Source organism: Bacillus sp. DX4.1, assembly GCF_030348195.1.
Lineage (GTDB): Bacteria > Bacillota > Bacilli > Bacillales > Bacillaceae_G > Bacillus_A.
Genome location: NZ_JAUCFT010000008.1, coordinates 4,768,154 through 4,825,824 on the forward strand (window position 1 = coordinate 4,768,154; position 57,671 = coordinate 4,825,824).

Annotated in this window: 63 protein-coding genes (1 of these 63 cut by a window edge); 4 read left to right on the forward strand and 59 right to left on the reverse strand. The window is 39.4% G+C overall.

The genetic code is table 11. The features are described from left to right. The 4 genes from QUF99_RS27255 to spoIIID form a co-directional block, all read right to left on the reverse strand. Positions 1-1,016, reverse strand: the 5' portion of a protein-coding gene (locus QUF99_RS27255) for a CDP-glycerol glycerophosphotransferase family protein (protein ID WP_289374269.1). It extends 163 nt beyond the left edge of the window; the window shows 1,016 of its 1,179 coding nt (coding positions 1-1,016); its start codon is at positions 1,014-1,016; the stop codon falls past the left edge of the window. Positions 1,017-1,022: 6 nt separating this feature from the next. Beyond that, entirely contained in the window at positions 1,023-1,418 is a 396-nt protein-coding gene (tagD, locus tag QUF99_RS27260; protein WP_289374270.1) for a glycerol-3-phosphate cytidylyltransferase, read from the reverse strand. A gap of 348 nt (positions 1,419-1,766) precedes the next feature. Further along, positions 1,767-2,768, reverse strand: coding sequence for a rod shape-determining protein (mreB, locus tag QUF99_RS27265; protein WP_289374272.1), 1,002 nt, complete (start codon positions 2,766-2,768; stop codon positions 1,767-1,769). Between the two features lie 159 nt (positions 2,769-2,927). Then, on the reverse strand, positions 2,928-3,200 hold the full coding sequence (spoIIID, locus tag QUF99_RS27270; protein ID WP_042981008.1) for a sporulation transcriptional regulator SpoIIID: 273 nt from the start codon (positions 3,198-3,200) through the stop codon (positions 2,928-2,930). A gap of 478 nt (positions 3,201-3,678) precedes the next feature. Between spoIIID and QUF99_RS27275 the strand changes: the two genes are divergently transcribed. Further along, positions 3,679-5,027, forward strand: a protein-coding gene (locus tag QUF99_RS27275) for an IS3 family transposase (RefSeq protein WP_289368445.1) whose coding sequence is annotated in 2 segments (ribosomal slippage) — positions 3,679-4,135 and positions 4,135-5,027 — 1,350 coding nt in all. Because the reading frame shifts where the segments join, the coding sequence is not laid out codon by codon here. Positions 5,028-5,373: 346 nt separating this feature from the next. Here QUF99_RS27275 and QUF99_RS27280 read toward each other — a convergent pair. The 40 genes from QUF99_RS27280 to QUF99_RS27475 form a co-directional block, all read right to left on the reverse strand. Further along, positions 5,374-5,508, reverse strand: coding sequence for an ABC transporter ATP-binding protein (locus QUF99_RS27280; RefSeq protein WP_289374774.1), 135 nt, complete (start codon positions 5,506-5,508; stop codon positions 5,374-5,376). Between the two features lie 139 nt (positions 5,509-5,647). Then, on the reverse strand, positions 5,648-6,601 hold the full coding sequence (gene spoIIQ, locus QUF99_RS27285) for a stage II sporulation protein SpoIIQ (protein ID WP_289374273.1): 954 nt from the start codon (positions 6,599-6,601) through the stop codon (positions 5,648-5,650). 163 nt (positions 6,602-6,764) lie between these two features. Next, complete coding sequence (locus QUF99_RS27290; protein WP_289374275.1) at positions 6,765-7,472, reverse strand: ABC transporter permease; 708 nt, start codon at positions 7,470-7,472, stop codon at positions 6,765-6,767. Positions 7,473-7,474: 2 nt separating this feature from the next. Continuing rightward, positions 7,475-8,317: an ABC transporter ATP-binding protein gene (locus QUF99_RS27295; RefSeq protein ID WP_289374277.1), complete on the reverse strand. Its 843-nt coding sequence runs from the start codon at positions 8,315-8,317 to the stop codon at positions 7,475-7,477. A 420-nt stretch (positions 8,318-8,737) separates the two neighbouring features. After that, positions 8,738-9,745 carry a LytTR family transcriptional regulator DNA-binding domain-containing protein gene (locus QUF99_RS27300; protein ID WP_289374279.1) on the reverse strand — a complete coding sequence of 336 codons (1,008 nt, stop codon included), beginning with the start codon at positions 9,743-9,745 and terminating at the stop codon, positions 8,738-8,740. 172 nt (positions 9,746-9,917) lie between these two features. Continuing rightward, positions 9,918-11,531 (reverse strand): long-chain fatty acid--CoA ligase, encoded by a 1,614-nt coding sequence (locus QUF99_RS27305; protein WP_289374280.1) that lies wholly within the window; start codon positions 11,529-11,531, stop codon positions 9,918-9,920. Between the two features lie 137 nt (positions 11,532-11,668). After that, on the reverse strand, positions 11,669-12,691 hold the full coding sequence (spoIID, locus tag QUF99_RS27310) for a stage II sporulation protein D (RefSeq protein ID WP_289374282.1): 1,023 nt from the start codon (positions 12,689-12,691) through the stop codon (positions 11,669-11,671). 248 nt (positions 12,692-12,939) lie between these two features. Beyond that, entirely contained in the window at positions 12,940-14,244 is a 1,305-nt protein-coding gene (gene murA, locus QUF99_RS27315; protein WP_289374283.1) for a UDP-N-acetylglucosamine 1-carboxyvinyltransferase, read from the reverse strand. Positions 14,245-14,279: 35 nt separating this feature from the next. Further along, the gene (locus QUF99_RS27320) at positions 14,280-14,882 is read right to left on the reverse strand and encodes a YwmB family TATA-box binding protein (RefSeq protein ID WP_483298647.1); all 603 of its coding nucleotides are present in this window, start codon (positions 14,880-14,882) and stop codon (positions 14,280-14,282) included. 156 nt (positions 14,883-15,038) lie between these two features. After that, positions 15,039-15,275: a DUF1146 family protein gene (locus tag QUF99_RS27325; protein ID WP_286122834.1), complete on the reverse strand. Its 237-nt coding sequence runs from the start codon at positions 15,273-15,275 to the stop codon at positions 15,039-15,041. A 281-nt stretch (positions 15,276-15,556) separates the two neighbouring features. After that, complete coding sequence (gene nuoN / locus QUF99_RS27330; protein ID WP_289374775.1) at positions 15,557-17,077, reverse strand: NADH-quinone oxidoreductase subunit NuoN; 1,521 nt, start codon at positions 17,075-17,077, stop codon at positions 15,557-15,559. A 7-nt stretch (positions 17,078-17,084) separates the two neighbouring features. Further along, positions 17,085-18,587, reverse strand: coding sequence for an NADH-quinone oxidoreductase subunit M (locus QUF99_RS27335; protein WP_289374287.1), 1,503 nt, complete (start codon positions 18,585-18,587; stop codon positions 17,085-17,087). Then, entirely contained in the window at positions 18,584-20,449 is a 1,866-nt protein-coding gene (nuoL, locus tag QUF99_RS27340; protein WP_289374289.1) for an NADH-quinone oxidoreductase subunit L, read from the reverse strand. The genes QUF99_RS27335 and nuoL overlap by 4 nt, the downstream gene beginning before the upstream one ends. A gap of 29 nt (positions 20,450-20,478) precedes the next feature. Beyond that, on the reverse strand, positions 20,479-20,793 hold the full coding sequence (gene nuoK, locus QUF99_RS27345; RefSeq protein WP_286122837.1) for an NADH-quinone oxidoreductase subunit NuoK: 315 nt from the start codon (positions 20,791-20,793) through the stop codon (positions 20,479-20,481). Beyond that, on the reverse strand, positions 20,786-21,310 hold the full coding sequence (locus QUF99_RS27350) for an NADH-quinone oxidoreductase subunit J (protein WP_289374290.1): 525 nt from the start codon (positions 21,308-21,310) through the stop codon (positions 20,786-20,788). The genes nuoK and QUF99_RS27350 overlap by 8 nt, the downstream gene beginning before the upstream one ends. Further along, positions 21,307-21,726 (reverse strand): NADH-quinone oxidoreductase subunit NuoI, encoded by a 420-nt coding sequence (nuoI, locus tag QUF99_RS27355; RefSeq protein ID WP_289374292.1) that lies wholly within the window; start codon positions 21,724-21,726, stop codon positions 21,307-21,309. Before nuoI ends, QUF99_RS27350 begins: the two co-directional genes overlap by 4 nt. Before the next feature lie 24 nt (positions 21,727-21,750). Next, positions 21,751-22,752 carry an NADH-quinone oxidoreductase subunit NuoH gene (nuoH, locus tag QUF99_RS27360; protein ID WP_289374294.1) on the reverse strand — a complete coding sequence of 334 codons (1,002 nt, stop codon included), beginning with the start codon at positions 22,750-22,752 and terminating at the stop codon, positions 21,751-21,753. Continuing rightward, positions 22,752-23,852, reverse strand: a complete 1,101-nt coding sequence (gene nuoD / locus QUF99_RS27365; protein WP_289374296.1) for an NADH-quinone oxidoreductase subunit NuoD — start codon at positions 23,850-23,852, stop codon at positions 22,752-22,754. Before nuoD ends, nuoH begins: the two co-directional genes overlap by 1 nt. A 5-nt stretch (positions 23,853-23,857) precedes the next feature. After that, positions 23,858-25,102, reverse strand: a complete 1,245-nt coding sequence (locus tag QUF99_RS27370) for an NADH-quinone oxidoreductase subunit C (protein WP_289374298.1) — start codon at positions 25,100-25,102, stop codon at positions 23,858-23,860. Beyond that, positions 25,099-25,617, reverse strand: a complete 519-nt coding sequence (nuoB, locus tag QUF99_RS27375) for an NADH-quinone oxidoreductase subunit NuoB (protein WP_286122843.1) — start codon at positions 25,615-25,617, stop codon at positions 25,099-25,101. Before nuoB ends, QUF99_RS27370 begins: the two co-directional genes overlap by 4 nt. Then, the gene (locus QUF99_RS27380) at positions 25,608-25,976 is read right to left on the reverse strand and encodes an NADH-quinone oxidoreductase subunit A (RefSeq protein ID WP_289374299.1); all 369 of its coding nucleotides are present in this window, start codon (positions 25,974-25,976) and stop codon (positions 25,608-25,610) included. The genes nuoB and QUF99_RS27380 overlap by 10 nt, the downstream gene beginning before the upstream one ends. A 465-nt stretch (positions 25,977-26,441) precedes the next feature. After that, positions 26,442-27,092 carry a DUF975 family protein gene (locus tag QUF99_RS27385; protein ID WP_289374300.1) on the reverse strand — a complete coding sequence of 217 codons (651 nt, stop codon included), beginning with the start codon at positions 27,090-27,092 and terminating at the stop codon, positions 26,442-26,444. Positions 27,093-27,253: 161 nt separating this feature from the next. After that, positions 27,254-28,051, reverse strand: a complete 798-nt coding sequence (locus tag QUF99_RS27390) for a DUF975 family protein (protein WP_289374301.1) — start codon at positions 28,049-28,051, stop codon at positions 27,254-27,256. A 183-nt stretch (positions 28,052-28,234) separates the two neighbouring features. Then, entirely contained in the window at positions 28,235-28,636 is a 402-nt protein-coding gene (gene atpC, locus QUF99_RS27395; RefSeq protein ID WP_289374302.1) for a F0F1 ATP synthase subunit epsilon, read from the reverse strand. A 20-nt stretch (positions 28,637-28,656) separates the two neighbouring features. Beyond that, positions 28,657-30,066, reverse strand: a complete 1,410-nt coding sequence (gene atpD, locus QUF99_RS27400) for a F0F1 ATP synthase subunit beta (RefSeq protein ID WP_289374303.1) — start codon at positions 30,064-30,066, stop codon at positions 28,657-28,659. A gap of 357 nt (positions 30,067-30,423) precedes the next feature. Continuing rightward, positions 30,424-31,284, reverse strand: coding sequence for a F0F1 ATP synthase subunit gamma (gene atpG, locus QUF99_RS27405; RefSeq protein ID WP_289374304.1), 861 nt, complete (start codon positions 31,282-31,284; stop codon positions 30,424-30,426). A gap of 290 nt (positions 31,285-31,574) precedes the next feature. Further along, positions 31,575-33,083 carry a F0F1 ATP synthase subunit alpha gene (gene atpA / locus QUF99_RS27410; protein ID WP_289374306.1) on the reverse strand — a complete coding sequence of 503 codons (1,509 nt, stop codon included), beginning with the start codon at positions 33,081-33,083 and terminating at the stop codon, positions 31,575-31,577. Positions 33,084-33,094: 11 nt separating this feature from the next. Continuing rightward, positions 33,095-33,637, reverse strand: coding sequence for a F0F1 ATP synthase subunit delta (locus QUF99_RS27415; protein ID WP_289374308.1), 543 nt, complete (start codon positions 33,635-33,637; stop codon positions 33,095-33,097). Beyond that, positions 33,634-34,140, reverse strand: a complete 507-nt coding sequence (atpF, locus tag QUF99_RS27420) for a F0F1 ATP synthase subunit B (RefSeq protein WP_289374309.1) — start codon at positions 34,138-34,140, stop codon at positions 33,634-33,636. Before atpF ends, QUF99_RS27415 begins: the two co-directional genes overlap by 4 nt. Positions 34,141-34,265: 125 nt before the next feature. Then, complete coding sequence (gene atpE / locus QUF99_RS27425; RefSeq protein ID WP_286122854.1) at positions 34,266-34,484, reverse strand: F0F1 ATP synthase subunit C; 219 nt, start codon at positions 34,482-34,484, stop codon at positions 34,266-34,268. A 61-nt stretch (positions 34,485-34,545) separates the two neighbouring features. Then, a complete protein-coding gene (gene atpB, locus QUF99_RS27430) occupies positions 34,546-35,265 on the reverse strand; it encodes a F0F1 ATP synthase subunit A (RefSeq protein ID WP_289374311.1) in 720 nt (239 codons plus the stop codon). 7 nt (positions 35,266-35,272) lie between these two features. After that, the gene (locus tag QUF99_RS27435; RefSeq protein WP_286122856.1) at positions 35,273-35,665 is read right to left on the reverse strand and encodes an ATP synthase subunit I; all 393 of its coding nucleotides are present in this window, start codon (positions 35,663-35,665) and stop codon (positions 35,273-35,275) included. Continuing rightward, the gene (locus QUF99_RS27440) at positions 35,665-35,889 is read right to left on the reverse strand and encodes an AtpZ/AtpI family protein (protein WP_289374313.1); all 225 of its coding nucleotides are present in this window, start codon (positions 35,887-35,889) and stop codon (positions 35,665-35,667) included. Before QUF99_RS27440 ends, QUF99_RS27435 begins: the two co-directional genes overlap by 1 nt. 26 nt (positions 35,890-35,915) lie before the next feature. Further along, positions 35,916-36,029, reverse strand: a complete 114-nt coding sequence (locus QUF99_RS27445) for a DUF4024 domain-containing protein (RefSeq protein ID WP_289374315.1) — start codon at positions 36,027-36,029, stop codon at positions 35,916-35,918. Between the two features lie 537 nt (positions 36,030-36,566). Then, positions 36,567-37,196: a uracil phosphoribosyltransferase gene (gene upp, locus QUF99_RS27450; protein ID WP_286122858.1), complete on the reverse strand. Its 630-nt coding sequence runs from the start codon at positions 37,194-37,196 to the stop codon at positions 36,567-36,569. Positions 37,197-37,680: 484 nt separating this feature from the next. Beyond that, complete coding sequence (gene glyA, locus QUF99_RS27455; protein ID WP_289374316.1) at positions 37,681-38,922, reverse strand: serine hydroxymethyltransferase; 1,242 nt, start codon at positions 38,920-38,922, stop codon at positions 37,681-37,683. A 267-nt stretch (positions 38,923-39,189) separates the two neighbouring features. Then, complete coding sequence (locus QUF99_RS27460) at positions 39,190-39,762, reverse strand: TIGR01440 family protein (protein ID WP_289374318.1); 573 nt, start codon at positions 39,760-39,762, stop codon at positions 39,190-39,192. Positions 39,763-39,885: 123 nt separating this feature from the next. Then, positions 39,886-40,329, reverse strand: a complete 444-nt coding sequence (gene rpiB / locus QUF99_RS27465) for a ribose 5-phosphate isomerase B (protein WP_289374320.1) — start codon at positions 40,327-40,329, stop codon at positions 39,886-39,888. A 135-nt stretch (positions 40,330-40,464) separates the two neighbouring features. Further along, a complete protein-coding gene (locus tag QUF99_RS27470; protein ID WP_289374321.1) occupies positions 40,465-40,905 on the reverse strand; it encodes a low molecular weight protein arginine phosphatase in 441 nt (146 codons plus the stop codon). Positions 40,906-41,172: 267 nt separating this feature from the next. Next, positions 41,173-41,670, reverse strand: a complete 498-nt coding sequence (locus QUF99_RS27475) for a PTS sugar transporter subunit IIA (protein WP_289374323.1) — start codon at positions 41,668-41,670, stop codon at positions 41,173-41,175. 398 nt (positions 41,671-42,068) lie between these two features. Here QUF99_RS27475 and QUF99_RS27480 point away from each other — a divergent pair, with 398 nt between their 5' ends. Together QUF99_RS27480 and QUF99_RS27485 are read left to right on the forward strand one after the other, a co-directional pair. Then, positions 42,069-42,455, forward strand: coding sequence for a DoxX family protein (locus tag QUF99_RS27480; protein WP_289374325.1), 387 nt, complete (start codon positions 42,069-42,071; stop codon positions 42,453-42,455). Positions 42,456-42,658: 203 nt separating this feature from the next. Continuing rightward, positions 42,659-43,270 (forward strand): flavin reductase family protein, encoded by a 612-nt coding sequence (locus tag QUF99_RS27485; RefSeq protein ID WP_289374327.1) that lies wholly within the window; start codon positions 42,659-42,661, stop codon positions 43,268-43,270. A gap of 173 nt (positions 43,271-43,443) precedes the next feature. On the opposite strand, the gene QUF99_RS27490 is transcribed toward QUF99_RS27485, so the two are convergent. From QUF99_RS27490 to QUF99_RS27535, 10 genes are all read right to left on the reverse strand, one after another. Continuing rightward, positions 43,444-43,707 carry a DUF3935 domain-containing protein gene (locus QUF99_RS27490; protein ID WP_289374329.1) on the reverse strand — a complete coding sequence of 88 codons (264 nt, stop codon included), beginning with the start codon at positions 43,705-43,707 and terminating at the stop codon, positions 43,444-43,446. 88 nt (positions 43,708-43,795) lie between these two features. After that, positions 43,796-43,927: a hypothetical protein gene (locus tag QUF99_RS27495; protein WP_286122867.1), complete on the reverse strand. Its 132-nt coding sequence runs from the start codon at positions 43,925-43,927 to the stop codon at positions 43,796-43,798. A gap of 39 nt (positions 43,928-43,966) precedes the next feature. After that, positions 43,967-44,515 carry a manganese efflux pump MntP gene (locus QUF99_RS27500; RefSeq protein ID WP_289374332.1) on the reverse strand — a complete coding sequence of 183 codons (549 nt, stop codon included), beginning with the start codon at positions 44,513-44,515 and terminating at the stop codon, positions 43,967-43,969. Positions 44,516-44,617: 102 nt separating this feature from the next. Further along, the gene (locus tag QUF99_RS27505; protein ID WP_289374333.1) at positions 44,618-45,661 is read right to left on the reverse strand and encodes an L-threonylcarbamoyladenylate synthase; all 1,044 of its coding nucleotides are present in this window, start codon (positions 45,659-45,661) and stop codon (positions 44,618-44,620) included. A gap of 108 nt (positions 45,662-45,769) precedes the next feature. After that, a complete protein-coding gene (locus tag QUF99_RS27510; RefSeq protein ID WP_289374336.1) occupies positions 45,770-46,228 on the reverse strand; it encodes a GNAT family N-acetyltransferase in 459 nt (152 codons plus the stop codon). A gap of 50 nt (positions 46,229-46,278) precedes the next feature. After that, entirely contained in the window at positions 46,279-47,124 is an 846-nt protein-coding gene (gene spoIIR, locus QUF99_RS27515) for a stage II sporulation protein R (protein WP_289374338.1), read from the reverse strand. 503 nt (positions 47,125-47,627) lie between these two features. Further along, complete coding sequence (gene prmC, locus QUF99_RS27520; protein ID WP_289374340.1) at positions 47,628-48,479, reverse strand: peptide chain release factor N(5)-glutamine methyltransferase; 852 nt, start codon at positions 48,477-48,479, stop codon at positions 47,628-47,630. After that, positions 48,479-49,546 carry a peptide chain release factor 1 gene (gene prfA / locus QUF99_RS27525; RefSeq protein WP_289374776.1) on the reverse strand — a complete coding sequence of 356 codons (1,068 nt, stop codon included), beginning with the start codon at positions 49,544-49,546 and terminating at the stop codon, positions 48,479-48,481. The genes prmC and prfA overlap by 1 nt, the downstream gene beginning before the upstream one ends. A 411-nt stretch (positions 49,547-49,957) precedes the next feature. Then, on the reverse strand, positions 49,958-50,542 hold the full coding sequence (locus QUF99_RS27530) for a thymidine kinase (protein ID WP_289374342.1): 585 nt from the start codon (positions 50,540-50,542) through the stop codon (positions 49,958-49,960). A gap of 110 nt (positions 50,543-50,652) precedes the next feature. Beyond that, the gene (locus QUF99_RS27535) at positions 50,653-50,898 is read right to left on the reverse strand and encodes a type B 50S ribosomal protein L31 (protein ID WP_289374344.1); all 246 of its coding nucleotides are present in this window, start codon (positions 50,896-50,898) and stop codon (positions 50,653-50,655) included. A gap of 118 nt (positions 50,899-51,016) precedes the next feature. On the opposite strand from QUF99_RS27535, the gene QUF99_RS27540 reads away from it, so the two are divergent. Then, positions 51,017-51,169 (forward strand): hypothetical protein, encoded by a 153-nt coding sequence (locus QUF99_RS27540; protein WP_289374346.1) that lies wholly within the window; start codon positions 51,017-51,019, stop codon positions 51,167-51,169. 207 nt (positions 51,170-51,376) lie between these two features. Here the strand turns inward: QUF99_RS27540 and rho are convergent, their stop codons facing one another. From rho to QUF99_RS27565, 5 genes are all read right to left on the reverse strand, one after another. After that, on the reverse strand, positions 51,377-52,648 hold the full coding sequence (gene rho / locus QUF99_RS27545) for a transcription termination factor Rho (RefSeq protein ID WP_289374347.1): 1,272 nt from the start codon (positions 52,646-52,648) through the stop codon (positions 51,377-51,379). 211 nt (positions 52,649-52,859) lie between these two features. Next, positions 52,860-53,825 (reverse strand): class II fructose-bisphosphatase, encoded by a 966-nt coding sequence (gene glpX, locus QUF99_RS27550; protein ID WP_289374348.1) that lies wholly within the window; start codon positions 53,823-53,825, stop codon positions 52,860-52,862. Between the two features lie 242 nt (positions 53,826-54,067). After that, entirely contained in the window at positions 54,068-55,357 is a 1,290-nt protein-coding gene (gene murA / locus QUF99_RS27555) for a UDP-N-acetylglucosamine 1-carboxyvinyltransferase (RefSeq protein WP_289374349.1), read from the reverse strand. A 719-nt stretch (positions 55,358-56,076) separates the two neighbouring features. Continuing rightward, entirely contained in the window at positions 56,077-56,934 is an 858-nt protein-coding gene (locus QUF99_RS27560) for a class II fructose-bisphosphate aldolase (protein WP_289374350.1), read from the reverse strand. 210 nt (positions 56,935-57,144) lie between these two features. Beyond that, a complete protein-coding gene (locus QUF99_RS27565) occupies positions 57,145-57,513 on the reverse strand; it encodes a response regulator (protein ID WP_289374351.1) in 369 nt (122 codons plus the stop codon). Between the last annotated feature and the right edge of the window lie 158 nt (positions 57,514-57,671).

Consider the following 57,671-nt stretch of genomic DNA (forward strand, 5'->3'; position numbering starts at 1 on the left):
GGTCCAGGAACATTTGTTATAAAATCTCCAATGATTCCTCTTTTCTTTGCATATTTCTTTAAATCATACGCAAAGAATATCATTGGTTTATTTAACAAGCAAAATTCAAAGGGAACAGAAGAATAGTCTGTTATTAAGATATCTGTTACTAAAAACAAATCATTTATATTAGGATATAATGAATAATCATATAAGAAGCCTTTATATTCATCCTTATATTTCAATTTATTTCTGATAGCGGGGTGTAGTTTAATAACGAGGATATATTCACCTTTTAAAGCTTCATACATCGCATCAATATTTAAATGTAATTCAAAATCTTCCAGCTCTTTATCTCTAAAAGTTGGAGCATATAAAATTACTTTTTTCTTTTTCAAATTAGGGTTACTAGACATAAGATTAGTAATAATACTGTTTTGATGCTTCTCATTAAAAAACACATCTGTGCGCGGAATTCCTGTTTTTAATATGTTCTTTGCTGGTATGCCAAACGCATCCTTATAAATATCCGCCAATGCTTCTGAGCCTACTACAATTTTATGAAAATTATTGTAAACTTTAAAAAATCTTCTTTGCGCTCGTTTACTTCGCTTCTTAAAAGAAGGAGCCAATATCCCGAATTTTTTAATGGCACCTGCCGCATGCCAAATTTGGATACATTGTACCCCTTTTTTGAATCGGACCATCGACAGCGATCCAAAATAATTATCAATAATAACGTATCTAGATGTTGCTAAATGATATATTGATTGTACAGTTTGTAGTATGCTTTTTGTTTCAAATGCATATGATTTCACATCTGGATAATTGTTCACTTCATACTTGCATGTCGATTTATACAAAAAAACAACTTCATAATCTATTTGTTGTTTCTTCATTTCTTCATAAATAGAGATAAGATTTTCCCCATAAGACATGATAAAAGTCACTTTATTTTTGACAGGAAATGCTTTCGCTATGCTAAATAAAACTTTAAATAAAATTAGGTATACTGTTATAATCATTTCTCGAAACATAACATATTATCTAGCAACTAATACTAGCTCCTTTTTGATTTTAGTAGTAGAGATCCCAATCGTTCTTGGTAAATAGACAACATCACAATAATCTTGTAAAAAGTTAAATTGACCTTCCCAATCATCGCCCATAACAAATACATCTACATCATGCTTAACAACATCTTGTGTTTTTTGTTCCCAATTGTTTTCAGGAATCACTTCGTCTACATAGCGAACCGCTTCTAAAATCATTTTGCGATTCTCATAACTATGATAGGACTTTTTATCTTTTAATTTGTTAAATTCATCTGAAGAAACAGCGACAATTAAATAATCTCCTAAATCCTTTGCTCGCTTCAATAAATTAATATGTCCCCAGTGCAATAAATCAAAAGTACCATATGTAATTACCTTTTTCATACTTGTGCCCCCCCTGTGAAGTGTTGTTTATTTTATTTTTTAATTAGTTAAACGAAAAATAGACTCTTCCATACTTATTAAATGGTAAGAGTAATCCAAATTCAGCGATGTGATTCTACCACATATTTACATTTAATTTACATAGAATTCACATGAAATTCACAAAGACGATTATATCACAATTTTCTGTGACAAACTATGACGGTATATAAACAAATCTTGTCATATTCTCCTACAGAAAACGCTTATAACGAAGTTTTTACAAGTCCATTTTAAAGCCAATAAAAAGAGTGTGAAGGAGACATTCCCTTCACACTCTTTTATTAATTCGTATATATACCCACAACTCTATCGTAGTGCACGTCGTGGTAATTTATCGATGTTCTCTAACATGATTCCTGTACCAACCGCAACGCAATGCATTGGGTTTTCAGCGATTAATACTGGCACTTTCAACTCTTCTGCTAGAAGCATGTCGATGCCGTGTAATAACGCTCCGCCGCCTGTTAAAATAACACCGCGGTCAATAATATCTGCAGATAATTCTGGTGGTGTACGCTCTAATACACCTTTTGCAGCTTGTACAATAATAGAGGCGTTTTCTTTTAATGCTTCTGTAATCTCTTCTGAGCATACTTTAATTGTACGAGGCAATCCTGTTACCATGTCACGGCCACGAATATCAAGCTCTTCGCTACGTGCACCTGGGAATACTGTACCGACTTTAATTTTAATATCTTCTGATGTACGTTCCCCGATTAATAGTTTATACCTACGTTTAATATAATTTAGAATCTCCATATCAAACTTGTCGCCGGCCATTTTGATAGAGGAGGAGGTAACAATATCACCCATGGAAAGTACGGCGATATCTGTTGTACCTCCACCAATATCAACAACCATGTTTCCGCTCGGTTGGAAAATTTCCATACCAGCACCAACAGCAGCTACTTTTGGCTCTTCTTCTAAGAATACTGTTTTACCACCTGAACGTTCAGCAGCTTCGCGAATTGCTTTTTGTTCTACAGATGTGATGTTTGTTGGACAACAAATTAAAATGCGAGGTTTTGAAAAGAAGCTCTTCACGTCCAATTTGTTAATGAAATGCTTTAACATTGCTTCTGTAATTTCGAAATCTGCAATTACACCATCTTTAAGCGGACGAATCGCTACAATATTACCAGGTGTACGTCCTACCATACTTCTTGCTTCTTCACCTACCGCTAATACTTTACCAGTATTACGATCAATTGCTACAACAGACGGTTCGTTTAATACGATACCCTTACCTTTTACATGAATTAATACATTAGCCGTGCCTAGGTCAATTCCGATATCTCTCGCAAACATTCCTGTTTCTTCCTCCTCGATATTCAAAATCAGGTTGCACCCGAATTCTTTTACACCTAATTTCTGATTTTATCATAAATTTAATGAAAACGTAACATTTGCAAAAGAATTCTTCTGAAAAGGTTACATAAGCACCAAGGAATGTTTGCCAATATCATGTTATTGCCGCACAGTTTTTTCTGTATCTTCTTTTCGGTACTTTTGCTTCGTCGCTTCCCCGCCGCGAAGGTGACGAATCGACTTATGATAATCAAGAATTTCTTTCACTTCATTTGCGAGCTCTGGATTTATTTCTGGTAAGCGTTCTGTTAAATCTTTATGGACTGTACTTTTTGATACCCCAAACTCCTTTGCAATTACACGAACTGTTTTTCTTGTCTCCACGATATACTTGCCAATCTTGATAGTTCTCTCTTTGATGTAATCGTGCACACCACTCGCCTCCCTAAATTGGATGTGAGAAGTGTGAAATGAGACTCGCTGCATATGACTAAGAAGTAAATTCGAGTGCTGCTTGTAAGCGCTAAACATTCTGGAATTTATAATGAAATGATTCACGATTTCTCACCTCAAACACTCTCTTTGCATTGGTTTATACCATTGTATTGCTGGTATTCCAGTTATATGCTACAAGTTCTGTATTTTTTCGGACTAAGATGACAAAAATTACATTTCCGAAGTGAAAAATACAACCATTTCATACATTCCATCTAATATTTATGCTGTTAATATGCTTTTCCGTGCGATATAAAGTGAAACTTTGATTAGTGGGGGTATTACTGCCCGTTAATGCGGGATAAATACTAAAAGCATGTTATATTCGTGCCTTGTCTAACTAAAAAGCACCGTAGAATTTTGAACTGCACCCCAATTGTTAGACACGACTAACAATTGGAGGTGCAATTTTTTTATGACGAAATACTCTTTAGAAGTCAAATTATCTTCAGTTACCGCTTATCTTAACGGCATAGAATCCTTTAAAGATATAGCTCAAAAACATAGTGTAGATATGACGATGTTAAAAAAATGGGTAGCTAAGTTTCGAAAACATGGATTGGCAGGTCTTCAAAAGACATATACAAATTACTCTGTTGAGTTTAAAATGGACGTACTTAAATTTATAAACGAGATGGGAGCGTCCATCGCAGAAGCCACTACGGTATTTAATATTCCTACTTCTAGCACTGTGTGGAAGTGGAAACATTTATTTGAAACACAAGGGATTGACGCTCTTCAACCAAAGGAAAAGGGGCGTCCACCTATGAAAAAGAAGCCAGAGAACAATCAACAAGTAGAAGGATCAGAAGAAGCATTAAAAGCGGAAATTGAGAGATTACGTATGGAGAATGCGTATTTAAAAAAGTTACATGCCTTAATTCAAGAAAAGGAAAAGTCACAGAACAAGACAAAGCGCAAATAATTTATGAGTTGAGGCACGAATTTAAAGTCATTGACTTAGTAAAAGTCGCTGATATTCCGCGCAGTACCTATTATTACTGGGTGAAACGAATGGATCGCCCAGATAAATATCACGAAGTGAAAGAAATGATCCAACAGATTTTTCATAAGCACCAAGGTCGATATGGCTATCGTCGTATTACGTGGACATTACGCAATCAAGGTATCATATTAAATCACAAAACAGTTCGTCGCTTAATGAGCGAAATGAATTTAAAATCTCTTGTCCGTATGAAGAAGTATCGCTCATATCGTGGGAAAGTTGGTAATATTGCACCAAACATACTAAAACGTGATTTTGGAGCAACGAAACCAAATGAGAAATGGGTTACAGATGTGACAGAATTTCACATACATGGTGAGAAGTTATATTTATCCCCGATACTTGATTTATATAATGGTGAAATTATTGCGTATAACGTAGAGAAACGTCCTGTTTACCCATTAGTCTCAAAGATGTTGGATAAGGCTTTTCAACAATTAAAAGATGGTGAATTTCCTATCCTCCACTCGGATCAGGGATGGCACTATCAAATGAAGGAATACCAACATGTATTGAAAGAAAAAGGAATTACACAAAGTATGTCTCGTAAAGGGAATTGTTTAGATAACGCAGTCATCGAAAATTTCTTTGGCTTATTAAAGTCTGAATTACTCTACTTACAAGAGTTCGAAAGCATGGAACATTTTAAATTAGAATTAGAAAAATATATTCACTACTACAATAATGACCGAATTAAAACAAAATTAAAAGGAATGAGCCCTGTACAATACAGAACGCATTCCTCATTAGCTGCTTAAAATATGTGTCTAACTTTTTGGGTTCACTTCATTTTCCAGAAAAATTCTACGGTGCTTTTGATATAGCCTAAACAATATTTATAAAACGAGTACCCCACATTTTACTTTTCAACAACCTTATGCTTACCAGAAACTATTTTAGTAAATTGGTCCATAGTAGTTTCAGAAGAGATAGACAAGCGTTTAATCTCAAATGGTTTACTTTTCTGTGTAGCATATCCTTGGGAATTCGTAAACGCTAAAGACATTTGTAATTAGAAACTCCAATAGATGTAGTTTAATTTTTTTTCTTAAGAAAACAAATTAAACTAACATCAAAAAGAAAAACACTCCCAATATAGGAGCATCATTCTTCACGATCACATTCTTTTTCTAATAATTGATGGTGGGGAACTTCTTTCTTACTGGCGATATAATAATATAATAAGAACAAAATAACCAATAAAATAAGAGCAATCGAAAGGACAAATACAAATGACAGAGTAATCCCCTCCTTTTCCTTATATATATTCGAGAATTCCGTCTAGTTTCCTTGTTATCACTATATTTTTACCTATACTAGATTATTTTTATATAATAATAAAAAAATCAATTCCCTTAGAGGGAACTGATTTTTTCGTTTATTCTTGTGTAGAGGAAGAATCACTAGATGGTTCTGTTGAGCTGTTTGTTGATTTCTCTTCTTTTTGTTTGTCTTCAGCTGAACCATTTGTTGATTTCTCTTCTTTTTTCTTGTCTTCAGTTGAACCATTTGTTGATTTTTCTTCTTTTTTCTTGTCTTCAGTTGAACCATTTGTTGATTTTTCTTCTTTTTTCTTGTCTTCAGCTGAGCCATTTGTTGATTTTTCTTCTGTTGCTTTTTCATTAACAGAGCCGTTTGTTGATTTTGCTGCGCCAGCTTCCGCTTTTACATCTGCAACAGACTTATTCAGGTAACGTTCTGGATTTACAGCTACGTTATCTTTACGTACTTCAAAATGGACGTAAGAGCCTGCTTCTTTGTTCATTGCGCTTAGACCGGATTTTCCTAGTACTTCACCTTGTGCAATTTGTGCACCTTTTTCTACCTTCACACTGCCTAAACTTTGATAAAACGTCGTAATACCATTTCCATTATCGACTGTTACCACATAACCAAGAAGCGCATCTTTTTCCGCTTTCGTTACCGTACCACTTAAAGCTGCTGTAACATCAAATTCTTTTCCATTTTTCGCAGCAATATCGATTCCTCGATTTGCAGAGTATGTGTTGTTATAAAAGACAAGTGCTTCTTCTTGTTCCTCTGCTGCTACTCCATCTTCATAAAACTTCTTCTTTACAACAACTTCTGTGCCCTTTGCAACAGGCATTTTCACAACTTCTGAAGATTTTGTTACGGGTACTGCAGGATTTTCACTTTGACTATACGGCGTTGCTTGCTCTTTATCAGGCGCTTTCTTCGGATTAGTCGCCTGGAACCATAGAGCAACCGTCAAAATTACCGCTGCACACGCAATGTACAATGCCGGAAATACCCACCGTTTTTGAAATAAATGAACTACCTTTCGAGACTTTTTATTATTCCTTCCTCGCATTCTATCATCACCTCAGCAATCATTTTGAACAAAATCACCCCATCCTATACAACTTATAACTAATTATCTTTCGACAAATTTTGTAAAAATATGTATAGGAATTACAAAATTTCCGAGGAAATGATAAAATAATCAAAAAACTGAGCGCATTGGCTCAGTTTTTTTAGTCTAGTTGTTTCTTTTTGTAGATGACAAGGCAAAGGATTATAGAAATAACTAACCAAATTGAGATATTTAATAGGCTTGTATCTATTGCAGAAAAACCTTTTCCCTTTATTACATTCACAACTGCATTAAAAATGTGATTTGTCGGTAAATAAGATAGAATTTTTTTCACTATTTCATTCTTTACAAGCTCACTTAATATTGGTCCCATTAATAAAATCATTGAAATCGGTGTCGTAATGACAGAAACTTGCACTAAATTTTTAGCTAAAAGGGCAACGATTGTTCCAACTATGATGAATAATAGTGTTCCTAATATAATAACTGCCAACAACAAGAACATACTACCATGTAAAGTGTTTAATAAGAATAAGCTTAGGAAACTTAAAACACCACTTAAAACGATAATCGGTAACGCCTTTCCAATAATTACTTCAATAGGAGAAGCTGGAGATAGCATGAGGACACGTAATGTATGTTTTTCTTTCTCTTCAGCAATAAGGGTTGCCTGTGCAATTGTTGTAACCATACTTAATACCATTACAATTACAATGCCACCCATAAATTCTTTTGCATCATCCATTTGCTTATAAAATAGTGAGAGGCCGATTGGCAAGAGTGCCATTAATAGAATTTGTGCATTATTTTTTAAATCCTGCATCTCTTTACGTAAAATTGCTGAAAATCGTCTCATTGAAAATGTCATAATTATAATCCCCTCCCAGTTACTTCAATAAAGATATCCCCGAGTGTTGGCTCATAAGAATGAATGGACAACAGCTCTCCGTTTTTCATCCACTCAGAAATACGTTTTGCACCTAGCTCATCTTTTTGCACTGTTTCTTTTTTCTTATCTTTTAAAACCACTTCAATTTTATCTTTCGCATACTTGAGTCGTAAATTTTCTGGTGTATCCAGTGCAACGATTTCTCCGCCGCATAAGAAAGCGATGCGATCACAAAGCGTTTCCGCTTCATCCATATTGTGCGTTGTTAAGAAAATCGTTGTTCCTTCTGCATTTAAGTCCCTTAATATTTTATGAATGTTTTGGACATTTACTGGATCAAGCGCGGACGTTGGTTCATCTAAGAACAGCATATCTGGTTTATGCAAAATTGCCCGCGCTAGCGTAACACGCTGCTTCATCCCTTTTGATAATTTTTTAACAGGTGTTTTTTTATCTTCTAATAAGTTCACTTGTGCTAACACTTCATCAATTCGTTCTTTTTTACAATCGTATAAGTCGCAAAATAATAGTAAGTTATCATAAATACTCAATCTTTCATATAAGCCACTGTTATCTGTTAAAATACCGATGCGTTTATAATCAACGCTACTTGGTCCTGTAATATCTTTCCCTAATACTCTTACCGTTCCAACACTATGAAGTAATTGGGAAGTTAATATTTTCACTGTTGTTGTTTTGCCCGATCCACTTGGTCCAAGAAATCCAAAGATTTCCCCTTGCTTCACTTCAATATTTACATTTCGAAGTGCTGTTTTTTCCTTGAAGGTTTTCATTACATCCTTCATTTCAATTGCCAATGTCATTTCGCCATCCCCTTTGTTTTTTCTTTTATAAGTTACATTTCGCTTCAGCAACTTGCTTAGCCGCTTTCGCTTTTTTTTATTTTGTCTAGCTCCGCCTCCTAAGCCCTTCCGTCTAAGAGCCTTCCGCACGAGAAGGCCAAAAACACCTTCTGTGCGAAAGAACCTTAGCCATCAGGCTTGAACAGTCGGCTCTGCTTTTCCTAATTTGTTCGTGACTCAATCATATGCAAAACAAAGGGGGGATGCAGTAAAATACCGGTAAAAGGAGTATTTTTACCGGTGAATGGCGCATAATTTTATCTCATTGGAACAGCTTATAGGACGATTGGAGCACTATCACCCTTGAATGAAACAATGGATTAACCATTCAATACAAAAGGGGATCTGTCTTTCTCTCATCATGGTAAATGCAACATACATTTACAGTCCAATGACAGCCTTCAATTCATCCATCCTTCCTTTGGAAAGGGGAATGGAACTTTTTCGTTCATCATCTAAAATTAAACTAAAACTGTTCCGTGTCCAGGTGATGACTTCGCGCACACGCTGTAAATTCACGAGGTAAGAGCGATGACATCGAAAGAATCCAAAGCCTTTTAACCGCTCTTCTAGTTCGCTTAATGTTAGGGCACAAATAAAGTCGCCTTCACGAACATGAATGTGCGATATTCCATTTTGACTTTCAATGAAATGAATCTCTGTCGGATCAATTAAAATGATTTTATCGTTCACCTTAGCTGGAATTCGTTCGAGTTTCATTTGCGGAATCATTTGAACAACTTTTTCTGCATCTACTTCTTCGTTTTCTTCTTGCTCAATTTCAACTTTTTTAACACCATCTTGATGGAGTACATACACATCTTCTGTTAAAGAAAGTGCGTCAGATAAAAACGCTGATGTAATAAAGATTGCTTTCCCTCGCTCTTTTAACTTCATAATCGCCTTTCGAATCATAATCGTGCTTTCTATATCGACATTTTGTTCAGGCTCTTCAAAAATAATCAGATCTGGGTTATGAATCATTACACGGCCAATATGCAGACGCCGTTTTTCAGAAAATGTCAGCTTTTCGATTTTGATATTTAGCTTATCGACTAGTCCCACATACTGAACAACTTCTTCGACCGATATGTTCGATTCGTATAAACCTGATAAAAAGGCGAAATATTCTTTCACTTTCAATCGGTCATATGCTTCATCTTTCAAAAAACAAAACCCAATACGCGAATAGCATTGTTTTCGCAGCGGCTCTCCATCAAACAAGACGCTCCCTACAGACGCCTCCTCTTCCCCAATAATAAGGCTATGTAAAACCTTTGCAGTATGATTGTTACATTGCAGCACAACACATTGTCCTTTTTCAATTTTGAGCTGAATCGTTGGCAACTGATTTGCCTTCCCCAATTGTTTTAGCTCGAATAACGCCATTCTTTCTCCTCCAGATTGTTTTTTATCATATTATACCAAATATAAGATAGAAAATTATTACATTTATTACAAAAATAAAAAGGAGCTATACGGCATTAGCTCCTTTTCTGTCTACCTATCATTCATGATTCAATCACCAATATAAGAACGGCGCAATCCAACTTCTTCATTATCACTGTTTCACCATATAACTCTTCAATTGATCGCGCAGCGCTCGCTTCAAAAACTTCCCGACTGATGTTTTTGGAATTTCATCGACAAACAAAATATCATCTGGCATCCACCATTTTGGAAATTGATTTTCTAATAATGCATAAAGCTCTTCTTGAGAGGCTACTTGTCCTTCTTTCAGGACAACGCAGGCAACCGGACGCTCTTGCCATTTTTCATGTGGAACGGCAACAACCGATGCCTCTAATACTTTATCATGTGCCATTAAGGCGTTTTCTAAATCAACGGAAGAAATCCATTCACCACCGCTTTTAATTAAGTCTTTCGTCCGGTCGGCAATTTTAATGAACCCTTCTGGATCAACCGTTACAATATCTCCTGTATACAACCAGCCATCTTTCATCGCTTCTTCCGTGCGCTCATCGTTATAATAGCTGCCAGCAATCCATGGCCCACGCAGACAAAGCTCGCCCATTTCTTCGCCATCCCACTTAATTTCACCCTCTTGACCGATGACTTTCATTTCAAGACCTGGGAATAAGTAACCTTGGCGGGAACGCAAATCATAATATTCTTCTTTTGGCAGGTCCCGTTGATATGACTTCGGACAGTTAATGACAACAGCTGGGCTCGTTTCTGTCATCCCGTAAATTTGGCGGAAAGCAATCTCGTATTTTTCTTCATATGTGCGAATCATACCTTTTGGCGCTGCTGATCCACCTGACCAGATGGTACGAACACTACTAATATCATAGGAATGCTTTTCGAGCTCTTGTAGTAAGCCAATCCAAATTGTCGGCACGCCGGCGGTAATGGTTACTTTCTCCCGTTCAATGAGCCCGGCTAAAATTTCCGAATTAAAATGTGGCCCTGGTAGTACGAGCTTTGTGCCAAACCATGTACCTGCAAACGGCAGCCCCCATGCGTTCACATGAAACATAGGAACGACTGGCATACAAGTGTCTCCTTCAGATATGTTACCGCCGTCCACAAGTCCTAACGTGTAGCTATGAAGCGCAATACTGCGGTGCGTATAAACGACACCCTTTGGCTTTCCTGTCGTTGCAGAAGTGTAGCACATGCCCGCAGGTGCTTTTTCATCTAAGTCTTTTATAAATGGAAATGTTTCGTCGCCGTCTTCGAGTAGTGTATCGTAATGATAGGCTGGTGATAATGTTGTGTGAGGTAGTCTAGTATCATCTGTCATAATGATAAATGCTTTGACGTGAGGAATCTCGTGTTGAATGCTTTCAAGTATTGGAACCATGTCTTCATCAACAAGAATGATCTTGTCTTCAGCGTGGTTAATGATGTACGAAATATGTTCTGCTGAAAGTCGTAAGTTAATTGTATGTAAAACAGCTCCGATTCCCGGAATCGCAAAATATGCTTCTAAATGGCGGTGATGGTTCCAAGCGATTGTACCAACTTTGTCACCAGTCTCAATCCCCATTTTACTTAGCCTACTAGCAAGCCGCCTTGTCCGCTTTGCAATCTCTCCATATGTTAATGTTTGAATGCGCGATGCAGTACGTGAGACAACTTCCTTCTTTGAAAAATACTTCTCCGCTCGTTCCATCATTGCCGGAATGAGAAGTGGTACATCCATCATCATATTGCATTCCCCCTGTATTATTCTTATATACACACATACATCTGTATTATAACACAACAAAACGAGACAAAAGCCAGCAACATTTCTTTCATTTTCTACAAAACATGACAAAAAGCATGACGCCACAGCGCCATGCCTTATTTCCTTGCCATTAACTTTCCTTCATACTCATTCATTGTCTTAATTGCTACACCTTTATAATAATGAGCAACAATGTCTGTATAGCCTTTTCCTTCTTTCGCCATACCATTGGCACCAAATTGGCTCATACCCACGCCATGACCGTATCCCTTCGTTGTTACGATAATGTTGCTTCCTTGTTGTTTCCACGTAAAGTCAGAGGAGCGTAGTCCGAGCTTGTCACGGACTTCTTTTCCTGTTAATGCTTTCCCTTGAAACTCAACTTCTTTGACACGTTTTCCTTCTGTACGGCCTTTAATGGTACCAACCTTTCCATTTCCTAATGTTTTCACACCAAGGCGCTTTTGAAAGTCAGCTACGGTAAAGGTTTGTTCACTCGTAAATTTTGGAGCAGCTTGATCCCACGGACTGTCTACGCTTTTCAAATACGGATAGTCGTTGCCCCAGTAGTCGGCAGCATTCTCTGTATAGCCGTTACTCGTTGAGAAGAAGGATGCTGTGATTGGATTTCCCTCATATGTTAAAACTTGTCCGGCTGTTTTGGAGACCGCTTCTTCAATCCGTTTCATGTTGTTTTCGTATTTCTTGCCCCATAACTCTTTGAGCTCTGCTTTGCTTTTGTACACTTGGTTCTCGACCGTATCCGTTACATCCGCTTTGTTTTCCTGTTTACTTCCGCTGAGCATGTGTTTCACAACGAATGTCCGCGCTGTTAATGCCTGCGCCTTTAATGCCTCCATTTCGAAGTTTGCCCCCATTTCAGCAGCTACTACACCTGCAACATAATCTTCCATCGGCACTGTTTCTACCTTCTTTTGCCCGCTACGATACACATCAACTTGCACAGCGGTGTTTGTCTTGGCAGGAGCTGGCTGTTTTTGCACGGCTGAAGGATTCGCAGCTACTTTCGATTCGTTTTCTTTCCCTTCCGTAAACGGAATCACAAGCATGCTCGGTACGATAATGACTAACGCTACTAAGAGCGCAACTGTAACAAAAAGTGGCTTTGAAATGTTCATCTTTTTCCCCCGCTATGAAATTAGATTCATTTCATTTTTATGGAAAGAAACAAACTTTTAGAACAAAGTGCGAGGAACTTCTCGAAAAAGCCACTAGAAAATTAGGACCTATCAAGACACAGCTTCAAAGGAAAGAATTTTCTAACTATTTTCAAGTGAACATGCATAAATAAGAAAGTTATTGACTATAACAGTAATAGCCCAAAAAAAATAGCCTCTATGTCAGAAAGACATAGAGACTATTCCCCTTAAGCGTGAAGATCAGATACTTTTTGTTCCGTTACTTCTTCTACTTGTTCGTTTACACGTTCAATATTTGCACCGAGTGCCGCTAACTTACCATGGAAGTTTACATATCCACGATCAAGATGTTTTAATTCTGTTACACGAGTATAACCATCTGATACTAAACCAGCTAAAATTAATGCAGCTGCAGCACGTAAATCTGTTGCTGCTACTTCTGCACCTTGTAAGTTTCCTGGTCCATTCATAATAACAGAACGACCCTCGATTTTGATATCTGCATTCATACGGCGGAATTCTTCAACATGCATAAAACGGTTTTCAAATACCGTTTCTGTAATCATGCTTGTGCCGTCAGCTTTTAATAACAATGCCATCATTTGTGATTGCATATCTGTTGGGAAACCTGGGTGCGGCATTGTTTTAATGTCAACCGCTTTTAGTTTATTTGGACCGATAACGCGTACGCCCTCGTGTTCCTCGATAACTTTAATACCCATTTCTTCCATTTTCGCTGTAATAGAACGTAAATGTTCTGGTACAGCATTTTCAATTAAGATGTCTCCACCTGTAATTGCAGCTGCAACCATAAACGTTCCTGCTTCTACGCGATCAGGAATAATAGAATGGTTTGCACCATATAATTTCTCAACGCCCTCAATACGAATCGTTCCAGTTCCAGCTCCGCGTACTTTTGCTCCCATTGCATTTAAGAAGTTCGCTAAGTCTACGATTTCTGGTTCTTTCGCTACGTTTTCAATTACTGTTGTCCCTTTTGCTAATACAGCTGCAGACATAATATTTTCTGTTGCGCCCACGCTCGGGAAGTCTAAGTAAATTTTTGCGCCTTGTAATTGACCGTCTACATATGCTTCAACAAATCCGTTACCAACTTTTACTTTTGCTCCCATTGCTTCGAAGCCTTTTAAATGTTGGTCAATTGGACGTGAACCAATTGCACAGCCACCAGGAAGTGCAATACGAGCACGACCATTACGTGCTAATAGTGGTCCCATTACAAGAACAGATGCACGCATTTTACGTACATATTCAAATGGAGCTTCAATGTTTAAATCCTTTGAAGCATCAATTGTAACTTGATTGTTTTCAAATACAACTTCAGCATTTAAGTGACGTAATACCTCGTTAATTGTGTATACATCAGATAAAACCGGTACTTCAGATAGTACATTCTTTCCGTCACTCGCTAATAGGGCTGCAGCGATTATAGGTAATACAGCATTTTTTGCGCCCTCTACACGCACTGTGCCGTTCAACCGCTTTCCGCCACGGACGATGATCTTTTCCAAATTATTCCCCTCCGTGTCCTTTATTCAATATCTATTCAATACTCAGAAGTTATGATCGGTGTGCCAACCACAATTATATCTTTGTTGTCTATAGAACGTATTGCTATTTGCACATTGATTTTCTCTCTATTTGTTGAAAGAGCGTCATTCCACTTTTTATTATATGCGGAGACTGACACAAATGCTCTTTCTTCTATCTTCTCGATCGCTCTTGCTGAAAGATCTTTCAAAACCTCATTGGCTTTATTTTGCAAAACACCTTTAATCTTATCATTCATTACACCTTGAACACAAGTATAAATTGTAGGTTTTGTACTAAAAATTTTATCCATTTTTCGAACGATTTTAGAGTCCCATTTTGACCCACTTATTTCAAAAATAATGAAAGTGTTTTCTTTAGTATTTTCCTTTGTCCACGTTACTACTATTCGTTCTTCATAGGAAGAAAATTTTTTGTATGCTGTTGCTTTATATCCATCGTGTGATTCTTCTAATTCCCAATTTTGAATATTCGCATTTTCTTTCACTTCATTTAACAGTTTTTGAAACGTATGTATGTTAGAAATGGTTCTTGTTTCTCGTGCTAGCCATGACCACCGCTTCATTTGTGCTCCATTTTTTTCAAGAGCTGCGATCATATTCTCCATCTTCTCTTCGTCACTTACGGGCTTTATCTCTTTATACCCAACTAAGAATACGACAATACTTACGACAACAATAAGAATTACTTGTAACTTTCTCACGTTCATCCCCTCCTATCCCCATTGTTAACGGAGATATGAGGTTCTATACGCTTACTTTACTAAATACGTTAAACTCTTTGAATACCCTAAATAATCAAGGAAAAAGTTGCTGACAGATGTCCCGATTGCAATCGTAACAAGAATAAGTAGGATCCTTGTTTGCAGTACTTTTCCCGCTTTCATCAGGCGTTCGATGTGGAGGCCTTGCAAAGCCCACCACGTAATGGTAATAAACAGTAAATGCGACACAATCGCAATCAGTGCTTGTTGCCCTAAAAGATGCGCCAAAAAAATCGCCCCCTTTTGTTTCGCCTACTATCACTCAGAATGCAAAAACCCCATGAATGGAAGCTTCCCTTTATCCGACCCTAATAGGCAGTATGATCCCCACCTCAAAGTTTACAACAAGCAAAGAAGTTAGGTGACGAATAACTACCTACAGGAGTCCGGTTAGCAAGAGTTCACCATTAGCGGAGAGATAACATCTCTTCACTGATGAAAGTTTTATCTTTTCCCATTGCACCAAAATAAAAAGCGTAGAGTGAAATCTCTACACTTTTTTATTTTCACTATTGTACCACGTTCCCAGTAAAGAAGAAATCTTTCATTAATGGAAAATATTCATGAAAGAAATTGTAGCCGATTGCTGGTAATATTCCCAACACCAAAGTTGCAATCGCACAAAAACTAATAACGACTTTCAAGTTGAATGTAAGATTCACCTGTTCTTCCGTATTTCCCTTTCGAAAGAACATTTGCTGCAAAATGCGGAAGTAATATACAAATGAGATAACCGTTGTTCCCATCATGACTGATGCCAATATATAATGTGCCGGCTCTACGAAAAATGCACCTAAGAAAATATTCACCTTTCCGATGAAACCAGCTGTTCCTGGAATCCCCGCCAAAGATAAAATAAAGATGGTCATCATAACGGCGGCAAACGGAGATCGCTTGTACAAACCTGAGAAGATTTCCAAATTTTCTTTTCCACTTTGTAAGATTAATCCGTGAATGACAGCAAAAGCTCCGATGTTCATCAGAAGATAGGCCAACATATAAAACCACATGCTGTCCATCATAAACGGCGATAGTGCTACAAAGGGAACAAGCAAGTAACCAGCATGTGCCACGCCAGAATAGGCAAGCAGACGCTTTACGTTGTGCTGCCCTAGCGCCGCCGTATTACCAATTATCATTGTAATCCCGGCCAGGACTGCGATATAAATGTTCATATTGCCAAGCAGTGATTGTGTATTACTATTAACAGGTATGCCGGCAAAAACCATGAGGAACAGCCGGACAATCATAATAAAACCAGCGATTTTGGAGATTGACCCTAGAAACGCGGTGACAGGCGTCCCCGCTCCCTCATATACATCCGGTGCCCACATATGAAACGGTACTGTCGCAATTTTAAAAGACAAACCAACGAACAGAAGCAAGAAGGCCAGCGCTAACAGAAGCTGTATGTTTCCATCCACGCCTTGCATAAACAGGCGCTGCATATCCATTATATTTGTCGATCCCGTCATACCGTATAAATAGCTCATTCCAAACAGCGTAATTGCCGTAGAGATTCCGCCGTTAATAACATATTTCATCGCTGCCTCATTGGCAGCACGATTTCCCTTTTGTATACCTACTAAAATGTACGAAGACAACGATAGCAATTCCAAGCCGATAAAGAGTGTAATAAAATCCACACTAGACGCCATAAACAGCGCCCCGAGAAGAGCTGTTAAAAATAAATAATAGTACTCTCCTTTATCTTGAATTGGCCGCCTTTTGTCATCGCTCATCGCCATACATAAGACGAGAATTGCTCCAAGTAATAATAATGTTTTAAAACCTTTTGAAAATCCATCTAATACAAACGATCCGTTTAAAATGTCTCCAGCTGGCTCACTATACAGCGAAATTAAAGCCACAAGTGATAATATAATTGCACCAATCGCTCCAAGCGCTAAGTAGCGCCGATCGAAGCTAGGTTTTAAAAATAAATCAAGCAGCGAGAGAAGGATGGCAGCTCCGAGAAGGATAAATTCCGGCGTCATTAAATGCCACGATAAGCTAAGTAGTGTATTCATATCCATCCTATCTACCTCCCAGCATTTTTACGGTGTCTTGCAGCGGCATTCCCAGCATTTCCGGTATAACACCTATCACGATAATACAAGCGAGAAGCAAAACAATCGGAACGTATTCCCAGCCATGCACATCCCGCTTCGGCTCCGAGTCCCCTTTTCCGAATGTAACTTGCAAGGTAGCCCGAAGGACATATACCGCTGTTAAAATAATGCCAAGTGCTCCAATCGCAGCGATGATCGGCTTTGTTTGGAATAATCCAAGGAATGCGAGAAATTCGCTGACAAATCCGGACATGCCCGGGAGGCCGAGCGAAGCCATGCTTCCGGCTAATAGAAAACCGCTCAGCACTGGTACTTGTTTTGCCAAGCCACCCAGCTTGGTTATATCAGAAGTCCCAAAGCGCTCCTCAATCATGCCGAGCAAGAAGAACAGTAAAGCAGCAATTAAACCGTGGGACACCAATTGAAATAACGCGCCTTTCATACCTGCTGCATTGAGTGCAGCCAATCCCATTAAGACAATTCCCATATGAGAAATACTAGAGTAGGCTAACACTTTTCGGAAATCCGTTTGAACCAGTGCCAAAAACGCACCATACAGCAAATTGACCACACCTAAAATGGCAAACACTATCGCAAAGTCGTTAAACTGTTCTGGAAATAACTCTTTCCCAAACCTGACAATCCCATATGCTCCAATCTTCAGTAGAACACCTGCATGTAGCATAACTGCCGCAGGATGGGCTTGTACGTGCACATTCACCATCCAGCGATGCAACGGAAATACCGGCAGCTTAATTGCAAATGCAATCATAAGAGAAAGGAATAAACCAAGCTGCAAGGAATCTGAAATCATGCCACTAGGTGTCGTTTCAGCTCCTGTCAAAATCTCTTTTAGCTCTGTAATATTCGTTGTACCCGTTTTCGCAAAGAGGATAGAAAAGGCAATCAGTAAAATAGCAGAGCCAATGCCGTTATAGATTAAATAGCTATACGCTGCTTTTTCGCTATTCAATTTCCCCCACTTTCCAATTAGTAAAAACATCGGTGGCAATGTAATTTCAAAGAAAACGAAGAACAAGAGTAAGTTTTCTGCGGCAAAGACACCTAGCATACCAATCTCAAGTATTAGTAGCAGCATATAAAATCCTTTTACATGTTTCTGAATTGAAAACGCCTTTATCGCAGCAAATGTTGCCAAAAGCGCCGTTAAGAACATCAGCACAAGCGAAAAACCATCGATGCCAAGCTCATAATAAATGGAAAAAAATTCTTTATCCACATCTGGAAAACGCCCAAATTGAATCCATTTTACCTTTTCCGCAAACATCGTTAAGCTCTTTCCGGAAGCATATGTACTGGCCAGAACAATAGCGATGCCGAGCGGAAACAACGTTCCAAATAGGCCGAGAACCCGCGCTGCTCTTACTTCTTTACTAGGTGTTAACGCGAGCATGAGAATACCAAGAAGCGGTGAAAAAATGAAGAACGATAATAAGAATGCATTCATTGCCAATACCCCCCTGTAAATAACAGAATGACAACTAATGCCGCTAAAGAAACAGCAGTCACTGTTCCATACATTTGTACCTTCCCATTTTGTAATTTGGAACCACCGCTACTAGTACCTCGTACTATACTACCAATCAACAGTGCGATTCCTTCAACGATATATGTTTCAAAAAAACGAAGTACAATCGCAATTCCTTTTACGAGCGGGAGTACTGCAGTGCTATAGATTTCATCTATATAATATTTCTCCTTCAATATGCTGTACGTCATTGTTTCTTTTCCGCCAGCCCAGTCCTTGGAAATAGAACGTTTTCCATACATGAGGTACGCCAAGAAAATACCTGCTAGTGAAATAAGCGTCGCAACAACCATAATCCAGATAGGACCATGACTTTTCTCGACTTGAAACTGGACATCTTTTGTAAGCCAATCCCCAAGGAAGGTTCCGAACCACGGTGTATTGATGTAACCTGCTAACACGGCGAGGACACCGAGGACAATCATCGGAAACGTCATCACGCGCGGAGATTCGTGCACATTCTTTTGCTCTGCAGGAGCCTCTCCTGTAAAAACAAGAAAGTATAAACGGAACATGTAGAACGCTGTAAAGAAAGCCGCGATGATCGCAAGGACGAATAAACCGTAATTGCCGTGCATCCACGCTGCCGCTAAAATTTCATCTTTGCTAAAGAATCCTGAGAAGAGTGGGACTCCGCTAATGGCCAGCGTACCGATCAAGAAGAGCGTACCGGTTACTTTCATTTTCTTATGCAATCCGCCCATTTCTTTAATATTTTGCGTATGCACCGCATGAATGACGCTTCCTGCCGCTAAGAAAAGTAATGCTTTAAAGAAAGCGTGCGTCGTTAAATGAAAGACACCTGCAACGTATCCAGACGAACCAAGAGCGAGCATCATATAGCCAAGCTGACTAACTGTTGAATACGCAAGGACTCGTTTAATATCCGTCTGCACAAGCCCAATGGACGCTGCAAAAATCGCGGTAAAGGCGCCAATGACAGCGACGGTTTGCATCGCTACAGCACTTGCGGAGAAAAGCGGGAACATCGTTGCTACTAAATACACCCCAGCCGCTACCATCGTCGCTGCATGAATAAGTGCCGATACGGGCGTTGGTCCTTCCATTGCATCCGGCAACCACGTATGCAGCGGAAACTGACCGGATTTCCCCATCGCACCGACAAAGATTAAAATTGCAGTGAGCGTAATCATTGCAGGCGCTATTTCTCCAGATTGAACTGCCTTAAAGATTGCATCATACTCAAAACTACCAGTTTGCCAAAAGAGTAAGATTATCCCGATAAATAAGCCCACATCTCCAATGCGAGTCATAATAAACGCTTTTTTCGCAGCGGCTTTCGCTTCTTCTTTAAAAAAGTAAAAGCCGATGAGTAAGAACGAGCCAAGTCCAACTAGCTCCCAAAATACATACAGCTGTAATAAGTTTGTGGAGATGACAAGCCCTAGCATCGCAAAGGTAAATAGCCCTAAGTATGCATAGAAAACAGGAAGCCTTTCCTCATTATGCATATATCCTTTCGAATACACATGTACGAGTAAACTGACAAGTGTAACGATAAAGAGCATTAAGGCATTTAGTGCGTTAATCTCAAAACCAAACGAAATATCTACATCACTAATCTGTAGCCATACCCATTGCTGTTTGACCGTTCCTGATGAGAATCGTTCTATTAATACAAGTACCGCACCCACAAAGGAAAGAAATGCAAGGAGGATGCCGAGTAAACAGCTTCCTTCTCTCAGTTTCTTCCCGAACATAATGAGCAAAAGAAATGAGGCAAGCGGGAAAAGCGGTATGAGCCATGCGTAATTGATCATTGTTTCCTTCCCCCTTTTCGGTCACAATGTTAATGCTTTAGTGAATCCATTTCATCTACATTCACCGTTGCACGGTTGCGATATAACGCAATTAAAATCGCAAGTCCCACCGCCGCTTCCGCCGCCGCAACAGACATCGTAAACAGTGAAAAAATTTGTCCCGTTAAGTTTGGAAAAAAGCCTAATTTACTAAAAGCAATTAAATTTAAATTCGCTGCGTTTAACATTAGTTCAATACACACTAATACAATAACCGTATTACGCTTTGTTAAAGCTCCGAATAAACCAATGCAAAACAGGATAATCGCAAGGGTTAAGTACGCGGAAGCTGGGACGCTACTCATGGGAATCTTCCTCCTTCTCATCCTTCTTCGCAAGTACAATTGCTCCAATAAGTGCAACAAGTAAAATAACCGATGTTAATTCAAATGGGATAATATATTTTGAGTACAGCAATGTTCCAATTTGAAGTGTATTTTCCTCATGAAGCGCTAACCCACCCTGCGTACTGCGGTCTGTAAACTCAATATTATTAACAGCAAAGTACATCACCGCACCAAATGCTACAACCGCAAGAAATACGACCAATTTTCGGAGATTAAAGCCCCCTTCACTTTCGGCGTTATGCTTCGTTAACATAATGCCGAAAATCATAATAATCGTAATGGCCCCGGAATAAATCAAAATTTGCGCAACCCCTACAAACTCTGCCGATAACAAAAAGTACAATCCTGCAATACTAAGAAACGTAAACACAAGGGCGAGCATCATATGCATCACTTTCGTTAAGTTCAACATAAGAACACCGCCTATAATCGCCGTTAAGGACAATGCTAAAAACGCTACCAACTCGCCACTCATGCTTTATTCTCCCTTCTGACATTCTCATCATTTTCATCGAGCCACTGTAAATTTTTAAACAAATCATCTCGCGTATACTCAGCAAGCTCGAAGTTATTTGTCATGACGATCGCTTCTGTTGGACAAACCTCGGTGCACAAATCGCAAAGAATACAAATTTCAAAGTTAATATCATACGTATCTATGATTTTCCCTTTTTTCGTAGGGTCTGGATGCTTCTTCCCGGTTAATTGAATGCAATCAGTTGGACAAATATTTGCACATTGGTTACAAACGATACATTTTTCCGGATAAAATTTTTGAATGCCGCGGAAGCGATCTGGTAGTGGCAATGGTTGATTCGGATAATCGTACGTTACCTTTTTCTTACTTAGGTTGCTAAGCGTATACTTTAGACCTTTAAATAATCCCTTCATGTCTTACTGGCACCCCCTTTTAGATTAGAAGAACAACTCCTTAATCAATGCCGTTAAGAAAATGTTTGCAAGCGCGATTGGCAATAGTACCTTCCAGCCAAACTCCATCAATTGGTCGCCTCGCATACGCGGGAACGTCACGCGAAACCAAATTAATAGAAAAACAACGCAGCTGAACTTTAATGCAAACCAAACGGCACCGGGAATAAAGCCAAGGAACAGAATCGGCTGCCACCCTCCTAAAAACAACACCGTTATAAGCGACGCCATTCCAAAGAAGTACACGTATTCAGAAAGCATAAAGAACGCCCAGCGGAAACCCGAGTATTCTGTATGGTAGCCAGAGACAAGCTCCGATTCTGCTTCCGGCAAATCAAACGGCGTCCGGTTTAACTCCGCTACAGCAGCAATTAAGAAAATGACAAACCCAACTGGCTGCACAAAGATGTACCAAATCTTCTCTTGAGACTGTACAATTTCATTTAAGTTCAGACTACCCGCTAACAAAACGACACCAATTACGCTCATCACGAGCGGAATCTCGTAAGAAATCATCTGCGCCGCGGCACGCATTCCGCCTAATAACGAATATTTATTGTTTGATGCCCAGCCCCCAGTCACAACACCAATCGTTGTAATACCTGAAATGGCAATATAATAAAGAAGTCCCACTCCAATATCAGCAAACTGAAACTTATCCGTAAACGGAATCACTGCGAGCACCATAAAGGCCGGTGCAAATGCGATGACAGGTGCTAATATAAACAGCGGCTTATCCGCAGCCTTCGGAATGCTATCCTCTTTTAATAACAGCTTTAACACGTCAGCTACGGTTTGCAGTAAACCAAATCGTCCACCAACCTGGTTCGGACCAATCCGGCCTTGCATAAATCCCATCACTTTCCGCTCTGCTAAAATCCCGTATGTAACAAAACCAAGAACAGCAAACAGGAGCAAGACTGCTAATCCAAAAAAGATAAGAAAGTTCGTCCAACCTGTCGGTGACTCTAAGAGGTGCTGTATCATCACCCATCAACCTCCCCAAGTACAATATCAACGCCACCTAAAATCGTAATTAAGTTCGCGATATTTTCGCCTTTCAAAAGCTTCGGTAAAATCTGCAAGTTGTAAAAAGACGGTCTGCGGAATTTCAAACGATACGGCTCTTTCTTCCCTTCACTGGCAATATAGCAACCGATTTCTCCGCGTGGTGACTCAATGCGGACAAAGACCTCGCCCTTTGGCGCCTTAATAATTTTCGGCACCTTTGCCATCGTCGGTCCGTCTACGGGAAACTGCTGGGCAGCCTGTTCGATAATTTTCAGGGATTCCTCAATTTCCTCCATGCGGCAAACGTAACGATCCCAAGCATCTCCTTCTTTGCCAACCGGAATATCAAAATCAAAACGATCATAAATGGAATACGGTTCATCCTTGCGAAGATCCCACTTTACACCCGTACAGCGTAAATTCGCTCCGCTCAGCGAATAAGAAAGGGCATCTTTCGCGCTATACGCTCCCACACCTTTCACACGATGTAAGAAGATTTCATTCCCGCTCACAAGATCGTGATAGCCTTGCAGTTGCTCTCTCATATAAGGGACAAACTCACGGACCTTTTCAATCCAGCCGTCCGGTGCATCCCATTTCACGCCGCCCACTCGCATATAGTTAAACGTAAGCCGTGCGCCGCACAATTCATTTAGCAGGTTAATAATCATCTCCCGTTCCCGGAATGCATATAGAAACGGGCTAACAGCCCCGATATCAAGCAAGTTTGTTCCCCACCAAACAAGATGACTTGCAACGCGGCCAAGTTCCATCGCTAGAACCCGCAAATATTCCGCACGCTCTGGAATCTCAAGACCCATCATCGTCTCGACTGCATGACAGATGACATAGTTATTAGTCATCGCTGATAAATAGTCCATTCGGTCTGTATACGGGATAATTTGCGTATACTGCAAACTCTCTGCAATCTTCTCCGTTCCCCGGTGTAAATAACCAATGACAGGTGTAGCTTCCTTAATGATTTCTCCATCGATTTTAATAACAAGCCGAAATACACCGTGCGTACTCGGGTGCTGCGGTCCTACATTTAACAACATTTCTTCTGTACGAATCATATTTGCTACACCTCCACATCCAATGGCTCGTAATCTTTCCGAAGCGGATAACCAACCCAATCTTCTGGCATTAAAATACGCGTTAAATCTGGATGTCCTTCAAATACAACACCAAGCAAATCGTACGCTTCACGCTCCGGCCAATTGGCTCCGTTCCATAGCGATGCAATCGACGGTACTTTCGGCGTTTCACGATCCAGCTTCACCTTCACTGCTACAGACTGCCTCTTTCCATATGAAAACAAATGAACATACACTTCCATATGTGTTACAAAATCCGTCGCATGAAGCTCCGACATATAATCAAAAGCCAGTCCTTCATGATTTCGCAATAATTCCATTACCTCATAATAATGTTCCAGCTTGATGACAAGCGTTGGCACATCCTTTGAAAGGTTATTAATATAGTAATCTGCTAGCGAATGTTCGCCCGTTTTCTCCTTTACAATCTTCAGGTACGCATCTAAATAGGGCTGGTTCGGTGATGGCTCTTCTACTTTTGGTTCTTCCTCCTTCTTTACCCCGGCCCCTCTTGCCTTTGCTGCAGCTGCAGCTTTCGCTTTTGCCGCTGCGATTGCCTTTGCTTTTTCTTCATCCGATACTATTCCGCCTTCTGTTACCTTCTGCTTCGCTAGCGCAGCTGCCTTTGCCTTTGCTGCTGCCACGGCTTTCGCTTTTGCCTTTGCTTCATCCGATACCGCTCCACCTTCTGTCGCCTTCTGCTTCGCTAGCGCAGCTGCCTTTGCCTTCGCTGCTGCCACGGCTTTCGCTTTTGCCTTTGCTTTTTCTTCATCCGATACTGCTACGCCTTCTGTCGCCTTCTGCTTCGCTAGTGCAGCTGCCTTTGCCTTTGCTGCTGCCACGGCTTTCGCTTTTGCCTTTGCTTTTTCTTCATCCGATACTGCTACGCCTTCTGTCGCCTTCTGCTTCGCTAACGCAGCTGCCTTTGCCTTTGCTGCTGCCGCGGCTTTTGCTTTCGCCTTTTCCTCATCAGAAGCTGCGCCACGATTTATTTCCTTTTGTGCCGCTAGTTCTTTCGCTCTTGCCTTCGCTTCCTCTGCAGCACGGCGTTTTGCTTCTTCTATATTTACCTCGTTATCTTTTGGTAGCGCTTTCTCTTTTTCTTCTTGTACATCACTTTTAGATATTTCTACTTCGTGCTCTGCCGCGAGTCGCTTCCGCGCTTCTTCCTTCGCATGTCTTGCAGCCTCTTTTTTCATATTCTCTATATCTTTATTTGGATCGCTCATCTATTCGTCACCTGCTTTCCAGTCTTTGCTTCGTAACGAATCTTCTCTTTTAATTTATTAATCCCGTAAATTAAAGCAGCTGGGTTCGGGGGACAACCTGGAATGTATACGTCTACCGGTACAATTTGGTCCACTCCTTTAACAACAGCATAGGAGTTCACATACGGGCCACCAGCTGTCGCACAAGATCCCATCGCAATTACCCATTTCGGTTCCGGCATTTGATCGTATAAACGACGAACAATCGGTGCCATTTTCTTCGTTACTGTCCCAGAAACAATCATGACATCGGATTGTCTCGGTGATGTGCGAAAGAATGACCCAAATCGGTCTAAATCATAATGCGATGAGCCAACTCCCATCATTTCAATAGCGCAGCATGCGAGTCCAAATGTCATTGGCCATAAAGAATTGCTACGCGCCCATCCCTTTACCTGTTCCAGTGTTGTAAAAAAGATATTTCTCTCGAGTTCCGCACGCTCCCCTGGGTGTAAATCTTCAAAATTTATAGCCATTGTAACACCTTCTTCTTCCAAGCATATGCCAGACCAACAAGCAGCATAATAACAAAGATCAACATTTCAACAAGCGCGAACAGACCAAGCTTGTCATATGCGACAGCCCACGGATATAAAAATACGGTTTCCACATCAAAAATGACAAACAGCAATGCAAAAATGTAGTAACGAGCATGAAAACGAACATTTGCATCATGATATGGTTCAATTCCGCTTTCGTACGTCGTTTCTTTTGCTGCACTCGGTTTATATGGGCGCAACAGTTTTCCTAATGTAAGAGCTACTACCGGCAGTAATATACCCACTAGTAGAAAGATGCCAACAATCATATAACTATTTTCATATACATTTGCCACTGTGAAACCCTCCCCCCTTAATAAGAACAAGTTCACTTAGTAAACAATATGATTCACTTGCATCATTTATTATTTTTAAATTTTTCTAAATAATGCAATTATTTTTATTATACCAAACTTCAAATTCTTATGTCGATATATTGGGAAAAAGAAACAGTAAGTAAATAAAGTGAAACTTTGATCAAACCGGGATCAATACCCTTCATTTTTTTACTATTTTCTCTAAACGTGTAAAATAAAGTGAAACTTTGATCAGTGGGGGTTTTCTTCATCCCCACTGATCATTAGTTGAACGAATCGGGCTTTTACGGGCAGTTTATCCCCCACCTAACTTCTTTTCTCCTTGCAGAACTTTGAGGTGGAGGTATTACTGCCCGTTAATGCGGGATAAATTATAGAAGCAACACGAGCTTCTCAAAAAAACAACAAGCATGAACAATTAATGTCCATGCTTGTTATTATCATTTAAAAAGAAGTGTCTTCTTTTTTATAATCCTTTAAAATTTCCTCATAAAATTCAGCCGTAGTCGTATAGAAGTATGGCGCTAACCATAAAAAGCCGATTCCTAACGTGATAACACTTAGCAAGAACCAACCGATAAAACTTAAACATAATAGGAAATAATCCATTTTATGTCCATCCATCATGCGACGACTTTCCGTAATGGCTTGATTCATCGAATACTCTGGATGATCATTTAAAATAAAGTAAGTCATGGAATAAGAAAATGATTTAATAATCCCTGGAATAATAAGCAATAGTGTCCATAGGAAAAGGTACACCATAATCAATAAATATGTTAAAAACGACTTTATAAATTTGTTTCCATCTTGGAACCATCTAAATATATGGCCAATGCGAACTTCATGTCTGCGAGCTGCATTCAATGCAAGATAATACGCGCCCAAAGTTAATGGGCCAATAATAAGCATTGATACAATCTCAACAGTTAGTGATTCCTTCGCTTCCTTAAGACTCCAAACTGCTGCAAAACTAAATGTAACAGCTGCCTGACCAACGAAAACAAGAATGGCAATCAGCAAGGTAGCTCCTACAGCTAACAACCATTTCCCTTTCAACGCATCAAGCGCTTGCCTCTTTAATGTACTAATCATATAACCCTCCTCATAAGACTCCGATGGTGGAACACTCTCTATCAATAAAAATTGAACCCACACACCTTATATTAATTATATAATTATAACATTTTACAGATACATTGTCTTATACTCAAAAAAACAAAGTGTACGTGTACACTTTGTTTTCCTTCTTATCCTTACCACTCTTCATCTTTTGATACATGTCGATAAAAGTGCGCGGTTGTAGTATACATATATGGTACAACCCATAAAAATCCGATGCCTAAAGTAAATATCGCTAACACACACCATCCGATAAAGCTAAGCCATAAAAGAAACAAATCCATTTTATGTCCTTTCATCATGGTTTTACTTTCTTTCATTGCTTGTAAAACTGGATACTCTGGATGATCGATTAACACAAAAAATGTCATCGCGTAGGAAAAAGACGCAATAATTATATAAATAATTGTAATAAATAATAAAACAGGGTATGCAATTGAGAATGCCGTATAGCCATCCGATCCAGAGAATGCAAATATAATCATAAATATAACCGTCACTAGGAAAGGAAGCCATACTCCTGAATAGAGAAGAATTAAAACCATCGCTTTCATAGTATTCATCATTCTTTTAAAACCGCGAAATCCTTCAAATACAGAATCTATTACAACCTCACTTCTTCTACTTAACTGTAAAACAGTATTACTATACCCATAATATGTAATACCTTGTGAGGCAAACACAGTCACTATAAAAACAACATAAAACAATAATAAAATAATAAGAGCACCAATTGAAAAGGCTTCCTCAGAAAATATGTCTGCAAATCCACCCATTGCTAAAACTAAAAGTACACAAGGTATTAAAAAAATAAAAAACAGTACGAACATAACAGCATACGTCAAAATATAATATAAGAGTGTTGCACCAACACCCAGCCCCCACCTTCCTTTTAAAGATTCTAATGCTTCCCGTTTCATTTCACCAATCAATTTCCTCTTCTCCTTTATGAATAGAATTTGTATGATTACTATATTCATAACAATTTATGAATTTATCAAATACAATTATAACATTTCGGATCGTTTTTTTGGAAAATATAAGATTTTATGTACATAATTACTAAAAAATAAAATAAAAAAAATCCGTAAAGGAATGGACCTTTACGGATTTTCTTATTTCATATCAGAAACATTCAAACGGTTTACTGCACGCTGCAGCGCCATTTCTGCACGTTTGAAGTCAACATGTACTTGTTTATCTTGCATACGTTGCTCAGCACGGCGCTTCGCTTCATTTGCACGATGAATATCGATATGGTTTGCTTCTTCAGCAGATGATGCCAATACTGTTACTTTATCTGGACGAACTTCGATAAAGCCACCGCTTACTGCAACATAATCAGTGTGACCGCCATTTTTCAAACGAACCGCACTAATTTTCAGCGGTGCAACAGTTGGAATGTGACCTGGTAAGATCCCCATTTCCCCACCTTCTGCTTTCACGCTTACCATTTCTACTTCTTTTTCGTAAACCGGTCCATCAGGAGTTACAATACTGACTGGAAATGTCTTCATAACGCGTCCCTCCTAAGGCCTTACGCCATCATTTTCTTCGCGTTTTCAATAACTTCTTCAATACTACCAACAAGACGGAATGCATCTTCTGGAAGGTCATCATATTTTCCTTCTAGAATTTCTTTGAAACCACGAACTGTGTCTTTTACAGGTACGTAAGATCCCTTTTGACCTGTAAATTGCTCTGCCACGTGGAAGTTTTGTGATAGGAAGAATTGAATGCGACGAGCACGTTGTACAATTAACTTATCTTCTTCAGAGATCTCATCCATACCTAAGATAGCGATGATATCTTGAAGCTCTTTGTAACGTTGCAACGTTTGTTGTACTTGACGAGCTACTTCATAATGCTCTTCTCCTACGATTTCTGGAGAAAGCGCACGAGATGTCGACGCTAATGGATCTACCGCTGGGTAAATACCCATTTGTGTTAAACGACGCTCTAAGTTTGTTGTTGCATCTAAGTGAGCGAATGTTGTTGCTGGTGCTGGGTCAGTATAGTCATCGGCTGGTACATATACCGCTTGGATAGACGTGATAGACCCTTTATTTGTAGATGTAATACGCTCTTGTAATTGACCCATTTCTGTTGCAAGCGTTGGTTGGTAACCTACCGCAGATGGCATACGACCAAGAAGGGCAGATACTTCAGAGCCAGCTTGTGTGAAACGGAAGATGTTATCGATGAACAATAGTACGTCTTGTCCTTGCTCATCACGGAAATGTTCAGCCATTGTTAAACCTGTTAATGCAACACGTTGACGTGCTCCAGGTGGCTCGTTCATTTGTCCGAATACCATCGCTGTTTTCTTGATTACGCCAGAATCGCTCATTTCGTGGTATAAATCGTTACCCTCACGAGTACGCTCACCTACACCAGCGAATACAGAAATACCACCGTGCTCTTGTGCGATGTTGTTAATTAATTCCTGGATTAATACCGTTTTACCTACACCGGCACCACCGAATAGACCGATTTTACCACCTTTAATGTATGGTGCAAGTAAATCTACTACTTTAATACCAGTTTCAAGAATTTCTACTTTTGTAGATAATTCTTCGAATTGAGGTGCAAGACGGTGAATTGGATCACGGCGTACATCCGCTGGAATCTCACCATCTAAGTCAATCGCATCACCTAATACGTTGAATACACGACCAAGTGTTACATCACCAACTGGAACGGAAATTGCTTTACCAGTATCTTCTACTTCTGTACCACGAACAAGTCCGTCTGTGGAAGACATCGCAACTGTACGAACTGTGTCATCACCTAAGTGAAGTGCAACTTCAAATGTTAGGTTAATACTTGTTCCGTTTTCATTGCGTTGTTGTACCGTAAGGGCATTGTAGATTTCTGGTAGCTTTCCGCCATCAAACTTAACGTCTACAACCGGACCCATGATTTGCGTAACGCGCCCTTTATTCATCGGGTTCCCTCCTAGCTTTCTTTAAATTAGCCAGCTTTCTATGAGAGTCGGCTTTCATTTTTTTATTAGTGTAGCTTTGGCGACTCTTCCGAAAGAGCCGCTTCCGCTTTTTATTGAATCTAGCTCCAGCGGCTAGAATGCTCGGTGGCTTCGCTTCTTCCTACGAGGCAAAGAACGCCTCTACGTCAAAAGCTCCATCCCCCTCTCATTCTGAACAAGCCGCTTCCACTTTTTATTACTATTCTAGCTTTGCCTCCTAGCCCCTTCCGTCTAAGAACCTTCCCCACCAGAAGGTAAAAAGCACCTTCTGCGGGAAAGAACCTTAGCCTTCGAGGCTAAACAGTCGGCTCCGCCTTTTTATTCTAACGCTGCTGCGCCACCAACGATTTCCGTAATTTCTTGCGTAATCGCTGCTTGTCGAGCACGGTTGAATGAAAGTGTAAGTGTATCGATAACTTCCATCGCGTTGTCTGTAGCACTTTTCATTGCTGTCATACGCGCTGCGTGTTCACTTGCTTTACCATCTAGTAATGCACCGTACACTAAGCTTTCTGCGTATTGTGGCAATAATACTTTTAAAATATCTTCTTCTGAAGGTTCAAATTCATATGCTGTCGTCGGTTTATCAGACGTCACTTCCGTAAGCGGTAAAATTTTATTTTCCGTTACTTCTTGTGAAATTTTACTTACAAAATGGTTGTAGTAAATATACAGCTCATCATAAGCACCATCTGCAAACATCGCAATTGCTCGAGAAGCAAGATCTTTAATATCTGTAAATGATGGGTGGTCAGAAAGTCCAACTACTTCATCAATGATGTTAAAGCCACGACGTTTTAAATAATCACGACCTAGTCGTCCAAGCACAATAATTGAATATTGGTTTGAATCCATGTTGTGACGTTCACGAATTACGTTACTCACTGTACGTAAAACGTTACTGTTATAACCACCTGCTAGTCCGCGATCAGATGTAATAACGATGTATCCTGTTCGCTTCACAGGACGCGCTGTTAGCATTGGATGATTGATTCCTTTACTACCTTGCGCGATGCTCGCTACTACTTCTTGAATCTTTTCCATATACGGAACGAAAGATTTAGCATTTTGCTCTGCACGACTTAACTTCGATGCAGATACCATCTCCATCGCTTTCGTAATTTGACTCGTTTTCTTAGTCGAGTTAATTTTCGCTTTTATATCGCGTAAAGATGCCACAGGTTTTCACCACCTTTTTTCCGGAAGTTGGCACGATTAGTAAGAATCCTTTTGGTTCATCTTCCTAATCTACGTTGCAAGATACTCTTGCTCATGATTGAAGGAAAAGAATAGGTGCACCTACTCTTTTCCTCTACATAACCGTCAGCAATCCCTGTAAGAGTTGCCTTTTATATAATCTAGCGGCTAGAATGCTCGGTGGCTTCGCTTCTTCCTGCGAGGCAAAGAACGCCTCTTCGTCTGAAGCTCCATTCCCCCTCACGTTCTAAACGAGCCGCTTCCGCTTTTTATCATTCAGAAGCTACAAAGACTTTTTTGAAGCCATTGATTGCTGCAGCCATTTTTTCGTCATCCGCAAGTTTTGTTGTTGTGCGAATTTCGCTTAATAATTCAGCTGCATTTGAATCTAACCAAGCATGGAATTCTTCTTCAAAACGAGTGATATCTGCTACTGGGATATCATCTAGGAATCCACGTGTTAGAGCGTAAAGAACCATAACTTGTTTCTCTACTCGTAACGGTTTGTGTAATCCTTGTTTTAATACTTCAACTGTACGCGCACCACGGTTTAATTTCGCTTGTGTTGCTTTATCAAGGTCAGAACCGAACTGAGCGAACGCTTCTAATTCACGATAAGATGCAAGGTCAAGACGAAGTGTACCTGATACTTTACTCATCGCTTTAATCTGAGCAGATCCACCAACACGAGATACAGAAGTACCTGCATCGATCGCTGGACGCACACCAGAGAAGAATAAGTCAGATTGTAAGAAGATTTGTCCATCCGTGATAGAGATTACGTTTGTTGGGATGTAAGCTGATACGTCCCCTGCTTGTGTTTCGATGAAAGGTAACGCTGTTAAAGAACCGCCGCCTTTTGCATCACTTAATTTTGCTGCACGCTCTAGTAAGCGAGAATGTAAGTAGAATACATCCCCTGGATATGCTTCACGACCTGGAGGACGACGTAATAGTAATGAAAGCTCACGATAAGCAGCTGCTTGTTTCGATAAGTCATCATATACTACTAATACGTGTTTACCGTTGTACATGAATTCTTCACCCATTGTTACACCAGCATAAGGAGCTAAGTATAATAATGGCGCTGGTTGAGAAGCTGATGCTGTTACAACGATTGTGTACTCTAATGCACCATGCTTACGTAGTGTTTCTACTACGTTACGTACTGTTGATTCTTTTTGTCCAATTGCAACATAGATACAAACCATATCTTCATCTTTTTGATTGATGATTGTATCAAGTGCAACTGCTGTTTTACCAGTTTGACGGTCACCAATGATTAACTCACGTTGACCACGACCAATTGGTACAAGCGCATCGATCGCTTTAATACCTGTTTGAAGTGGCTCATGCACAGATTTACGATCCATTACACCTGGAGCTGGACTTTCAATTGGACGAGTGTTTGTTGTATTGATTGGGCCTAAACCATCTACTGGTTGACCTAATGGGTTTACAACACGGCCGATTAGTTCTTTCCCTACTGGCACTTGCATGATGCGACCTGTACGACGAACTTCATCACCTTCACGAATTTCTGTGTAAGGTCCTAAAATAATGATACCTACGTTGTTTTCTTCTAAGTTTTGTGCTAGTCCCATAACGCCGTTAGCGAACTCTACAAGTTCACCAGCCATAACGTTATCAAGACCATGAGCACGTGCGATACCGTCACCAACTTGGATAACTGTACCAACATCACTAACTTCGATTTCAGACTGATAGTTCTCGATTTGTTGCTTTATCAGTGCGCTAATTTCTTCAGCTCTGATGCTCATGTGCTTCACCCCTATCTATTCTTCATAAGTTCACGCTGAATACGTGCTAACTTTCCTTGTAAACTTCCATCATAAATGCGATTTCCAATACGGACTTTAATGCCGCCTAGTAAATCTTCATCTACAACATTTTTTATGCGAATTGCATCTTTTCCCGTTCTCTTTGCAAATGCTTCTGCAACGCTAAGCTTTTCATCTTCAGATAGAAGACGAATCGAATATACAGTCGCGTCTGCTACGTTACGCTCTTCATTTGCAAGAGCAACATATTCATTTGCAATTTCAGGTAATATTTCGATACGCTTGTTATCAACTAAAATGTATAACGTATTTAAGATCGATTCAGAAATAGAAGAAAACACGTTAGAAAGAAATGTTTTTTTCTGTTCCTTTGAAATGCTTGGTTGTGTTAAAAAGCTATGTAGTTCTCCGTTTTTTACAAAAACGTTTTGTACAAGTCGCAATTCTTCTTCAAACATTTCTAATACGTGTTTTTCTTTTGCGATTTGAAAAAGAGCGACAGCATAACGTTTAGCTACAATCTCATTGCTCATCGCGCTTCTCCTACTTCTTTAATATAATCGCGAATTAATTTTACTTGGTCTTCTTCTTTTAATTCTTTTTCAATTACTTTAGAAGCAATTTGAATAGATAAAGAAGCGACTTGTTCTTGCAGAGCAACAATTGCTTGCTCTTTTTCGCGTTGAATTTCTTGTACAGCAGATGCTTTAATTGATTCTGCTTCTTCTTTTGCAGCAGCAACAATACTGTCTTTTTGATCTACAGCTTGCTTTTTCGCTCTTTCGATTAACTCTTGCGCTTCAACACGTGATTGTTTTAACATCTCACGTTGTTCTTCTACTAATTTTCTCGCCTCTGCATTGTTCTTTTCTGCAGCATCGATTTCATTAGAAACATGCTCTTCACGTTCCTTCATAATTCCCATTAAAGGACCCCAAGCAAATTTACGAAGCATCACTAATAGAATTAGGAAAACGAACAATGTATAAGCGATCGTTCCGAATGGAATGGCAGCTCCTAATAATAAAGTTGGCACAAGGATTCACTCCCTTCAAATATCTAAATTGACCATATGAAAAAAAGACAACTATTTCGTTCATAAAGCAATGGCGAAGAAAGTCAAAAAACACTCTTCGCCATCTATGTAAGGGGAGCTATCCCTTATTTGTTCATTACGATGAATGCAATAACTACACCGATAATTGGAAGTGCCTCTACTAATGCAACCCCGATGAACATGATTGTTTGAAGTGGACCTTTTAATTCTGGTTGACGAGCAACACCCTCGATTGTACGTGATACGATAAGACCGTTACCGATACCTGCACCTAATGCTGATAAACCAATTGCAATTGCAGCTGCGATTACACCTAAACTCATTTGAAATGTCCTCCTTTGTATTATAAAAAAATAGATTTTTTTACTTACTTATTAAAGTATATTAATGGTCATGACTTACTTTATGCGCCATGTACACCATCGTTAACATTGTAAAGATAAATGCTTGGATTGAACCAACAAACACACTGAATCCCATCCACGCTAACATTGGTACAATAGCACCTAATGCTCCAAATACTCCACTTCCACCTAATTTGGCAAGTAATCCTAATAAAATCTCACCAGCATAGATGTTACCGAATAGACGAAGACCTAACGTTAATGTGTTAGCAAATTCCTCAATAACCTTTAAAGGAAATAAGAACTTCATAGGTTGGAAAAAACCTTTTAAATATTCTTTTGTACCCTTCATCTTAATTCCATAATAATGGGTGAGGGTAACTACCATCACGGCTAATGTTAATGTAACTGCTGGGTCAGACGTTGGCGATCTCCACCATGCAATGTGTTCGCCAGCCTCAGTTGTTGAATACATGAATGGTAGGCCGAGCATGTTTGATACGAAAATAAACATCATAAGCGTAACGCCGAGTGTTAAAAAGCGTCCACCTGTTTTCCAGTCCATCGTACTGTTAATGATCCCTTTTGCGAAGTCTAGAATCCATTCAAGGAAGTTTTGCATTCCCGTTGGACGAAGAGCTAAGCGACGAGTTCCGATAACAGCGATTAAGAAAACAATGAGTGCTGCAACAGTAACCATCATGACTGAGGACAAATCGAACGTTAAACCTAGAAATTTAACTAATTTACCGTGTTCCACTAGTAATTCACCTCTCTTCCCTGCTCTTATACTCTAAATAAAGAAAATCTATGATCATGACAAGATATCCTGTCAGCAATCCTACACCTAAGCTCCACATCGCAATTAAATGCTGATATTTTGCTGCAAATAAAATTAATAACCCTATCGTGGCAAATCTCGAATATGTACTAACAGCGGTCGCCTTAAATTTCACGTTTTCTCCATTTGTAACGCGATCTAAGAGCTTGTCTGTTCTACGTGCAATGATGCGCAAACTAAGAAAACTGAAAATCGTTCCGATAATCAGTCCAAGAAATACATCCTTGTAAGAGGTACATCCCCATCCTAGTACAAAAAGTGCAAGCAAGTAGTACATATATTTCTTTTGTCTTTGGACAAGTCCATGTACGTCTATCATCATTGCTCTCCCGAATAATAATGTTGAATGAGTCGAACCATTGCATAAACCCCTGTTCCTAATCCAAGCAATAAGCCAATAATAAGAAACAACGGAAACGTCCCAACCTTACTATCAATCCATTGTCCACCAAAGATTCCAATAAGAATGGAACCAACTAACTGGGCAAGAATTCCTGTCATTAAAGCATATGCTTTTACCGGGTTGCGATCGTTTTTTTGCAAGGATTCATCCCTCCAATTATGTAACCTCATTCACGATGTGTTAATAATAACTCATTTTTTTGCATAAATCCTATACAAAATAAAAAGTTTACTTTTTCGTCACGGATTAGATGCATTTTTGTCACTGAAAGCCCTACCATCTATCCCCGTTGTTAGCATACAATAGGGTATTAGCAGTGTCAACGAGAAATCGTAAAAAATCAAAAAATTTGAGTATTAGTCATTTTCTACCAAAAATGAAAACGTTCCCCTTTAAAATACTGGTGAAAGATGTCTAATTTCTAAGAGATTTTTCTTTATAATGGAAGGAAAAGTTCACAAGTTTGTCACGATTATATTTTTAAGATATAACGTTTTCCTTCTATAATATAGTATTTTACTGAGATAAGACCTCTATAGTATATGTGGTATATATGCAAGTTATGTTGCATATACAAAAAATTCCATATCTGTATCCCATCAATCTAAAGTTCTCTTCCCCTCCCCTCTTATACATAAAGTGAAACTTTTCTCAGTGGAGGGTTTCCTCCATCCCTCACCAATCGGGCTCTTATAGGCAGTTTATCCCCCACCTAACTTCTTTGTTTCCTGCAGAAATTTGAGGTGGGGTATTACTGCCCGCGAGTAGCGGGATGAATAAAAAACAGACGAGTAGGAAATTCCTCTCGTCTGTTGTCTTATTTCGTTCCAAATAAACGGTCACCAGCATCGCCAAGACCAGGAACAACATAACCATGATCATTTAATTTCTCATCTAATGCTGCTACATAAATATCAACATCAGGGTGCTCTTCTTGTACCACTTTTACTCCTTCTGGAGCAGCTACGATACACATTAATTTAATTTGTTTCGCACCGCGCTTTTTCAGAGAGTTAATTGCTTCTGCTGCTGAACCACCTGTTGCTAACATCGGATCAAGTACGATAAAGTCACGTTCTTCTACATCCGTTGGAAGTTTCACATAGTATTCTACAGGTTGCAATGTTTTCGGGTCACGGTATAAACCAACATGGCCTACTTTTGCCGCTGGAATTAACTTTAGAATCCCGTCTACCATTCCTAAGCCCGCACGTAAAATTGGAATTAAACCAAGTTTTTTACCAGCGATTACTTTTGTTGTCGCTTTGCTTACAGGCGTTTCGATTTCGATTTCTTCAAGTGGAAGATCGCGTGTAATTTCAAATGCCATTAAACTTGCTACTTCATCCACTAATTCACGAAATTCTTTTGTACCTGTATTTTTATCGCGAATATATGTAATCTTATGCTGAATTAACGGGTGATCAAATACATACAGTTTTCCCATGTGAATCTCTCCTTCAGATGATATTCATGCGTGAGGACACGCCGTTTTGCACTATTTACGATTGTAAAGAAAACGCCGCCAATATTCAAGGGCAAATTTGGGAAAGTTTCAAATCCGTTATCGTTCTACCTAATATCTTTACCAATTATGGAAACCGTATCCTTCACGATATATACAAAGTTTATTCATAGTTTGTATACATACATGAGGTGTGTGATATGTCCTTCCCATGCAATATACATGAGTCAGCATGATTTATCCCGCTATTCGTGGGAAATAAGACCCCCATCTCAAGATTCAGAGAGAAACGAGGAAGATAGGTGGGGGATGACTGCCCGTAAAAGCCCGATTCGTGAGGGCTAACCAGTAGGTGGGATGAAGAAAACCCCCACACTGCTGGAAGTTTCACTTTATTATCAAATCGCACCTATCAGAAAAAGACTGCTGAAACGATACGTTTCAACAGCCTTTTTCAATCTACCTATTATAGATTTGTATACATTGGGAATTTATCTGTTAGTGCAGCTACACGCTTACGCGCTTCTTCTAATGCTACTTCATTGTCATGATTCTTTAACGTATGAGCGATAATTGCTGCAATTTCATCCATTTCTTCTAAGCCGAAGCCACGAGACGTTACTGCTGCTGTACCGATACGTACACCACTCGTTACAAACGGGCTTGCTGTTTCGAATGGAATTGTGTTTTTATTTACTGTAATTCCAACTTCATCTAATACGTGCTCTGCCACTTTACCAGTAATCTCTAAATTGCGAACATCGATTAAGATTAGGTGGTTGTCCGTTCCGGCAGAAACAAGTGTAAGTCCTTCTTTTTGAAGACCTTCTGCTAAACGGTGTGCGTTATTGATGATATTTTGTGCATATGTTTTAAAGTCTTCTTGCAAGGCTTCACCAAATGCAACTGCTTTTGCAGCAATAACGTGCATCAATGGTCCACCTTGAATACCAGGGAAGATTGATTTATCAATTTGCTTTGCAAATTTTTCTTCACATAAAATCATACCGCCGCGTGGGCCGCGTAATGTTTTATGTGTTGTTGTTGTTACGAAATGTGCATGTGGTACTGGGTTAGGATGTAAGCCCGCTGCAACTAAACCTGCAATGTGAGCCATATCTACCATTAAGTATGCACCAACTTCATCCGCAATTTCACGGAATTTCTCGAAATCGATCACGCGTGGGTATGCACTAGCACCTGCAACAATTAGTTTCGGTTTATGTTCTTTCGCTTTTGCTAATACATCATCATAGTTAATGCGATGTGTTTCAGCATCTACGCCATATTCTACAAAGTTATACTGTACGCCACTGAAGTTAACAGGGCTTCCGTGTGTTAAATGACCACCGTGGGATAAGTTCATGCCAAGGACTGTGTCGCCATGCTCTAAAATTGTGAAGTATACAGCCATGTTTGCCTGTGCACCAGAGTGTGGTTGAACGTTCACATGCTCTGCACCAAAGATTTCTTTTGCGCGATCACGAGCGATATCTTCTACTACATCCACATGTTCACAGCCACCATAGTAGCGTTTTCCAGGGTAACCTTCTGCATATTTGTTTGTTAATACAGAACCTTGCGCTTCCATTACAGCTTCACTTACGAAGTTCTCTGAAGCAATTAGTTCAATTTTTGAACGTTGTCTTCCTAGTTCCGCTTCAATTGCAGCAAATACCTTCTCATCTTGATGTTTTAAATGCTCCATCAAAATCCCCCTTTTCTGAACGAATTACACCTATTCCCGACGTTTTTTTCTTATTTATTCAGAAAAAACGAAAATTCCAGTTGTAATTCTATCGAACCTTCATGTTTTCAACTACATTCTAACATGACTTTCTAGATCATAAAAGAAAAAAAAGGTCGAAATCGACCTTTTTCTTTTCTTCCTAATGAAGTAAGACAACATACTTCTTATACCATATACATATATCAAGTCCAGCTAGAGTAACGATTCGAACTGGACTTCTCTACTTTAGCTGCAAGTAAGCGTTTCTTCTACTGACACATATACTGCACGTTCTCCGCCAATCAACTTACCACGTGTTTTTGCCATCGTTACATGTGCATGCCCAATCTCTTTCACACGCGTGCGAACAGGAACTGCAACATGTTTAAGGTGCATGCCAATAAACGTATCACCAATATCTATCCCTGCATCTGCTTTTATAAACTCTACCACTACAGGATCTTTTAAATTGTTATATGCATACGTCGCAATCGCACCACCTGCTGATCTAACAGGCGTAACGGTTACAATTTCAAGTTGGTACTTCGTTGCGATCTCCCGTTCTACTACTAAAGCACGATTTAAGTGCTCACAACACTGGAATGCTAGCTCAATACCGTTTTGCTCTTGAAATTGTTTTAGCTCAGAAAAAATCGCTTCCGCTACTTCCATCGTCCCTGATGTTCCAATTCTTTCGCCTAGCACTTCGCTCGTGCTACAGCCCACTACAAAAACTTGACCACTTTGTAAAGAAGCTTGCTCTTGAAAATCAGAAAGCGCTTGTTGTAGCTGCTCTTTCACTTGTACTACTTCCGTCATGACACCTCTTCCTTTCACAGGTTGGTTCAACACATTATATTACGATTAACAATTATCCCGATTGATGAGGACTGATAATCAGCGGGGGGATGAAGCCCCCCCACTGATTAAAGTTTCACTTTATTACTTCGCTTCGTATGTTTTAATTTTACCTACACGGTTTTCGTGACGTCCGCCTTCATAATCAGTTGTTAACCAAATTTTTGCGATGTCACGTGCTAAACCAGCTCCGATTACACGCTCGCCCATTGCCAGCATGTTCGTGTCGTTATGCTCTCTCGTTGCTTTTGCACTAAATGTATCATGTACTAATGCACAACGAATACCGTGTACTTTATTTGCCGCAATAGACATACCAATGCCTGTTCCACAAATTAAAATACCACGGTCTACTTCACCACTAGCAACCATTTCCGCTGCTGGAAATGCAAAGTCAGGATAATCAACAGAACCCGCTTCACATTCACATCCTAAATCAATATATTCAATGTTTAATTCTTCTAATAAACTTACGATTTCTTTACGAATATTCATTCCACCATGGTCAGATGCTACTACTACTTTCATTATGAACCCCTCCAATAATAAGTGAAACTTCTATCAGTAGGAATCTTTTCCCCACTGATGATTTGTGACATAAACCGGACGCTCCCTTGCTCGTTAGAGCAAGATCATCTCCAATATCGTATTATACACGAAACATTAACCCTCTGAATGTTTTTTAAGTAAAGTTTGTACAAGTTTTTCCATCTCAGCCAACGTCGATTGATAAATGGATAGTGAACCGCCAAACGGATCTGAAATATCCTTATTTGTACCTTCTACAAATCCATATAATGTATGCACTTTCTCTCCTGCATTTGGGTGATATTGAAGTAAAAGCTGTTTATGGCTTTCTGTCATCGTTAATATCGTATCAGCCCACTGTAGTATTTCCTCCGTTACTTGCTGCGAGGCATGTGTAATCGAAATTCCCTTTTTTGCTAGTGCATCTTTCACATGTAGGGATGCATCGCTTCCAGCGGATGCAAATACGCCAGCAGACTTCACTTCAAATTGCTCTTCCCCATAATGACGAAGCAACGCCTCTGCCATTGGGCTGCGACATGTATTTCCTGTGCAAACAAATAACACTCGCTTCATCTAAAACCCACTCCTTATGGTGAATGTCTTACATTCATCATAACGTACATTACAATGAAAAAAAAGAAATGAGAACATACAAAAAGCGCATTTCCCTTTTATTTTCCATAAGAGAAATGCGCTTTATCCACATATATGTGAAACCCTATTTCCAAGTGCCTACAATATAGTAACACAGTTAGAAAAAAAATCTACTACCATGGTTAAATTTCCATAAAAAACAAGGAATCCATTTCATACAAAATAGATTCCTTACTAAGAAAGCAATTATTTCATTGTAACTTTCATTACTTCTGTTGTACCTTTTGTAGATGAAACACCTACAGTTGTGTCGATAGATTCAGCTGCATCTGTATTTGTAATAACGATTGGTGTAATTGTGCTTTTTGCTTTTTCGCGAATTAATTCTAAATCGAAAGAAATTAATTTGTCGCCTGTCTTTACAGCTTGTCCTTCAGATACATGCGCTTCGAAACCTTCGCCTGCCATTGTTACTGTTTCTAAACCAACATGAATTAAGATTTCTGCACCGTTTTTCGCTTTAATTCCAACAGCATGTTTTGTGTGGAATAATTGTACGATTTCACCGTCTACTGGAGATACTACTACACCTTCAGTTGGAACGATTGCAACACCGTTACCCATCATACGACCAGCAAATACTGGATCTGGTACTTCTTCAATATTTTTCACTTCTCCAGTTAATGGAGCTACGATTGTTTCTGCATTTGTTTTTGAACCAAGACCAAATAATTTTTTAAACATAGGATAGTCCTCCTTATAATTCATACTCATGTTAAAAATGTATAGGGCAATCCCTAGAGAATATTGAGATAAATATACAATTCATTTTTTTCACAATATTATATTGTAAAAACGCTTTCGGAATTAAAAACGCTCTTACCAACTAGAATCTTATTGTATCTCTTTGCAAAATCCCAGTCAATTCAGATTTTCTGAACAAAATAAAAAAAGTTAACCTCTTGCTTACATTTTCTCTTTTTTTTCACAAGTTGTCTAGAGGTCTTTACAAGATATTTGTTTTTTATTATTGATTTGTAAAATTTTCTTCGTATTTTTATGAAAGTTACTTGACTTAAGTAAGTAACTGATTTAACATTACTTACATAAGGTAAGTTAATAACTTTTTGGAGGTTTTATAAATGATGAACATCGGTCTTCTTATTATTCGTCTTATTATTGGAATTACATTCATGGGTCACGGTACTCAAAAATTATTTGGTTGGTTTGGTGGCCACGGCCTTAAAGGAACAGGCGGCTGGATGGAATCAATCGGCTTACGCCCTGGCGTATTTATGGCATTTATGGCTGGTGCAACTGAGCTATTAGGTGGTTTCTTATTCGCAGCAGGTATCTTCACTTGGGTTGGTTCTCTATTTATGGTTGGTACAATGCTAGTCGCAATCTTTACTGTACACGGAAAAAATGGCTACTGGGTAACACAAAACGGATTTGAATATAACATGATCTTAATTGCCATTGCAGTTGGTGTTGCATTAACTGGACCTGGCGCTTACGTTTTACTTTAATCCATTAGCTCGATTTTAAAATATTCTTAGACGATAACGGAGCGAATTCAAAGGTCTGCCTGACAGACTTTTGGATCAGCTCCTTTTCTTTTTGAACAGATTTACAAAAATCGGCAAAAAAATATTTTTTTAGCAGGAGTTTCTCTTCATTATCTTGTAAACAAACAAAGAAGTATTCATATCGCGGAAGGGAGATTATAACTATGCTTTCGATTAACCCAAATGAACAAACGGAAAAAGATAATTACAAATTACTAACAGGGAGTATTATTCCACGCCCAGTTGCATTCGTAACCTCGACTACAAAGGACGGCGTGTTAAACGGAGCACCATATAGTTACTTTAATATTGTGGCTGCCAATCCACCTCTCATCTCTGTTTCTGTACAACGAAAAGCAGGAGAGCCAAAAGATACCTCTCGAAACGCAATCGAAAAAGGTGAATTTGTCGTACATATTTCCGATGAATCTTACGTGGAGGCCATTAACGAAACTGCTGCAAACCTCCCTCCCAATCAAAGTGAAATTGAATTAGCCAAACTAACCCCTATTGAAAGTGATGTCATCTCAGTACCAGGCGTAAAAGAAGCAAATATTCGTATGGAATGCGTATTAGAACGCGCGATTCCATTAGGTGGAACACCAGATTCACCAGCATGCGACCTATTAATCGGTCGCGTTGTCCGCTTCCACGTTGCGGAACATCTATACGAAAATGGTCGTATTCATGCAGAAGGACTCAAACCCGTAAGCCGCTTAGCAGGTCACAATTACGCAAAACTTGGTGAGCAATTTGAACTTGTACGGCCACTTTAAAAGCGGAAGCGGCTCGTTCAGAATGTGAGGGGGATGGAGCTTCTGACGTAGAGGCGCTCTTTGCCTCGCAGGAAGACGCGAAGCCACCGACCATTCTTGCCGCTACCTAAATAAAACCAAAAGTCCAGCCTTCACAATAATTGGCTGGACTTTTCTTATGTCTATAACTTTTCTCACTTCTCTTCCAATGCAGGCACTGTTTCTTTCTTCACTTTTCCAAGTTTTATAACAAAGAAATATAATGAAAGAAGTGTAATGATAAATACGATAAAAAATGGGTAAGGTGAGTAAAACATACGTGCCGCTTCTGTTTTACCCTGAATAAATTTTAAAGAATCCATATCTAAAAACTCAGCGAACATTTGTACACCGAGCATACTAAACCAAAATACGAAAAAACTAATGATAATTCCAAAAAATTGTTTTACTCTTTTCACCAAGAACACCCCTTCTATTATAAGAGTTGTTTTTATTATCATGAATGATGGTAGAAATACTGAACCTTTTACAGAAAGGGGCTTTCATTTACCATTCGCGGATGAGCTTCATCCATCCGAGCACTGCTATTTGTAAAATAATAAGCCAAATTATGAGCAAACGTAGCCACCTTGGAAAAAATGTTACAAACCAAATGTACCATTCCAACAATTTCCCCATACTTCTATCTCTCCTATATTTCCTTATATGATAGCAAGATTATATTGGAAATAGAAGGCTGAGTCCGAAACCAACAAGAATGATACCGCCAAGCACTTCACCATATATACCAAACATACGCTTTACACGCCTGCCAATAAGTAAACCACTCCACGCTAGTACCATACTGACTAACCCAAAAATCAATATGGTTATAATCGTTTGCGCTCCGTAAATTCCAAGGCTTAATCCGACTGAAAAGCTATCGATGCTCACACTAAATGCAAATAGCAATAAACTTACCCCTACCGGTGCAGACCTCGTCTCTTCTCCTTCTAACATAGAAGAATATATAATATAAAATCCTAATCCAACTAATAAAATTGCTCCAGCAATGGTTGCCATATGACCCAATTGCTCCGATAAAAAACGACCAAGTACCATACCAAGAAACGGCATGACAATGTGAAACAAACCTATTGTAATACCGATATACAAAATTTGCTGCATTCTTAACGCAACCATGCCCATACCGAGGCTTACAGAAAAGGCATCCAGCCCTAGGGCAAATGCCATAATAAACAAAGGTAATAGTTGTTCAACCGTCATCTCGTCCCTCCTCGGACTTGCTACTTCACAATATGCTCATCCGAGGAAAAATAGAATCTATGAAAGAGTACTGCATGTCATAAAGAGTGGATGCATTCAGCTTTAATCTTCAAAAATGACATGATGTCCCGCCGCTTTTGTTAAGCGATTCATAATCGCATTACCGATTCCATCACTTGGGAACGACTCACTAAAAATAACATCAACTTTACTTGTATCAAATGTGCGCAACACATCATATAGTTTTGTCGCAACGCTCGCTAAATCAGTTCGTGTACCACATGACAATACGACATCCGCTTTATATACATGTTGATATTCTTCTGTTGTTAATACACCGACTGTATACCCTTCACCTTTTTTGTTATCCACAAGCTGCTGAATAAAAGCACGTGATCCTTCCACAATGCTGAGTGGTGCTCTAGGTGCATAATGTGTATATTTCATTCCCGGTGCTTTCGGTTTTTCAGTTTCATCTTTTAATGCTGGATCTAAAGAAACAGGTCCAATTACTTCTTCTAATTGTTCCTTTGTAATCCCGCCTGGGCGTAAGATGGTTGGTACTTCACTCGTACAATCTATTACTGTCGATTCCACACCAACACCTGTTGCGCCGCCATCAACAATACCAGCGATTTTCCCGTTTAAATCTTCATATACATGGGAAGCTAACGTTGGACTTGGACGTCCAGAACGATTGGCACTTGGTGCTGCAACTGGTACATCCGCTTCTTCAATAAGCGCCAGTGCCACAGGATGATCAGGCATTCTGACGCCAACAGTATCTAAACCTGCTGTAACCTTCTCTGAAATCCCATCTTTTTTCGGTAAAATAAGTGTCAATGGTCCCGGCCAAAAATGCTTCATTAGTACATCCGCAACTGGTGGAATCTCTCTTACAATATCCGTTAATTGTGATTTTGCACCAATGTGGACAATCAGTGGATTATCACTTGGTCGACCTTTTGCCTCAAAAATTTTCGCGATTGCTTCATCATTCATTGCGTTGGCACCTAGTCCATATACCGTTTCTGTTGGAAAGCCAATTGCTTCATTTTCTCTTAATAATTTTGCTGCTTCTCTTAACTGTGGATAATCTTCTTTTATTTCCACAACATTATCCACAATCCATATTTTTGTGTGCATTTTTTTCCACGTCCTTTTCTTCCCTGAAATACTTGTCTATTTGTAGTTTACTATGATATTTATCCAAAAGACAAACAAGGTTTATCCACAAAATGTGGATAAACCTGATTAATTTGTGGATAACTTTGTGAATAGCTGACAATTTAGTATTATTACATTCTGCTGTTTTATATTTTCACAAAAATGTTCTAACTGCCGAATCCCTGTTGGAACTTCTTCCTTTTCCACAGGCGTAAAGTTGAAAAACTGAAATATTGTCACAGATTGTGGATGATTTGTGAGTAAATATAATTGTTGAATACTTTTCTCTTTCATATACTGCAAAAACATTTCAAAAAAATATAAGAACAGCTTATTATCCACAGCAGGTGTGAACAAACAAGAACGAATGAGTGCATCCTCTTGCTTTTGTTCATAACCAACCACCGCTTGCATTTCTCCGTTATCTTCCAATACCATAAATTGTTCATATAACTCATTTATTTTATCATCTTTCTTATTAGCTTGTCCGAAAAAAGAATGCAATCGTTCTATATCTGCCTTCGTAGCAAAATAAAGTTTTTTCATACTATATCCCCCCTCATTTCTATATATGAGAGAGGATACGAAAATAGAACTTATTTAGAAAATAAAGAGGAGATTGCTTCTACGATAAACAGTTTGACTTGCGGCTCTTCCACTTCCTCATCTTGCACTTCTATTTTTTCTTTTTGTTTTTCCACAGACTTTTCCTCTTTTTCCACAGTTACTTTCTGCTCTACTTCCTGTTTTACAGGTTCTTCTTGTACAGGCTTCTCTTTTATCTCTTTCACATCAGTTTGAACTTTTGTAACAACCTCTTTTTTTGCCGTTTCTTTTATCGATTTTCGCTTCGGCAATTCTTCTTCATCTTGTTCCTCTAGCACTGGTTGCTCTTCATCCTCAATCGATTCTGCTTTCACAACATGCTCTTCTTTTTTAACAGCTGTTCCACTTGAGAAATCCAGGAAACACATTGGCGGGAATAATACACACCACCAATTCGCGCCCTCTCCTTTTCCGATTGAAATAAGTACAGCTTCATACTCTCCAGCAGGATAAATAAAGTTTCCATATACTTTTGTAGGGAATTTTACATTTTTTCCAAACGTAACTTGAAATGATTCCTTACTTCCTTCTTGCTTCAATGTATCAGCAACAGTTTTTTCAATTTCCGGGATATGGCTCTGGATGACACGCCGTGCGTCTTCAAACGATTTTAAATCTGCTACCCAACCATCAATTTGCGCCTTCACTTCATCACGCACTTTACGTTTTAACGCTTGATCTTCCTTCGTATCGCTATTTGCTAAAATACGTAAGCGAACGGCTTCTTTCGGAATAACAGCAGGTCCCTTTGCATCAGCTTTCATATATCCAAAATGCACGAGTAACTGTGCACCAATTAATAATAAAAGAAAATAGGCAATCGCTTGTTTTTTCATCTCCTACACCATCCCTTCTGTAAACAGTGTAGACACTCTTACCTCTTTCTAAACTATTAAATTCTAAATCTATAGAAAAACTTTTACGTATATAAATTGAAAAACTGATATAAAACCTTTCTTTTTTTGGCGGGGGAGAGCGTCCGGCCATGCATAGATGCGGTCAGGGCCTTTTTTGACCCCATTCCATGTGAAAACAAAGGGAGAAAATGAGTGGAGGTCTTCTTTTGTTTTCATAGCCGTGACTTGTATGTTAGGAAATATTTATGTATACATACAAATTGAAAAAACGATAGAAAACCCTTCTTTTTAGGTAGGAGAGAGCATCCGGCCATGCATAGAAGCGGTCAGATCCTTTTCCTGCCCCATGCCACGTGAAAACAAAGAGAGAAAAAGAGTGCAGGTCACCTTTTGTTATCCATAGCCGCGGCTTATATGGCGATAAATCAAAATAGATTTATATATTTATTTGACATATAAAAATGGAGTAAAGGTCTATGCCCTTACTCCATTTCTGCAAATACCATTCGATCTTTTCCGTTAATATCAAATACAACTTCTACATGGGCGTGCGGGAATGTACGCTGCAATAATGCTTTTACATCTTCACCTTGCCCAACGCCTACTTCAAAGGCAACGATTGCCTCACTTTGTAAAACGGTTGGCAACTCCTTCATAAAACGGCGATAAAAATCGAGTCCATCTTCTCCACCAACGAGTGCCCGCTTCGGTTCGTGCTCTTTTACAACAGAAGAAAGGCCTCTCCAATCTTCTTCTGGAATGTACGGAGGGTTAGAAACGACAACATCTAGTTTTTGACCCGTTTCATAAAATGGTGATAATAAGTCACCATGATAAAACGTCACATTCGCCTCTAACGTCTTTGCATTCTCTTTCGCAACTTCAATCGATTCTTGGGCAATATCTACTGTATACACATGCAGATTTTGGTTTTCTAGAGCGAGCGTAATTGAAATTGCGCCGCTACCCGTTCCAATATCAGCTACATGCAGTTCCTTCTGACCAAATCTACTCTGAATTCGCGTTAATACGCCTAATATAAGCTCTTCTGTTTCGGGTCTTGGTATTAACACTTCTTCATTTACGAAGAAAGAACGCCCATAAAACATTTCATACCCCAGCAAATACTGAACTGGGATACCATCCACGTGCTTGTGGATAAATGCTGTGAAGGTTTCGACTTGTCTTTCTGTCAACTCTTCACGCATACTCATCATTAAACCTGTTCGATTCGTCTTTAATACATGACAAAGGACAATTTCTCCCGCATTTTCATCTCGCCCATTTTCTTGTAAAAAAGAAGAAGCCCATTTCAGGGCTTCATAGACACGCATTACTCAGCTGCCTCCATCTTTTGCGCCTGATCTTCCATCACTAAGGCATTGATGAAATCATCTAACTTACCTTGTAAGATTTGATCTAGCTTCTGAATCGTTAAACCGATTCGATGGTCTGTAACACGGTTTTGCGGGAAGTTATACGTACGAATACGCTCTGAACGGTCTCCCGTACCAACAGCTTGTTTACGGTTTTGATCGTACTCAGCTTGCGCTTCTTGTCTAAACTTATCATAAACACGTGCACGTAATACTTTCATTGCTTTTTCTTTGTTCTTAATTTGTGACTTTTCATCCTGACAAGACACAACTACACCAGTCGGTAAATGCGTTAAACGTACCGCTGACATCGTTGTATTAACACTTTGTCCACCAGGACCACTAGAAGCAAACGTATCAACACGAACATCTTTTTCATGAATATCGACTTCTACTTCTTCTGCTTCCGGTAATACAGCTACAGTTGCTGTAGAAGTATGGATACGTCCTCCAGATTCTGTTTCCGGAACACGTTGTACGCGGTGTGCACCATTTTCAAATTTCAACTTTGCAAAAGCGCCTTTACCGTTAATCATAAAGATAATCTCTTTATATCCACCTAGTTCTGTATAGCTCGCTTCAATAATCTCAGTTTTCCAACCTTGCACCTCAGCATAACGGCTATACATACGGTATAAATCGCCAGCAAATAAAGCGGCCTCATCGCCACCAGCAGCACCACGAACCTCAACGATAACGTTTTTATCATCATTCGGGTCTTTTGGAACAAGTAAAATTTTCAGACGCTCTGATAATTCCTTCTCTTGTCCCTCTAACTCAGAAACTTCTTCCTTTACCATTTCACGCATGTCAGCATCTAACTTATCTTCTAACATTGCCTTTGCATCTCGTAATTGCTCACGAACATCTTTATACTCACGGTACACCTCTACCGTTTCTTGCATATCAGATTGTTCCTTTGAATATTCACGAAGTTTATTCGAATCACTAATAATCTCTGGATCACTTAGCAACTCATTTAGCTTTTCATAACGATTTTCTACAGCTTGCAAACGATCTAACACACTATTCACCTCTACATCCTAGTATCTAATACAAATAGTATATGGTACTTAATCAAAAAAACGCAAATTATTATTATAAAAGCGAAAGCGGCTCGCTCAGAATGGAAGGGGGATGGAGCTTCTGACATAGAGGCGCTCTTTGCCTCGTCGGAAGAAGCGAAGCCACCAACCATTCTTGCCGCTGGAGCTGGATACCATTAAAAGCGAAAGCGGCTCGTTTAGCTCTGACCAGCTAAGGTTCTTTCGCACACAAGGCGCTCTTTGCCTTTTGTGCGGAAGGTTCTTAGATGCGAAGAGCTTGCCGCTGGAGCTAGATATATTTAAAAGCAGAAGCGGCTCGCTCAGAATAGAACCCAACCACCACTCTTTATCTATCTTCGAAAAAAACCCGCTCTATGTAGCGAGTTTCATTTATCGTTGTTTTGTAGGTACAGCATGACAATGGCGACAGCGCGGTTCATATGACTCTGACGCCCCAACTAAAATGATTGGATCATCAAAAGAAGCTGGTTCTTCATCGATTAAACGTTGCGTACGGCTTGCTGGAGATCCACATACGGAACAAACTGCCTGCAGCTTTGTTACATGTTCAGCAATCGCCATCAACTGAGGAACTTGTCCAAATGGTAGACCGCGGAAATCTTGGTCTAAACCGGCTACAATGACACGATAGCCACGATTTGCCAATATTTGCACCACTTCCACAATGTCCTCATCAAAAAACTGCACCTCATCAATTGCGATAACATCCATATCTTCCGTTACATGCTCAAATATATCTTTTGAAGCCGCAACAGGAACTGCTGTTATTTTCATTCCATTATGTGAAACAACGTCCTCTTCACTATAACGGTTATCAATACATGGTTTAAATACAATTGCGTGTTGCTTTGCAAATTGTGTGCGGCGTACACGACGGATGAGCTCTTCTGATTTTCCAGAAAACATACTTCCGCAAATCACTTCAAGCCAACCGTTTTGATTTATTAAGTACATGAAAGTTCTCCTTTCGTCTACTTGCTCTGGCACAAAGTAGGTAAAGGTTTATATTTTTGCAAAAAAAACAGACAAGCGAATAGATACACTTGCCTGTTTTATGTTTGTTATTACTTAAGACCGTATTTCTTATTGAAGCGGTCAACACGTCCGTCTGCAGTAGCAAACTTCTGACGTCCAGTGTAGAATGGGTGAGAATCAGAACTGATCTCAACTTTTAATAATGGATAAGTGTTTCCATCTTCCCACTCAACAGTTTCGTTAGAACCTCTAGTAGATCCTGTTAAGAATTTGAAGCCTGTGTTTGTGTCCATGAATACAACTTTCTTGTAACCTGGATGGATTCCTGCTTTCATTCTTTTCATCTCCTTCCGCCCTGAATCATTTTCGAAACAGAGTTTTTCATCGTTAGCTGCAAATACAACTATAATGATGAAACACATATGATGAAATTATAACAAGGCTAACTCCATTTTGCAACTACCTGTTTTTGTCTTTTACAAATTAAAAGCGGAAGCGGCTCGCTCAGAATGGGAGGGGGATGGAGCTTCTGACGTAGAGGCGTACTTTGCCTCACAGGAAGAAGCGAAGCCACCGACCATCCTTGCCGCTGGAACTGGATATTAATTAAAAGTGGAAGCGGCTTGTTCAGCTCTGACTGGCTAAGGTTCTCTCACACAAAAGGTGCTTTTTGCCTTTAGTGCGGGAGGTTCTTAGACACGAAGAGCTAGCCGCTGGAACTAGATAAAAATAAATCCCAAGCCCACAATCATTTCCGTTCTTCAAATAGAAAAACTCGCTTACTATAAAATAAGCGAGTCCCATCTTACGCCTTTACTTTGTTGTTACATATCGTTTGGAATCTGCAACAATGTTTTGTAAAAACTCTTCATTTGTTTTCGTTTGGCGAAGTTTACGTAGGAAACTTTCAACAAAGTCTGGTGTATCTCGCATTGTTTTGCGAATACCCCATAGTTTATCTAAGTGTTCTTTTGGAATTAATAGATCTTCTTTACGTGTACCAGAACGACGAATATCAATCGCTGGGAAGATACGGCGCTCAGCTAATGAGCGATCTAAATGAAGTTCCATATTTCCTGTTCCTTTAAATTCTTCGTAAATAACATCATCCATACGAGATCCTGTATCAACAAGTGCTGTCGCTAAAATCGTTAAGCTACCGCCTTCTTCAATGTTACGAGCAGCTCCAAAAAAGCGCTTCGGTCGATGGAAAGCAGCCGGATCAATACCACCTGATAACGTACGACCACTTGGTGGAATAACAAGGTTGTAAGCTCGTGCTAAACGGGTAATACTATCCATTAGAATGATAACGTCCTTTTTATGTTCTACAAGACGCATTGCACGCTCTAATACAAGCTCTGCTACTTTAATATGATTTTCTGGCACTTCATCGAAAGTAGAACTTACAACATCGCCTTTAACAGAACGTTCAATGTCTGTTACTTCCTCTGGACGCTCATCAATTAGAAGAACAATAAGTTCTGCTTCTGGATGATTCGTTGTAACACTGTGTGCAATTTCTTTTAACAGTATCGTTTTACCAGCCTTTGGAGGCGCAACAATTAAACCACGTTGTCCAAATCCAACTGGTGCAATTAAGTCCATGATGCGTGTTGATAATTTCTTCGTTTCCGTTTCCAACTTCATTTGACGATCTGGATATAACGGGGTTAACGCAGGGAAATGCACACGCTCTTTTGCTGATTCTGGATCATCACCGTTCACGGCTTCTACCTGTAGCAACCCAAAGTAACGCTCATTTTCTTTTGGAGGACGTACTTTACCAGAAACTTTATCTCCATTACGCAAATCAAAACGACGAATTTGCGAAGCTGAAATATAAATATCTTCAGAACTTGGAGAATAATTGATTGGACGTAGGAACCCGAATCCTTCTGATTGAATAATTTCGAGTACACCTTCCATGAAAAAGAAACCTTCTTTTTCTGCTCGAGCTTTTAATATAGCAAAAATTAACTCTTTCTTTGTTAATTTGCTGTAATACGAAATTTTAAACTCTTTCGCAAGCTCATATAACTCTTTTAACTTCATGTTTTCTAATGCTGCAATTGACAAATTCATTCAGACACCACACTTTAATATTATTCTCTTTTTACACGGGTAAAGGGAAAATTACGGAAGGCAAATTCATAATAATGAAAGGCAATAAGTTCAAGTAGGGTAATATTCACTATTGTAACCCTTTTATCTAGTTTTAATCAATACGTTGTAACACAAATACAAGAAGCGAAGACAAGAAAATTTGTCTCCGCTTTTTAGATTGCTTCCACTTTTATTTAATTACAAGGTTTGGTTTTTTGCTCAGGCTGTGGCGTCCGTCAACAAAGCGCACTGTTCCTGATTTCGCACGCATAACGAGAGATTCAGTTGTACCAACGCTGCCTTTAAATTGAACACCGCGTAGCAATTCTCCATCTGTTACACCTGTTGCTGCAAAGATTGCGTCATCACCTTTTACTAAGTCTTCCATACGAAGCACGCGATTTATATCTTCAATTCCCATTTTTTTGCAACGCGCTAATTCTGCTTCATTTTGCGGAAGAAGTTTCCCTTGGATTTCTCCGCCCAAACATTTTAGTGCAACTGCTGCAAGAACGCCTTCAGGCGCACCACCAGAGCCGAATAAAATATCAACACCTGTGCGATCAAACGCTGTGTTAATTGCTCCAGCTACATCACCATCATTAATTAATTTAATACGTGCACCCGCTTTACGAATTTCTTCGATAATCGCTTGGTGACGTGGTCGATTTAAAACTGTCGCAACAACATCTTCAATGTCTTTATTTTTCGCTTTTGCAACAGCACGTAAGTTATCAATAATAGGCGCATGAATGTCGACTGCACCAACCGCTTCTGGGCCAACTGCAATTTTATCCATGTACATGTCAGGAGCATGTAACAAATTACCGTGATCCGCTATCGCAATGACAGCAAGTGCATTCCAGCCTCCAGCTGCCACAATATTCGTTCCTTCTAACGGATCAACTGCAACATCGACACGTGGGCCATATCCTGTTCCTAATTTTTCTCCGATGTATAGCATTGGCGCTTCATCCATTTCCCCCTCGCCAATTACAACTGTTCCTTTCATCGGAATTGTATCGAACACGTCACGCATTGCTGATGTTGCCGCTCCATCTGCCTCGTCTTTTTTCCCGCGTCCCATCCAACGTGCAGATGATAATGCTGCAGCCTCTGTTACACGTACTAACTCCATAGATAAACTTCTTTCCACGATAATCCCTCTCCTTTGAATCTTTATATTTATGCCGTTTTGTGTGAACTGTCTTTCAATAAAGTGAAACTTCCGTCAGCAGTGATTCTTCGTCCCCCACTAACGGAAGCACCACCGATCATTCTTTATCCCGCACCAATCCCCCCACAACCTTAGGTGAGGATAAACTGCCCGTAAAAGCACGATTAGTGAAGGCTAATTATCAGCGGAGTTGAAGAACCTCCACTAATAAAAGTTTCACTTTATGCATTTTTCATTTCTTCGATTTCTTGCTTCGTCATCTGCTCACGCCAAATATTGGCACCGAGGCCTTGAAGCTTGTCTACTATATTCTCATAGCCACGATCAATGTGCTCTAAACCTGTCACTTCTGTAATTCCATCCGCCATTAACCCCGCTATCACAAGTGCTGCTCCTGCTCTTAAGTCGCTCGCTTTTACCTTTGCCCCTTGCAAAGTTACAGGTCCTGTCACAATAGCAGAACGACCTTCTACTTTAATTTGAGCATTCATGCGGCGTAATTCATCAATATGCTTAAAACGAGCACCATAAATGGTATCCGTTACAACACCTGTTCCATGCGCTTTTGTTAACAGTGTTGTGAATGGTTGCTGCAAATCTGTGGGAAATCCTGGATACACAAGTGTTTTTACATCCACTGTTTTTAATTGACGGTTACCATTCACCGTAATTTGATCATCGTGTGTTTCAACTTGTACACCGACTTCTCGCAATTTTGCAGTTACAGACTCTAAATGTTGCGGAATTACATTATCAACCGTTACCTCTCCACCAGACGCTGCACCTAAAATCATGTAAGTCCCTGCCTCGATTCGGTCTGGAATAATTGAATGGTAACAGCCGTGCAAAGAATCGACACCATCAATACGAATGACGTCTGTGCCAGCACCTTTGATTCGCGCACCCATGCTTGTTAATAATGTTGCTACATCAATAATTTCTGGTTCTTTCGCTGCATTTTCAATGACTGTTCTACCTTTTGCACGTACGGCTGCAAGCATAATATTAATTGTCGCCCCTACGCTCACAACATCTAAATAAATACGTGCTCCTCGCAGTTCATCTGCACGTAAATAAATCGCACCTTGCTCATTTGTCACATGTGCACCTAGTGCTTCGAACCCTTTAATATGCTGATCGATTGGTCTCGGCCCTAAATGACATCCACCAGGAAGCCCAATTACAGCTTTTTTAAAGCGTCCAAGCATAGCACCCATCAAGTAATAAGAAGCACGAAGTTTTTTTACCTTCCCATTTGGAAGGGGCATAGCAACCATTTTGGAAGGATCAACTGTCATCTCTTCCTCCTGATGGAACTTTACAACTCCCCCAATTTCCTCCAGTAGATCTCCTAACATCTTTACATCTGAAATATTAGGTACACCACCGATTGTTACTGGGGTATCAGCTAAAATGGTTGCCGGAATAAGAGCAACCGCGCTATTTTTTGCACCGCTCACGCGAATTGACCCGTTTAAAGGTCGTCCACCTTCAATTAGCAACTTTTCCATGTTGAGCTCCCTTCTTTTGTGAATGTATTTACCTTTCTTATTCCTCCTACATACCTATCATGTAAGCAGTCCACTTCCTATCTAATGAAGAAATAGACTATTAATAAATGAGAAAGTCTTCCCATAAGAATCTCATTCGTTCAGCAAACTATCAATAAAAAATTAAAAATTTCTACTTCATTTTTCATCCCGTGCTTAACAGGCAGTAAGACCTCACCTTGAAATATAAAAAGGTCGAAGCAGATAGATGTGGACTAACTGCCCGTCAAGCATTGAGTGATTCCACTCACCACACCATCATACAAAATATTCCTTACGGTGGTAGTTTCACCCTATTAATCACCTCGGATACGTTATAACACTTATCAAAAGGCCATGCTCATTATTTTCCATTATTCCATTTATCCCGCATTAACGAGCAGTAAGACCCCCATCTCAAGATTCTGAGAAATTCAAAGAAGATAGATGGGGATAACTGCCCGTAAAAGCCCGATTGGTTCAACTAATGATCAGTGGGGGATGAAGCCCCCCCACTGATCAAAGTTTCACTTTATAAAAAAGATACTCATAAAACATCTTACAAAGAATATCCCATCATGCGTATATCATAACAAAGAATGTAGCACTTTATCTTATGATATAAATTGTTCACGCTTTCATTATACAACGAAAGGAAACCGTCTAAAAGACTAGACGGTTTCCAAAACGGAATTTTATTCTTACGCTTTACCGTTAGAACCGAATTCGCGCATTTTACCAATAACAGTTCGTTTGATTGCTTCGCGGCCAGGTCCGATAAATTTACGAGGATCGTAAACTTCTTGGTCTTTGTTTAATACTTCGCGAACAGCTTTTGTAAACTCAATTTGGTTTTCAGTGTTTACGTTGATTTTTGAAGTACCTAAAGAAATAGCTCTTGTGATGTCAGCAGTTGGGATACCAGTACCACCGTGAAGTACTAAAGGTACACCAGTGAAGTCACGAACTTGTTCCATTTCTTTGAATCCTAAGTTAGGCTCACCTTTGTAAGGACCATGTACAGAACCTAAAGCTGGAGCTAGGCAATCGATACCTGTTGCTTCAACTAGGTGTTTACATTCTGCAGGATCAGCGTAGATAACGCCTTCAGCAATTACGTCGTCTTCTTGTCCGCCAACTGTTCCAAGCTCAGCTTCTACAGATACGTTACGAGCGTGTGCATATTCTACTACTTTTTTAGTAGTTTCTACGTTTTCCTCGAATGGATGGTGAGAAGCGTCGATCATAACAGATGTGAAACCTGCATCGATTGCTTCTTTACATTTTTCAAAGCTAGAACCATGGTCAAGGTGAATCGCTACAGGAACAGTGATGTTCATTTCTTCGATTAAAGCTTTAACCATAGCTACAACTGTTTTGAATCCAGTCATATGACGAGCTGCACCCTCAGATACGCCTAAGATTACAGGAGATTTTTCTTCTTCTGCAGCAGCTAAGATAGCTTGAGTCCACTCTAAGTTGTTCATGTTGAATTGACCAACTGCGTATTTTCCTTCTAGTGCTGTGTTTAGCATTTCTTTCATGGAAACTAAAGGCATGGTGAATCCTCCTAAAAAACGTTTTTTGTATCCGATAAATTCTTATCGCTGGTAGTATGACCAGGATAAGGCAAAATATGTATATTTACATACCGGACTTTTTTCTACACTCCATAGGATACCAACTTGTACTAAAAAACTCAACAGCATTCACCTGCTCATCAGTCCATGTAAACGCTTTTTTCCATATTTTTTATAAAAAGTTCATAGTTAAGCCTCTACAGCAATCAAATTTCGCACTACTTTTCGAATTTCATCGATATCAAATGGCTTTGCAAAATGCATCAAAGCACCTAAATCCTTTGCTTCTTGAATCATATCGAGCTCACCGTAAGCTGTCATTAAAATAACTTTAATATCTTTATTAATTTCTTTCACATGCTTTAAAATCTCTATACCATCCATACCTGGAATCTTCATATCTAAAACGACTAAATCCGGATTATCCTTTTGCACGATATCTAAAGCTTGAAATCCATTTGCTGCTTGGAACGTTTGGTAACCTTCTTTTTGGAATACTTCATGTAATAACACACGAATGCCATATTGGTCATCAACGATTAAAATTTTCCCTTCCATAGTCCCCAACCTTTCTGTGTAAATACAAGATTAAAAGCTTCTTATATCTTATTCGGTTTATTTTCGCTACACATTATCAATTTCCTTCCTGTTCTTTCTTATTTTACCGTTTCTTATTTTGTTACGCTAGTCTCATTACTTCGCCTTTCTGAGAAAAT

Bases quoted from the DNA above. Each gene is read 5' to 3' on its own strand.
- QUF99_RS27320 (WP_483298647.1), bottom strand. From the start codon at position 14,882: ATGATCGCAGCTCTTGAAAAAAATGGAGCACAAATGAAGCGGTGGTCA.
- nuoD (WP_289374296.1), bottom strand. From the start codon at position 23,852: ATGATTCGTACAGAAGAAATGTTGTTAAATGTAGGACCGCAGCACCCG.
- prmC (WP_289374340.1), bottom strand. From the start codon at position 48,479: ATGCGTGTCTATGAAGCCCTGAAATGGGCTTCTTCTTTTTTACAAGAA.
- QUF99_RS27565 (WP_289374351.1), bottom strand. From the start codon at position 57,513: ATGGAAGGGAAAATTTTAATCGTTGATGACCAATATGGCATTCGTGTG.
- spoIID (WP_289374282.1), bottom strand. From the start codon at position 12,691: ATGAACATTTCAAAGCCACTTTTTGTTACAGTTGCGCTCTTAGTAGCG.
- rho (WP_289374347.1), bottom strand. From the start codon at position 52,648: ATGAATTTGTCAATTGCAGCATTAGAAAACATGAAGTTAAAAGAGTTA.
- QUF99_RS27505 (WP_289374333.1), bottom strand. From the start codon at position 45,661: ATGCACACAAAAATATGGATTGTGGATAATGTTGTGGAAATAAAAGAA.
- QUF99_RS27295 (WP_289374277.1), bottom strand. From the start codon at position 8,317: ATGACATTGGCAATTGAAATGAAGGATGTAATGAAAACCTTCAAGGAA.
- QUF99_RS27470 (WP_289374321.1), bottom strand. From the start codon at position 40,905: ATGAAGCGAGTGTTATTTGTTTGCACAGGAAATACATGTCGCAGCCCA.
- QUF99_RS27370 (WP_289374298.1), bottom strand. From the start codon at position 25,102: ATGAGCGATCCAAATAAAGATATAGAGAATATGAAAAAAGAGGCTGCA.
- nuoH (WP_289374294.1), bottom strand. From the start codon at position 22,752: ATGATACAGCACCTCTTAGAGTCACCGACAGGTTGGACGAACTTTCTT.
- nuoL (WP_289374289.1), bottom strand. From the start codon at position 20,449: ATGATCAATTACGCATGGCTCATACCGCTTTTCCCGCTTGCCTCATTT.
- QUF99_RS27460 (WP_289374318.1), bottom strand. From the start codon at position 39,762: ATGACGGAAGTAGTACAAGTGAAAGAGCAGCTACAACAAGCGCTTTCT.
- rpiB (WP_289374320.1), bottom strand. From the start codon at position 40,329: ATGAAAGTAGTAGTAGCATCTGACCATGGTGGAATGAATATTCGTAAA.
- murA (WP_289374349.1), bottom strand. From the start codon at position 55,357: ATGGAAAAGTTGCTAATTGAAGGTGGACGACCTTTAAACGGGTCAATT.
- QUF99_RS27535 (WP_289374344.1), bottom strand. From the start codon at position 50,898: ATGAAAGCAGGAATCCATCCAGGTTACAAGAAAGTTGTATTCATGGAC.
- QUF99_RS27305 (WP_289374280.1), bottom strand. From the start codon at position 11,531: ATGATGATGGATGTACCACTTCTCATTCCGGCAATGATGGAACGAGCG.
- QUF99_RS27435 (WP_286122856.1), bottom strand. From the start codon at position 35,665: ATGATAGACGTACATGGACTTGTCCAAAGACAAAAGAAATATATGTAC.
- QUF99_RS27300 (WP_289374279.1), bottom strand. From the start codon at position 9,745: ATGGCGTTATTCGAGCTAAAACAATTGGGGAAGGCAAATCAGTTGCCA.
- QUF99_RS27480 (WP_289374325.1), top strand. From the start codon at position 42,069: ATGATGAACATCGGTCTTCTTATTATTCGTCTTATTATTGGAATTACA.
- nuoK (WP_286122837.1), bottom strand. From the start codon at position 20,793: ATGAGTAGCGTCCCAGCTTCCGCGTACTTAACCCTTGCGATTATCCTG.
- QUF99_RS27530 (WP_289374342.1), bottom strand. From the start codon at position 50,542: ATGTACTTAATAAATCAAAACGGTTGGCTTGAAGTGATTTGCGGAAGT.
- QUF99_RS27500 (WP_289374332.1), bottom strand. From the start codon at position 44,515: ATGACGGTTGAACAACTATTACCTTTGTTTATTATGGCATTTGCCCTA.
- QUF99_RS27350 (WP_289374290.1), bottom strand. From the start codon at position 21,310: ATGAGTGGCGAGTTGGTAGCGTTTTTAGCATTGTCCTTAACGGCGATT.
- QUF99_RS27560 (WP_289374350.1), bottom strand. From the start codon at position 56,934: ATGCCTTTAGTTTCCATGAAAGAAATGCTAAACACAGCACTAGAAGGA.
- atpA (WP_289374306.1), bottom strand. From the start codon at position 33,083: ATGAGCATCAGAGCTGAAGAAATTAGCGCACTGATAAAGCAACAAATC.
- QUF99_RS27510 (WP_289374336.1), bottom strand. From the start codon at position 46,228: ATGAAAAAACTTTATTTTGCTACGAAGGCAGATATAGAACGATTGCAT.
- atpC (WP_289374302.1), bottom strand. From the start codon at position 28,636: ATGAAGACATTTCCAGTCAGTATTGTAACTCCTGATGGACCGGTTTAC.
- nuoB (WP_286122843.1), bottom strand. From the start codon at position 25,617: ATGGCTATAAATTTTGAAGATTTACACCCAGGGGAGCGTGCGGAACTC.
- mreB (WP_289374272.1), bottom strand. From the start codon at position 2,768: ATGTTTGCGAGAGATATCGGAATTGACCTAGGCACGGCTAATGTATTA.
- QUF99_RS27445 (WP_289374315.1), bottom strand. From the start codon at position 36,029: ATGGTAGGGCTTTCAGTGACAAAAATGCATCTAATCCGTGACGAAAAA.
- upp (WP_286122858.1), bottom strand. From the start codon at position 37,196: ATGGGAAAACTGTATGTATTTGATCACCCGTTAATTCAGCATAAGATT.
- spoIIR (WP_289374338.1), bottom strand. From the start codon at position 47,124: ATGAAAAAACAAGCGATTGCCTATTTTCTTTTATTATTAATTGGTGCA.
- QUF99_RS27495 (WP_286122867.1), bottom strand. From the start codon at position 43,927: ATGGGGAAATTGTTGGAATGGTACATTTGGTTTGTAACATTTTTTCCA.
- nuoI (WP_289374292.1), bottom strand. From the start codon at position 21,726: ATGAAGGGATTATTTAAAGGTCTAAAGTATACGCTTAGCAACCTAAGT.
- atpD (WP_289374303.1), bottom strand. From the start codon at position 30,066: ATGAATAAAGGGCGCGTTACGCAAATCATGGGTCCGGTTGTAGACGTT.
- nuoN (WP_289374775.1), bottom strand. From the start codon at position 17,077: ATGAATACACTACTTAGCTTATCGTGGCATTTAATGACGCCGGAATTT.
- QUF99_RS27290 (WP_289374275.1), bottom strand. From the start codon at position 7,472: ATGACATTTTCAATGAGACGATTTTCAGCAATTTTACGTAAAGAGATG.
- atpE (WP_286122854.1), bottom strand. From the start codon at position 34,484: ATGAGTTTAGGTGTAATCGCAGCTGCAATTGCAATTGGTTTATCAGCA.
- QUF99_RS27385 (WP_289374300.1), bottom strand. From the start codon at position 27,092: ATGATTAGTACATTAAAGAGGCAAGCGCTTGATGCGTTGAAAGGGAAA.
- QUF99_RS27475 (WP_289374323.1), bottom strand. From the start codon at position 41,670: ATGTTTAAAAAATTATTTGGTCTTGGTTCAAAAACAAATGCAGAAACA.
- glyA (WP_289374316.1), bottom strand. From the start codon at position 38,922: ATGGAGCATTTAAAACATCAAGATGAGAAGGTATTTGCTGCAATTGAA.
- QUF99_RS27485 (WP_289374327.1), top strand. From the start codon at position 42,659: ATGCTTTCGATTAACCCAAATGAACAAACGGAAAAAGATAATTACAAA.
- QUF99_RS27335 (WP_289374287.1), bottom strand. From the start codon at position 18,587: ATGAATGCATTCTTATTATCGTTCTTCATTTTTTCACCGCTTCTTGGT.
- tagD (WP_289374270.1), bottom strand. From the start codon at position 1,418: ATGAAAAAGGTAATTACATATGGTACTTTTGATTTATTGCACTGGGGA.
- QUF99_RS27415 (WP_289374308.1), bottom strand. From the start codon at position 33,637: ATGAGCAATGAGATTGTAGCTAAACGTTATGCTGTCGCTCTTTTTCAA.
- spoIIQ (WP_289374273.1), bottom strand. From the start codon at position 6,601: ATGCGAGGAAGGAATAATAAAAAGTCTCGAAAGGTAGTTCATTTATTT.